This window comes from Blastococcus sp. SYSU D00669 (genome assembly GCF_054050715.1).
Window position 1 is genome coordinate 1 of the sequence record NZ_JBJGZV010000029.1, and the last position, 55,713, is coordinate 55,713.

The 55,713-nt window shown below is 74.8% G+C and carries 55 protein-coding genes and 1 pseudogene (1 of these 56 only partly in view); 19 read left to right on the plus strand and 37 right to left on the minus strand.

Going from position 1 to position 55,713, the window contains the following annotated elements:
- Positions 1–93: 93 nt before the first annotated feature.
- The 8 genes from ACI8AF_RS18990 to ACI8AF_RS19025 all read right to left on the minus strand — a co-directional run bounded on the left by ACI8AF_RS18990 (position 94) and on the right by ACI8AF_RS19025 (position 9,783).
- On the minus strand, positions 94–1,137 hold the full coding sequence (locus tag ACI8AF_RS18990) for an ABC transporter substrate-binding protein (protein ID WP_456541304.1): 1,044 nt from the start codon (positions 1,135–1,137) through the stop codon (positions 94–96).
- A 62-nt stretch (positions 1,138–1,199) separates the two neighbouring features.
- The gene (locus tag ACI8AF_RS18995) at positions 1,200–2,474 is read right to left on the minus strand and encodes a 2-hydroxyacyl-CoA dehydratase (RefSeq protein ID WP_456541305.1); all 1,275 of its coding nucleotides are present in this window, start codon (positions 2,472–2,474) and stop codon (positions 1,200–1,202) included.
- Entirely contained in the window at positions 2,471–3,547 is a 1,077-nt protein-coding gene (locus ACI8AF_RS19000; protein ID WP_456541306.1) for a 2-hydroxyacyl-CoA dehydratase, read from the minus strand. The genes ACI8AF_RS18995 and ACI8AF_RS19000 overlap by 4 nt, the downstream gene beginning before the upstream one ends.
- Entirely contained in the window at positions 3,548–4,771 is a 1,224-nt protein-coding gene (locus ACI8AF_RS19005; RefSeq protein WP_456541307.1) for a CaiB/BaiF CoA transferase family protein, read from the minus strand.
- Complete coding sequence (locus ACI8AF_RS19010; RefSeq protein ID WP_456541308.1) at positions 4,768–5,946, minus strand: cytochrome P450; 1,179 nt, start codon at positions 5,944–5,946, stop codon at positions 4,768–4,770. Before ACI8AF_RS19010 ends, ACI8AF_RS19005 begins: the two co-directional genes overlap by 4 nt.
- On the minus strand, positions 5,943–6,791 hold the full coding sequence (locus ACI8AF_RS19015) for a PaaX family transcriptional regulator (protein WP_456541309.1): 849 nt from the start codon (positions 6,789–6,791) through the stop codon (positions 5,943–5,945). The genes ACI8AF_RS19010 and ACI8AF_RS19015 overlap by 4 nt, the downstream gene beginning before the upstream one ends.
- Positions 6,791–8,575: an ABC transporter permease gene (locus tag ACI8AF_RS19020; protein WP_456541310.1), complete on the minus strand. Its 1,785-nt coding sequence runs from the start codon at positions 8,573–8,575 to the stop codon at positions 6,791–6,793. Before ACI8AF_RS19020 ends, ACI8AF_RS19015 begins: the two co-directional genes overlap by 1 nt.
- Positions 8,572–9,783, minus strand: a complete 1,212-nt coding sequence (locus ACI8AF_RS19025; protein WP_456541311.1) for an ABC transporter ATP-binding protein — start codon at positions 9,781–9,783, stop codon at positions 8,572–8,574. The genes ACI8AF_RS19020 and ACI8AF_RS19025 overlap by 4 nt, the downstream gene beginning before the upstream one ends.
- A gap of 180 nt (positions 9,784–9,963) precedes the next feature.
- Between ACI8AF_RS19025 and ACI8AF_RS19030 the strand changes: the two genes are divergently transcribed.
- Positions 9,964–11,166 carry a cytochrome P450 gene (locus ACI8AF_RS19030; protein WP_456541312.1) on the plus strand — a complete coding sequence of 401 codons (1,203 nt, stop codon included), beginning with the start codon at positions 9,964–9,966 and terminating at the stop codon, positions 11,164–11,166.
- On the plus strand, positions 11,159–11,617 hold the full coding sequence (locus ACI8AF_RS19035; protein WP_456541313.1) for a DUF3237 domain-containing protein: 459 nt from the start codon (positions 11,159–11,161) through the stop codon (positions 11,615–11,617). The genes ACI8AF_RS19030 and ACI8AF_RS19035 overlap by 8 nt, the downstream gene beginning before the upstream one ends.
- Before the next feature lie 21 nt (positions 11,618–11,638).
- Here the strand turns inward: ACI8AF_RS19035 and ACI8AF_RS19040 are convergent, their stop codons facing one another.
- Both ACI8AF_RS19040 and ACI8AF_RS19045 read right to left on the minus strand, forming a co-directional pair.
- On the minus strand, positions 11,639–12,367 hold the full coding sequence (locus tag ACI8AF_RS19040; protein WP_456541314.1) for a glutamine amidotransferase: 729 nt from the start codon (positions 12,365–12,367) through the stop codon (positions 11,639–11,641).
- A gap of 37 nt (positions 12,368–12,404) precedes the next feature.
- Positions 12,405–13,397, minus strand: coding sequence for an NAD(P)-dependent alcohol dehydrogenase (locus ACI8AF_RS19045; RefSeq protein WP_456541315.1), 993 nt, complete (start codon positions 13,395–13,397; stop codon positions 12,405–12,407).
- Positions 13,398–13,463: 66 nt separating this feature from the next.
- On the opposite strand from ACI8AF_RS19045, the gene ACI8AF_RS19050 reads away from it, so the two are divergent.
- Together ACI8AF_RS19050 and ACI8AF_RS19055 are read left to right on the plus strand one after the other, a co-directional pair.
- Entirely contained in the window at positions 13,464–14,096 is a 633-nt protein-coding gene (locus ACI8AF_RS19050; RefSeq protein ID WP_456541316.1) for a TetR/AcrR family transcriptional regulator, read from the plus strand.
- Positions 14,097–14,286: 190 nt separating this feature from the next.
- On the plus strand, positions 14,287–14,475 hold the full coding sequence (locus ACI8AF_RS19055) for a hypothetical protein (RefSeq protein WP_456541317.1): 189 nt from the start codon (positions 14,287–14,289) through the stop codon (positions 14,473–14,475).
- A gap of 79 nt (positions 14,476–14,554) precedes the next feature.
- Here the strand turns inward: ACI8AF_RS19055 and ACI8AF_RS19060 are convergent, their stop codons facing one another.
- On the minus strand, positions 14,555–15,052 hold the full coding sequence (locus ACI8AF_RS19060; protein WP_456541318.1) for an ester cyclase: 498 nt from the start codon (positions 15,050–15,052) through the stop codon (positions 14,555–14,557).
- A gap of 114 nt (positions 15,053–15,166) precedes the next feature.
- Between ACI8AF_RS19060 and ACI8AF_RS19065 the strand changes: the two genes are divergently transcribed.
- On the plus strand, positions 15,167–16,912 hold the full coding sequence (locus ACI8AF_RS19065) for a PHA/PHB synthase family protein (RefSeq protein WP_456541319.1): 1,746 nt from the start codon (positions 15,167–15,169) through the stop codon (positions 16,910–16,912).
- Here the strand turns inward: ACI8AF_RS19065 and ACI8AF_RS19070 are convergent.
- Positions 16,873–17,664, minus strand: coding sequence for a maleylpyruvate isomerase family mycothiol-dependent enzyme (locus ACI8AF_RS19070; protein ID WP_456541320.1), 792 nt, complete (start codon positions 17,662–17,664; stop codon positions 16,873–16,875). The genes ACI8AF_RS19065 and ACI8AF_RS19070 overlap by 40 nt on opposite strands.
- A 191-nt stretch (positions 17,665–17,855) precedes the next feature.
- Between ACI8AF_RS19070 and ACI8AF_RS19075 the strand changes: the two genes are divergently transcribed.
- Genes ACI8AF_RS19075 through ACI8AF_RS19085 form a run of 3 tightly spaced genes read left to right on the plus strand, consistent with a single transcriptional unit; the run spans position 17,856 to position 22,083 of the window.
- On the plus strand, positions 17,856–18,482 hold the full coding sequence (locus ACI8AF_RS19075) for a hypothetical protein (protein WP_456541321.1): 627 nt from the start codon (positions 17,856–17,858) through the stop codon (positions 18,480–18,482).
- Positions 18,482–20,998 (plus strand): putative PEP-binding protein, encoded by a 2,517-nt coding sequence (locus ACI8AF_RS19080; protein WP_456541322.1) that lies wholly within the window; start codon positions 18,482–18,484, stop codon positions 20,996–20,998. The genes ACI8AF_RS19075 and ACI8AF_RS19080 overlap by 1 nt, the downstream gene beginning before the upstream one ends.
- On the plus strand, positions 20,995–22,083 hold the full coding sequence (locus ACI8AF_RS19085; RefSeq protein WP_456541323.1) for an acyl-CoA dehydrogenase family protein: 1,089 nt from the start codon (positions 20,995–20,997) through the stop codon (positions 22,081–22,083). The genes ACI8AF_RS19080 and ACI8AF_RS19085 overlap by 4 nt, the downstream gene beginning before the upstream one ends.
- Before the next feature lie 115 nt (positions 22,084–22,198).
- Here the strand turns inward: ACI8AF_RS19085 and ACI8AF_RS19090 are convergent, their stop codons facing one another.
- From ACI8AF_RS19090 to ACI8AF_RS19115, 6 genes are read right to left on the minus strand one after another with little or no spacing between them, the layout of a single operon-like run.
- Complete coding sequence (locus tag ACI8AF_RS19090) at positions 22,199–23,437, minus strand: acyl-CoA dehydrogenase family protein (protein WP_456541324.1); 1,239 nt, start codon at positions 23,435–23,437, stop codon at positions 22,199–22,201.
- Positions 23,434–24,594 (minus strand): thiolase family protein, encoded by a 1,161-nt coding sequence (locus ACI8AF_RS19095; protein WP_456541325.1) that lies wholly within the window; start codon positions 24,592–24,594, stop codon positions 23,434–23,436. Before ACI8AF_RS19095 ends, ACI8AF_RS19090 begins: the two co-directional genes overlap by 4 nt.
- Positions 24,591–25,004: a Zn-ribbon domain-containing OB-fold protein gene (locus ACI8AF_RS19100; RefSeq protein WP_456541326.1), complete on the minus strand. Its 414-nt coding sequence runs from the start codon at positions 25,002–25,004 to the stop codon at positions 24,591–24,593. The genes ACI8AF_RS19095 and ACI8AF_RS19100 overlap by 4 nt, the downstream gene beginning before the upstream one ends.
- 17 nt (positions 25,005–25,021) lie before the next feature.
- A complete protein-coding gene (locus ACI8AF_RS19105; RefSeq protein ID WP_456541327.1) occupies positions 25,022–26,413 on the minus strand; it encodes a dihydrolipoamide acetyltransferase family protein in 1,392 nt (463 codons plus the stop codon).
- A gap of 3 nt (positions 26,414–26,416) precedes the next feature.
- On the minus strand, positions 26,417–27,403 hold the full coding sequence (locus tag ACI8AF_RS19110; RefSeq protein WP_456541328.1) for an alpha-ketoacid dehydrogenase subunit beta: 987 nt from the start codon (positions 27,401–27,403) through the stop codon (positions 26,417–26,419).
- A gap of 16 nt (positions 27,404–27,419) precedes the next feature.
- Positions 27,420–28,439 (minus strand): thiamine pyrophosphate-dependent dehydrogenase E1 component subunit alpha, encoded by a 1,020-nt coding sequence (locus ACI8AF_RS19115; protein WP_456541329.1) that lies wholly within the window; start codon positions 28,437–28,439, stop codon positions 27,420–27,422.
- 103 nt (positions 28,440–28,542) lie between these two features.
- Here ACI8AF_RS19115 and ACI8AF_RS19120 point away from each other — a divergent pair, with 103 nt between their 5' ends.
- Positions 28,543–29,388: a ThuA domain-containing protein gene (locus ACI8AF_RS19120; RefSeq protein WP_456541330.1), complete on the plus strand. Its 846-nt coding sequence runs from the start codon at positions 28,543–28,545 to the stop codon at positions 29,386–29,388.
- A 41-nt stretch (positions 29,389–29,429) separates the two neighbouring features.
- Positions 29,430–29,987, plus strand: coding sequence for a GNAT family N-acetyltransferase (locus ACI8AF_RS19125; RefSeq protein ID WP_456541331.1), 558 nt, complete (start codon positions 29,430–29,432; stop codon positions 29,985–29,987).
- A gap of 15 nt (positions 29,988–30,002) precedes the next feature.
- On the opposite strand, the gene ACI8AF_RS19130 is transcribed toward ACI8AF_RS19125, so the two are convergent.
- Positions 30,003–30,974 carry a TIGR03621 family F420-dependent LLM class oxidoreductase gene (locus ACI8AF_RS19130; protein ID WP_456541332.1) on the minus strand — a complete coding sequence of 324 codons (972 nt, stop codon included), beginning with the start codon at positions 30,972–30,974 and terminating at the stop codon, positions 30,003–30,005.
- A 75-nt stretch (positions 30,975–31,049) separates the two neighbouring features.
- Here ACI8AF_RS19130 and ACI8AF_RS19135 point away from each other — a divergent pair, with 75 nt between their 5' ends.
- The 3 genes from ACI8AF_RS19135 (at position 31,050) to ACI8AF_RS19145 (ending at position 34,506) form a co-directional block, all read left to right on the plus strand.
- Positions 31,050–32,594, plus strand: a complete 1,545-nt coding sequence (locus ACI8AF_RS19135) for an AMP-binding protein (RefSeq protein WP_456541333.1) — start codon at positions 31,050–31,052, stop codon at positions 32,592–32,594.
- 27 nt (positions 32,595–32,621) lie between these two features.
- Positions 32,622–33,218, plus strand: a complete 597-nt coding sequence (locus tag ACI8AF_RS19140) for a histidine phosphatase family protein (RefSeq protein WP_456541334.1) — start codon at positions 32,622–32,624, stop codon at positions 33,216–33,218.
- Positions 33,219–33,279: 61 nt separating this feature from the next.
- Positions 33,280–34,506 (plus strand): aromatic ring-hydroxylating oxygenase subunit alpha, encoded by a 1,227-nt coding sequence (locus ACI8AF_RS19145; RefSeq protein ID WP_456541335.1) that lies wholly within the window; start codon positions 33,280–33,282, stop codon positions 34,504–34,506.
- 42 nt (positions 34,507–34,548) lie between these two features.
- Here ACI8AF_RS19145 and ACI8AF_RS19150 read toward each other — a convergent pair whose 3' ends face one another.
- The 3 genes from ACI8AF_RS19150 to ACI8AF_RS19160 form a co-directional block, all read right to left on the minus strand.
- A complete protein-coding gene (locus tag ACI8AF_RS19150; protein WP_456541336.1) occupies positions 34,549–35,349 on the minus strand; it encodes a ThuA domain-containing protein in 801 nt (266 codons plus the stop codon).
- A gap of 82 nt (positions 35,350–35,431) precedes the next feature.
- Positions 35,432–36,193, minus strand: coding sequence for an SDR family NAD(P)-dependent oxidoreductase (locus ACI8AF_RS19155; RefSeq protein ID WP_456541337.1), 762 nt, complete (start codon positions 36,191–36,193; stop codon positions 35,432–35,434).
- Positions 36,194–36,214: 21 nt separating this feature from the next.
- The gene (locus tag ACI8AF_RS19160) at positions 36,215–37,252 is read right to left on the minus strand and encodes an NADP-dependent oxidoreductase (protein ID WP_456541338.1); all 1,038 of its coding nucleotides are present in this window, start codon (positions 37,250–37,252) and stop codon (positions 36,215–36,217) included.
- 234 nt (positions 37,253–37,486) lie between these two features.
- Here ACI8AF_RS19160 and ACI8AF_RS19165 point away from each other — a divergent pair, with 234 nt between their 5' ends.
- Positions 37,487–38,266 carry an SDR family NAD(P)-dependent oxidoreductase gene (locus ACI8AF_RS19165; protein WP_456541339.1) on the plus strand — a complete coding sequence of 260 codons (780 nt, stop codon included), beginning with the start codon at positions 37,487–37,489 and terminating at the stop codon, positions 38,264–38,266.
- Here the strand turns inward: ACI8AF_RS19165 and ACI8AF_RS19170 are convergent, their stop codons facing one another.
- On the minus strand, positions 38,267–38,923 hold the full coding sequence (locus ACI8AF_RS19170; protein WP_456541340.1) for a TetR/AcrR family transcriptional regulator: 657 nt from the start codon (positions 38,921–38,923) through the stop codon (positions 38,267–38,269).
- Positions 38,924–38,987: 64 nt separating this feature from the next.
- Here ACI8AF_RS19170 and ACI8AF_RS19175 point away from each other — a divergent pair, with 64 nt between their 5' ends.
- Both ACI8AF_RS19175 and ACI8AF_RS19180 read left to right on the plus strand, forming a co-directional pair.
- Positions 38,988–39,590, plus strand: a complete 603-nt coding sequence (locus ACI8AF_RS19175; protein WP_456541341.1) for a TetR/AcrR family transcriptional regulator — start codon at positions 38,988–38,990, stop codon at positions 39,588–39,590.
- 33 nt (positions 39,591–39,623) lie between these two features.
- On the plus strand, positions 39,624–40,373 hold the full coding sequence (locus tag ACI8AF_RS19180) for an SDR family NAD(P)-dependent oxidoreductase (protein ID WP_456541342.1): 750 nt from the start codon (positions 39,624–39,626) through the stop codon (positions 40,371–40,373).
- 5 nt (positions 40,374–40,378) lie between these two features.
- On the opposite strand, the gene ACI8AF_RS19185 is transcribed toward ACI8AF_RS19180, so the two are convergent.
- From ACI8AF_RS19185 to ACI8AF_RS19230, 10 genes and pseudogenes are all read right to left on the minus strand, one after another.
- Complete coding sequence (locus ACI8AF_RS19185) at positions 40,379–40,840, minus strand: nuclear transport factor 2 family protein (RefSeq protein WP_456541343.1); 462 nt, start codon at positions 40,838–40,840, stop codon at positions 40,379–40,381.
- On the minus strand, positions 40,837–41,748 hold the full coding sequence (locus tag ACI8AF_RS19190; protein WP_456541344.1) for a TIGR03619 family F420-dependent LLM class oxidoreductase: 912 nt from the start codon (positions 41,746–41,748) through the stop codon (positions 40,837–40,839). Before ACI8AF_RS19190 ends, ACI8AF_RS19185 begins: the two co-directional genes overlap by 4 nt.
- A complete protein-coding gene (locus tag ACI8AF_RS19195) occupies positions 41,745–43,229 on the minus strand; it encodes an aldehyde dehydrogenase family protein (protein WP_456541345.1) in 1,485 nt (494 codons plus the stop codon). The genes ACI8AF_RS19190 and ACI8AF_RS19195 overlap by 4 nt, the downstream gene beginning before the upstream one ends.
- Entirely contained in the window at positions 43,226–44,983 is a 1,758-nt protein-coding gene (locus ACI8AF_RS19200) for a PEP-utilizing enzyme (RefSeq protein WP_456541346.1), read from the minus strand. The genes ACI8AF_RS19195 and ACI8AF_RS19200 overlap by 4 nt, the downstream gene beginning before the upstream one ends.
- Entirely contained in the window at positions 44,980–45,834 is an 855-nt protein-coding gene (locus tag ACI8AF_RS19205) for an SDR family NAD(P)-dependent oxidoreductase (protein ID WP_456541347.1), read from the minus strand. Before ACI8AF_RS19205 ends, ACI8AF_RS19200 begins: the two co-directional genes overlap by 4 nt.
- A gap of 12 nt (positions 45,835–45,846) precedes the next feature.
- On the minus strand, positions 45,847–47,046 hold the full coding sequence (locus tag ACI8AF_RS19210; protein ID WP_456541348.1) for an aromatic ring-hydroxylating oxygenase subunit alpha: 1,200 nt from the start codon (positions 47,044–47,046) through the stop codon (positions 45,847–45,849).
- 13 nt (positions 47,047–47,059) lie between these two features.
- Positions 47,060–47,410, minus strand: a complete 351-nt coding sequence (locus tag ACI8AF_RS19215) for a putative quinol monooxygenase (protein WP_456541349.1) — start codon at positions 47,408–47,410, stop codon at positions 47,060–47,062.
- A gap of 12 nt (positions 47,411–47,422) precedes the next feature.
- Positions 47,423–48,553 (minus strand): aromatic ring-hydroxylating oxygenase subunit alpha, encoded by a 1,131-nt coding sequence (locus ACI8AF_RS19220; RefSeq protein ID WP_456541350.1) that lies wholly within the window; start codon positions 48,551–48,553, stop codon positions 47,423–47,425.
- Between the two features lie 95 nt (positions 48,554–48,648).
- A complete protein-coding gene (locus tag ACI8AF_RS19225; protein ID WP_456541351.1) occupies positions 48,649–49,674 on the minus strand; it encodes a Rieske 2Fe-2S domain-containing protein in 1,026 nt (341 codons plus the stop codon).
- Positions 49,671–50,636 (minus strand): annotated as a pseudogene (locus tag ACI8AF_RS19230) (PDR/VanB family oxidoreductase); the annotation flags it as partial. The pseudogene ACI8AF_RS19230 and the gene ACI8AF_RS19225, both read right to left, overlap by 4 nt.
- Before the next feature lie 99 nt (positions 50,637–50,735).
- Between ACI8AF_RS19230 and ACI8AF_RS19235 the strand changes: the two are divergent.
- Positions 50,736–51,146, plus strand: coding sequence for a nuclear transport factor 2 family protein (locus ACI8AF_RS19235; protein ID WP_456541352.1), 411 nt, complete (start codon positions 50,736–50,738; stop codon positions 51,144–51,146).
- Positions 51,147–51,160: 14 nt separating this feature from the next.
- The gene (locus ACI8AF_RS19240) at positions 51,161–51,472 is read left to right on the plus strand and encodes a hypothetical protein (protein WP_456541353.1); all 312 of its coding nucleotides are present in this window, start codon (positions 51,161–51,163) and stop codon (positions 51,470–51,472) included.
- On the opposite strand, the gene ACI8AF_RS19245 is transcribed toward ACI8AF_RS19240, so the two are convergent.
- From ACI8AF_RS19245 to ACI8AF_RS19260, 4 genes are read right to left on the minus strand one after another with little or no spacing between them, the layout of a single operon-like run.
- The gene (locus ACI8AF_RS19245; protein WP_456541354.1) at positions 51,454–52,038 is read right to left on the minus strand and encodes a TetR/AcrR family transcriptional regulator; all 585 of its coding nucleotides are present in this window, start codon (positions 52,036–52,038) and stop codon (positions 51,454–51,456) included. The two genes, ACI8AF_RS19240 and ACI8AF_RS19245, sit on opposite strands and share 19 nt — an antisense overlap.
- Positions 52,039–52,479 carry a nuclear transport factor 2 family protein gene (locus tag ACI8AF_RS19250; RefSeq protein ID WP_456541355.1) on the minus strand — a complete coding sequence of 147 codons (441 nt, stop codon included), beginning with the start codon at positions 52,477–52,479 and terminating at the stop codon, positions 52,039–52,041.
- Between the two features lie 15 nt (positions 52,480–52,494).
- Positions 52,495–53,820 carry a phosphotransferase family protein gene (locus ACI8AF_RS19255; RefSeq protein ID WP_456541356.1) on the minus strand — a complete coding sequence of 442 codons (1,326 nt, stop codon included), beginning with the start codon at positions 53,818–53,820 and terminating at the stop codon, positions 52,495–52,497.
- On the minus strand, positions 53,817–54,821 hold the full coding sequence (locus tag ACI8AF_RS19260) for an NAD-dependent epimerase/dehydratase family protein (RefSeq protein ID WP_456541357.1): 1,005 nt from the start codon (positions 54,819–54,821) through the stop codon (positions 53,817–53,819). Before ACI8AF_RS19260 ends, ACI8AF_RS19255 begins: the two co-directional genes overlap by 4 nt.
- A gap of 71 nt (positions 54,822–54,892) precedes the next feature.
- Between ACI8AF_RS19260 and ACI8AF_RS19265 the strand changes: the two genes are divergently transcribed.
- Positions 54,893–55,713: the 5' portion of a hypothetical protein gene (locus tag ACI8AF_RS19265; RefSeq protein WP_456541358.1), read on the plus strand. 331 nt of this gene lie beyond the right edge of the window; the window shows 821 of its 1,152 coding nt (coding positions 1–821); it begins with the start codon at positions 54,893–54,895; its stop codon lies off the right edge, out of view.

Consider the following 55,713-nt stretch of genomic DNA (forward strand, 5'->3'; position numbering starts at 1 on the left):
CGGGGGGCGGCGGGGGCGCGGCGCGGGGCGCGGGGGCGCGGGGGGCGGGGGGCCGCCCCGCCCCCCCCCCGCCCCCCCCCCCCCCCCCGCCGATCAGGGGGCGCCGAGCAGGGCGCTGATCTCGGCCGCCTCGGCCTCGGGCACCGGGGTCGGGCGGACGAAGTCGGCCGCGTCCTCGCCGAACGGCGAGATGGCGTCGGAGACCTCGTTGAAGTAGGTGTTGCCCTCCTCCGACAGCAGGTAGTTGGCGAAGAGCTTCCCGGCGTTCGGGCACGGGCTCTCGGCGGCGAGGCCGAGGCCGATCTCCGGGCCGGTGGTGGGGCTCAGCACCGCCGCGTCCACGGGGGCGTTCGTCTCCTGCAGGCCCGCCACGATGGCGGCGACGCCCGGGAAGCCGACGGCGCCCTCGCCCGCCGCGACGCCCTGGGTGGCCGGGACGGCGGAGTTGTACCAGCGCGGCTCGTTCGCGGCGACGGCCTCGAGGAAGTCGTCGCCGTACTCCTCGCGCATCAGCTGCCAGAAGGAGAGGTTCGCCGGCGAGGAGGCGGGCTCGGCGAACAGCAGCTCGCCCTTGTTGGCCGGGTCGGCGTAGAACTCCCACGAGTCCGGCGCCTCGCTGACCAGGTCGGTGTTGTACACCAGCGTCGTCGGCACCAGCTGCACGATCGGCGTCGCGCCGTCGTCGGCCGTGTACTCCTCGGGGAACTCGCCGGGGAACGCCGGCAGCCCCGCCTCGTTCACCGGCTGCAGCCAGCCGTTGCCCAGCGCCTCGCCGTAGAACGGCGACGAGGTGAGCAGGATGGCGTCGGCGACCGTGGCCCCGGCCTGCGCCTCGGTGGAGAAGCGCTGGCTCAGGTCCGCCGACACCAGCCGGACGAACGAGACGGGGATGTCGTACTGCTCGGTGAACGCGTCGGTGACCGACTGCAGGATCGTCTCGTCCACGGTCCCGTAGACGGTCAGGCAGCCCTCCTCCTGGGCGGCCGAGACGAGGGCGTCGAGCTCCTCGGAGTTCTCCAGCGTGGGCGCGGCCACCTCCTCGCCACCGCCGTCGTCCCCGCCGCCCCCGCAGGCGGTGAGGGCCATGGTGAGGGCGAGCCCTGCACCGAGAGCTCCGATGCTCTTCTTGCTGCGCATCAACGTGTCCTTTCTCGTCCCGCGTCGGCGCGGGGTCTGGCGAGTGGTGGTGGTGCGGGTCGTCATCGGGTGCGGACGTCGGCCTGCAGGGGCGGCCTCCCTCCCGGGACGGCGAGCCGGCGCTCGATGAAGTCGCTGACGGCCGCGTCGATGCGCTCGGGGCCGCCGGTGCGGGGGTCGGCGTTGCTGGCGTGGATCTCGAGGACGGGGATGCCGGCGTCCTCGAGCGCCCGGGTGGTGAACCAGCTGCCCGGGACGTCGTCGGCGACCAGGTGGACGACGCCGTCGACGCCGTGCGCCCGCGCCTCCTTCACGTACCAGTCGGTGCTCCACGGCGGGGTGTAGAGCTGGTCGGTGAGCCCGGCGAACCGGCCGGCCAGCGCGCGCACCGGGTCGGGGCCGTAGCGCAGGTAGCCGTCGGCGGCGATCGCCAGGTACATCGACCAGACGAAGACCGCGCCGTAGCGCTCCTCGAACCGGCGGTAGAGGCCGAGGTCGTACCAGAGACCGCGGCCGAGCCACATCAGCCGCAGCCGCTCGTCGGGCACGACGGCGGTGCCCGACTCGACGAGCCCGGCCACCTCCTCGTAGAGGCGGCGGGCGGCGTCGCGGCCCCACTCGGTGCCGCGGTGCCACTGCGGCACCATGACCGCCGGGATCGTGTCGCCCACCCGCACCGGAGTGGGCCGGGCAGCGGCGATCAGGTCGCGGGTGCGGCGGTTCCACTCGGCCTGCTCGTTGACCAGGTCCATGACCGCGCGCAGCCGGTCGAGGTCGAGGACCCGTCCGGTGCGCTCGGTCAGCCAGCCGGCCAGGTCGGTGATCTCGCCGGCGAGCAGGTCGATCCGCTCCGGCCCGAACGCCTCCTCCCAGCGGTGCGGCACCAGCTCCCACCACCGCGGCGGCGCCTCGACGGCCGAGGACCGCTCCAGGGGGTAGAAGTCGGTGCCGGGCAGCTCGGCCCACAGGTCGAAGACCTTGCGCGCCGCGTCACCGCTGTTCTCGGCGATGACCACCGTCGGCTGCGGCAGGCCGCCCCAGGGCGCGTCCTCGAGGGAGTGCGACCCGAGCGAGATCGCGTCGTACTGGCGGCTGTAGTCGGGGTAGCCGCGGTCGCGGAGGACCTGCAGGGCGTCGTCCGCCCGCTGCTTGGCCGCGACCACCGAGGCCCACCACTGGTTGACCACGTACGGGATGTCCATCGCCCGCAGCAGCTCCTGCGGGGCGTCGGCGTTGACCAGGGCGAGCGGCTCGCCGGCGGCGACCCGCGCCCGGATCCCGGCGAACCACTCCTTCTGGTACGCCGTGGCGGCCGCCGCCGCGCCGAGCCGGGTCACGACCGGCTCCCCGCGGGGACGGCGACGGCGGCCCGCAGCGCGTCGGCGTCCACCCGGTAGGGCTGCCGGGCGAGCAGCACGGCCGGGACGTCGACCGCGGCGGCCTGGGCCGGGAAGTCCCACGCGGGCGCCTCGTCGTGCTCGCGGACGACGGCGAGCAGCAGGTCGGCGCCGGCGTCCCGGACGCGCTCGGCCGTCGCCGCGGCCCGGCGGCCGATCGACGCCGTCGGGGCGGCCGGTCCGCGGTCGCGGTAGGCGAGCGCGAGGGCGCCGAGGTCCGCAGCCGGCGGGTCGGCGGGCAGGGCGAGCGCGCCCCAGTCGTGGTCCTCCCCCATTACCAGGCAGCCGAGCTCCTCCTCCAGCGCCCGGTACAGCTCGTCGGTGTCCTGGCCGCTGCCGGTGAGGAAGACCCGCCGTCCGCCGGGCACCTGGTCCGCCTCGGCGAGCACCTGCTCGAGCAGCGGGACGACGTCGGCGGCCGGCAGCGCGCTCGCGACACCGACGGCGTGCAGCGCCGTCGTGCCGGGGACGCGCGGGCGCAGGTCGCGCAGCAGGCCGCGGACGCGCGCTGCGGCGGCGACGGCGGCGGCCAGCCGTGCCGGCGTCGGCGCGGTCCCGGTCCAGCCGGCGAGCGTCCCCGCCAGCTGCCGCAGCCGCACCTCGTCGTAGCGGGCGGTGTGCGCCGTCGGCAGGTGCAGCAGGTCGAGCAGCACGACCGGCGGGAGCGGCCGGTGCGGCTCCAGCCGGCGCAGCTCGCGCAGCGCGTAGAACAGCTGCAGCGAGGACTGGGAGTCGCGGGAGACGACCAGCCCGGTGAGGAAGGCCAGCGAGCCGTCGAGCAACCGGGTGAGCACCGCGTGCGCGACCGGGTCCAGGGCGTTACCGAGGACCTCGCGGGCCTCGTCGGAGACCAGGTTCGGCGAGCCGTGCAGGCGGTAGGCGACCGCCCCGGCGGCCTCCACCAGCTCGGCCGGCACGTCGGCCCCGACGACGCCGACCACCGGCCGGCCGAGGGCGCGCACGTGCTCGGGCCGGGCGGCGTAGAGCTCGGCGAGGCGCTCGACCGCGGCCACTCAGACCACCCCCGCCGCGACCAGGGCGTCGATGCGCTCCTCGTCGTAGCCGCACAGCTCGCGCAGCACCGACCGGGAGTGCTCGCCCAGCCGCGGCGCCGGCCCGTCGAGCGTGGTGGGCTCGCCGGAGAAGACGATCGGGACGCCGGTGCCGTACAGGTCGGCGCCGCCGTCCAGCCGGACCACCTCGCCGCGGGACAGGACCAGCGGGTCGCGGACCGCGGCGCTGGGGTCGCGCACCTCCGCGGCCGGGGCCCCGTGCGCGTCGAGGACGGCGACCGCCTCGGCCACCGGCCGGCCGGCCGCCCAGTCGGAGATCAGCGCGTGCAGCTCGTCGGCGTGCGCCACCCGGCCGTCGCGGCCGGCGAACCGCTCGTCGTCCACCAGATCGGGGCGGCCGATCGCCCGCAGCACGCCGTGCGCGAACGGGTCGACCGGCGCGCAGAGCGCGAACCAGCCGTCCGCGGCCTGGAACGTGCCGAACGGCGCGAGCCGCGGCACGGTGGCGCCGGTGCGCAGCGGCAGGCCGATCTGCTCGAAGGCGTCGAACGGCTCGCAGGCGACCAGCGAGGTGAGCGCGCCGAGCATCGAGACGTCGACGTGCTGCCCGGCGCCGGTGCGCTGCGCCTGCAGCACGGCGGAGACCGTGCCGATCACCGCGTACAGCGGCGCCAGCAGGTCGGCGATCGGCAGGCCGAGGCGGACCGGCGGCTCCCCCGGCGCGCCCGACGTCATCATCACGCCCGACATCGCCTGGACGATCGTGTCCATCGCCTTGCCGGTCCCGGGGCCGCCGTCGGCGCCGAAGCCGCTGATCGAGGTGTAGACCAGCCGCGGGTTGAGCGCGTGCGCCCAGGCCGCGTCGATGCCGAGCCGCGCGGTCACGCCGGCGCTGTAGTTCTCCACGAGGATGTCGGCCCGGCGCACGAGGTCGGCGAGCACCTCGCGGCCCCGCTCGTCGCGCAGGTCGAGGGTGATGCTCTCCTTGCCGCGGCCGCGGACCAGCATCGAGACCGACATGTCCTCCGGCGCGCTGCGGCGCACCGCGAGACCCTCACCGGTGACGTACGGCGAGTTGTCGCGCGCCGGGTCGCCGCCGCGGTGCGGGTTCTCCACCTTGACCACCCGGGCGCCGAGGCCGGCGAGCAGCAGCGTGGCGTACGGGCCGGCGAGGGCGTTGGTCAGGTCGACCACGACCATCCCCGACAGCGGGCGCTCGGTCACGAGCGCACCCCCGTGATCCGCAGCGGCACCGACACGTAGCCGATCTCGGGCATCCGGGCGCCCTCCAGGGGTCCGTCGACCTCGAACCCGGCGGTGGCCGCGAGCAGCTCCTGCAGCGCGATCAGCACCATCAGGCGGGCCAGCGGCATGCCGGCGCAGCGGTGCCGGCCACGGCCGAAGGCGAGGTGGGTGGCGATGTTCGGCCGGTCGAGCACGAACGCGTCGGGGTCGGGGAACTGCTCGGCGTCGCGGTTGGCCGACGCGTAGACCAGGGTCACCGGCTCGGCGGGCCGGATCCGGCGGCCGTGCAGCTCGACGTCGTGCGCCACCGTCCGGGCGAACCCGCGGTACGGGGTGTGGAGGCGCAGGAACTCCTCGACCGCGGCGGGCACCAGCTCGGGGTGCGCGCGCAGCCGGGCCTGCAGCTCCTGGTCGCGGGAGAGGTGCACGCAGATCGAGCCGAGCAGGATCGGCGGGGCGACCATGCCGACGACCAGGCTCTGCCGCAGCGCGCCGACCAGGTGCTCCTCGTCCAGCGGTTGCCCGTCGACGCGCTCGGCGAGCAGCGAGCTGGCCGGGTCCTCCTCGACCGGCAGCGGCGCCTCGCGCCGGGCGCGCACCAGGTCGCGGGCGATGCCGTACATGCGCTCGCTCATCTCGTTCACGACCGGGCCGTCCATCCGCCGCCAGGCGCGGACCCAGGCGGTCGCGGTGTCGGCCAGCTGCGGGGCGACGTCGTCGGGCAGGTTCAGCCACTCGGTGGTGACCCACGCCGGGAACCGGGCGCCGAACTCCTGGGCGACGTCGCCGGAGCCGCGCGCCACCAGCGGCGCCAGCGCGCGGGCGGCGTGCTCCCGCAGCCGCGGCTCGAGCCTGGCGATCCGCGTCCGCTGCAGGGTGCGGTCGAGCGCCTTGCGGTAGGGGGTGTGCGCCGGGGCGTCGAAGTTCAGCGGCGGACGGCGCAGCCCCCGCGGGTCGCTCGGGACGACGGCGCGCACGCTCGAGATGAAGGTGCGGGAGTCGGACGCGGCGGCCGCGACGTCGGCGTACCGGGTGAGCGCCCAGAAGCCGCCGTAGGCGTCGGTGTGCGCCACCGGGCAGGTCGCCCGCAGCTGCGCGTAGGTGGCCAGCGCGTCGTCCGGCGCGTCCGACGCCAGCGGGTCGAAGTCGCTCACCGGGCCGGCACCGGGATCGTCTGCAGCAGCTCGGCAGCGGTGGCCCGGGCGCGCACCTCCACCTCGGCGTGCAGCCGGTGGAACAGCTCCTGGGCGCGCTCGGCCGGCCACGGCGCGGGCAGCAGCTCGACCGGCAGCCGCGGATCGGTGCGGATCGCGCGCAGCCACTCGGCCTGCAGGGCCAGCTGGCGGCCCAGCGGGTCGGTGTGGGCCCGGTGGGCGGCGCCGCCGTCCCACCGCTCGATGAAGGTCTCGTAGCGCTCGGCCAGCTGCGGCAGGTCCCACGCGTCGGACACCATGGCGGCGACGTCGGTGCCGGTCGCCGGGGAGGCGAGGAAGGCGCGCACGTGGCGGGCCGCCTCGAGCCCGTCGAGCAGGCGCTCGACGTCGACCGTCGCGGGCGCGACCCACAGCCCGCCCTGCAACGGCCCGAAGCCGGCCCACAGCAGCCGCGACCGCAGCTCGTGCCGCTGCCGCTGCCACGACTCGGGCAGCGAGAAGCTCAGCAGCGTCCACCGGCCGTCCCAGTGCCGGTTGACCGCGCCGCTGCGCCAGATGCGCACGGCCCCGTCGTTGAGCACCTCCGCCGACCGCGGGGTCAGGCCGAAGTAGACCGGCCGCCCCTGCCGCTCGCTGACCAGCAGGTCCTTCTTCACCATGCGGGCCAGCGCCGAGCGGGTGGCGTGCGGCGAGACGCCGACCCGGTCCATCACGTCCAGGACGCTCGACGAGGCGACCATCAGCGGGCGGCCGAGCACGTGCGCGCCGAAGAAGGTGAGCAGCAGGCTCTCCGGCCGCAGGCCGGGGTCGGGGGCGAAGAGGTCGTCCGGCGCCGGGCTGGCCATCACACCCCGCCGACCCGGGCGCTGACGCCCAGCTTCGACTTGCGCCGGGTGTAGGCGAGGACGACGACGAGCACGGTGCCCGTGATGAGCACCAGCACCGTCGACAGCGAGGCCAGCAGGGCGAACGACCCGCTGGTGAACACCTCGAGGATGCGGAACCCGACCACCGGGTTCGCGGTGCCGGCCAGGATCGCCGAGGCGGTGAGGTCGCCGACGATGCGGATGAACAGCAGCGCCCACCCCGCCACCAGCCCCGGGATCATCAGCGGCACGTACACCTTGCGGAAGGTGCGGAACGGCCGCGCCCCCGAGATGGCCGAGGCCTCCGGCAGCTCCTTGCCGACCCCGCTGACCGCCGCGTCGGCGGCGATCGAGGCCTGCGGCAGGTACAGCGCGAGGTATCCGATCAGCAGGATCAGCAGCGTGCCGGTGAGGTGGAACGGGGCGCCGGCGAGCAGCAGCAGGATGCCCACGGCGATGACCATGTTCGAGATCGCGGCCGGCAGCTTGACCGCCACGTCGATGCCCTTGGCCAGCGCGGTGCGCTTGCGCGAGACGTAGAGCGCGATCATCGCCGCGCCGGCCATGCCGATCAGGCCGCCGACCAGCCCCAGCCCCAGGCTGTTGCCGAGCGCCTCGAGCGTGGTCGCGTCCTGGAACACCGCCTCGGAGACGGCGGCGAAGCTGAGGTTGTCCCAGGCGATGTTCGGCGTCCAGAACCCGTTCAGCGAGACCAGGACGAGGGCGACGATCGGCAGGATCGTCGACACGACGACGTAGCCGAGGACGAGCAGCCGGGCCGGCCACTTCCACGCGCCCAGGTCGATCGTCTTCGCGCGAGCGCCCTTGCCGGCCACCGTGGCGTACCGGCCGCGGCGCAGGATGCGCAGCTGCAGCCAGTAGGCCAGGCCGACGAAGAGGACGACGAAGCCCGACAGGCCGATCGCGACGTCGGTCTGCGGCGGGAAGGTGAAGGTCAGCAGCTCGACGATGCGCACGGAGATCACGTCGATGTCGGCGGGCGTGCCGATGATCGCCGGGATCGAGAACATGCCGACGCCGAACCAGACGGCCAGCAGGAAGCCGGCGCCGAGGCTCGGCGCGACCGCCGGCAGGGTCACCTTGCGCAGCGTGCGGAACGTGCCGGAGCCCGACAGCCGCGAGGCCTCCTCCAGCGCCGGGTCGAGGTTGCGCAGCCCGGCCGAGGCGTTCATGAAGACGAACGGGACGGCGTAGAACGCCATCACCATGATCAGCCCGTACCAGGAGTTGATGTCCAGCGGGCCCTCGCGCATGTCCACGCCGAAGAGGGCGAGGAAGTCGCGGATCCAGCTGTTGAGCAGCCCGGCCCGCGGGGAGAGCAGCATCGTCCAGCCGACGGCGCCGGCCACCGGCGGCAGCAGGAACGGCAGCAGCGGCAGGGCGTCGGTGAGCAGCCCCATGCGGGCGTTGGTGCGCTCGTTGAGCCAGGCCAGCGCGACGCCGATGACGAACGCGAGCAGCGCGCTGGCCAGCACCAGGACCAGCGTGTCGAGCAGCAGCTTGCCCAGGTCGGGGACGGCGAGGGTGCGTCGGACGGGGTCGAGGGTGAGCGACCCGTCGACCCAGAACAGCCGGACCAGCACCCGGCCCAGCGGGACGACGACGATGCCGATGAGCACCGCGGCGATCAGCAGGGTGACGGCGTCGAACGGGCCGGGCAGCCGCAGGCGGCGGCGGGCCCGGGCGGGCGCCGGGCTCTGCGTGCTGTCCGGGCGGGGACGGTCGAGGAGGGCGGTGCTCACGACGCCGGCACCATCGCGGGGGCGGACGGCGCGGCCGCGGGATCGGCGGCGGGCGGCTCGGCCGGCTCGTCGACGGGCAGCACCAGGACGTCGTCGGCGTCCACCGAGACCCAGGCCGCCGACCCGGCGGCGACCAGGTCCGAGCGCGGGCTCCACAGGCGGACGTCGGTCTCCGACTGCCCGACGCTGACCACGTACTCGGTGTGCGAGCCGACGAACAGCGGTGCCTTGACCCGGCCGGGCCACCGGTTCACCGTCTGCGGCTCCTCGCGGGTGAGCAGCCCACGCTCGGGCCGCCACATGGCGGCCACCCGGTCCCCGACGGAGAAGCGCCGGCCGGGCGTCCTCCCCACGAACCTGCCGTAGGCCGAGTCGACGACCACGCCGTCGCCGTCGACGGCGGCGACGGTGCCGACGACCTCGTTGATCGCGCCGATGAACTTGGCGACGTAGCGGGTGGCCGGGCGGTGGTAGATCTCCTGCGGCGTGCCGAACTGGGCGATCCGGCCGCTGTCGAGCACGGCGATCCGGTGCGCGAGCTCCATGGCCTCGGTCTGGTCGTGGGTGACGAACAGGGCCGAGAAGCCGAGCTCCCGCTGCATCGAGACCAGCTCGAAGCGCAGCTGCTCGCGGACCTTGGCGTCGACGTTGGACAGCGGCTCGTCGAAGAGCACCAGCTCGTCGTTGCTGACCAGCGCCCGGGCCAGGGCGATGCGCTGCTGCTGGCCGCCGCTCATCTGGCCGGGGTACTGCCGCTCGAGGTCGCCGACCCCGACCAGCTCCAGCGCCTGCCGGACCCGGCGGGCGATCTCGTCCTTGGCCGGCTTGCGGCCGCGCCGGCTCTGCAGCGGGTAGGCGACGTTCTTGAACGCCGTCATGTGCGGCCACAGCGCGTAGGACTGGAAGATCATGCTGATGTCGCGGCGCTCCGGCGGCACGTCCACCCGGTCGGCCGAGGAGTAGACCGCGCGCCCGCCGATCGTGATGGCGCCGGAGTCGGGCGTCTCGAGGCCGGCGATGGCGCGCAGCAGCGTCGTCTTGCCGCAGCCGCTGGGGCCCAGCAGGACGACGAAGTCGCCCGCCGCCACGTCGAAGGTCACGTCGTCGATGGCGTTGACCACCGCGCCGCTCTCCCGGCGGAAGCGCTTGACGAGGTTGGTCACCTCCACGACCGGCGTCGAGGAAGCGGTGGGCGTGTCGGGCGTCATCGCGTCGGCCTGTCTCTCTGTGCGCGTCGTGCGAGCTGCTTCGCCGTGCGGGAGGCGATCCACCGGCGTTCCGGAGCGGTGACCGGGGTCACGCCGTCGAACTCTGGCACATGTTTGCCGAATCATCGACGCCCGTCAACAGACTGGCGAAATTGTCGGCGGTCGGGTTCACTGCTGCCCATGACCGCGGACGACGCCCGCCGGGCGGACCACGACTTCGACCCGGTGCGGCCGGGCGAGACGTTCACCAGCGCCCACGAGGAGTTCGCCGACCTCCGGCCCCGCTGCCCGATCGCCCGCAGCCAGGAGTACGGCGGGTTCTGGGCGGCGCTCGGCTACGACGAGGTGCTGGAGGTCATCACCGACATCGAGCACTTCACGACGTCGAAGCAGAACGCGATCCCCAAGTTCGCCTTCACCGGCGTCCGGCCCCCGCTGCACCTCGACCCGCCGGAGCACATGGCCTACCGGCGGGTCATCAACTCGTTCTTCACCCCGCCCAAGATGCGGGCGATGGAGCCGCAGGTCCGCGCGGTCGCGGTCGACCTGCTCGAGCCCCTCCTCGACGCCCGCTGGGTCGACGTCTGCAAGCAGTACGCGCACAAGTTCCCCGCGCACGTCTTCGCGCACTTCTTCAACCTCTCGGTCGAGACGTCCGAGGAGATCAAGAAGGTCAGCGGCACCTACGTCGACGCGATCCAGGTGCTCGACCACGAGGTCGTGAAGAAGCTCAGCCGGCGGCTGTACGAGATCGCGCAGGACATCATCGACGAGCGCAGGGCGGGCGGCTACGACCCCGCCGACGACCTCACCGCAGCCCTCCTGGCGGCCGAGTACGAGGGCGCGCCGCTGCCCGCCGACATGGTGCTCGGCTGCGTCCGCCAGCTGATCGTCACCGGCATGGTGGCGCCCAGCGTGTTCACCGGGAACATGTTCGTCCACCTGTCCCGCGACCCCGCGCTGCAGGACCGGCTGCGCAGGGACCCGGCCCTCGTCCCCGCCGCCGTCGAGGAGTTCCTGCGGCTCTACTCGCCGTACCGGGGCATGGCCCGCACGGCACGGGAGGACGTCGTCCTCTCCGGCCAGCTGATCCGCAAGGACGACCCGATCGCCCTGGTCTACACCTCGGCCAACCGCGACGAGCGGGTCTTCCCCCGCGGCGAGGAGTTCGTGCTCAACCGGCCCAACATCGGCCAGCACATCTCCTTCGGCCGCGGCACGCACAGCTGTCCCGGCGCCCCGCTGGCCCGCATGATGATGACGATCACGCTGGAGGAGGCGCTGGCGCGCAGCGCCGGCTTCCGGCTGGCCGGTGAGCCGGAGATGGCGATCTGGGCCGAGTGGGGCACCCGGTCGGTGCCCCTGGATTTCGTGCGTGCCTGAGGCCCCGCGACTCACCCACATCCTGCACCTCGAGGTCGAGGTCGCCGCACCGCTCGAGGTCGGCCCGACCCCGGCCGGGCTGCGCCGGGTCGTCCCGATCACCGGCGGCACCGTGTCCGGCCTGTTCGACGGCCGGGTGCTGCCCGGCGGCGCCGACTTCCAGCTGATCCGCACCGAGACCGAGACCGAGGTCGAGGCGCGGTACGTGCTGGAGAGCGACGCGGGCGAGCTGGTCACCGTGCACAACGTCGGCCTGCGCACCGGGTCGGCCGAGGACATCGCCCGGCTGCGCCGCGACGAGCCGGTCGACCCGGCACGGATCTACTTCCGCAGCACGCCGCGGTTCGAGACGGCCGCGCCCCGGCTGGTCCGCCTCACCACCCGGGTGTTCGTCGGCGTCGGAACGCGGCAGCCGCGGTCGGTCACCTTCGACTTCTTCGAGGTCGGCTGACGGCGCGGCGCCTCCCCGGCCTCAGGCGTAGCGGGCGACGAAGTTCTTCAGCAGGCGGCCGGGCTCGGTGACCACGCCGAGCGAGAGGCGGGCGACGAGCTGCTCGAGCTCGTCGGGCGGGAAGTAGCCGTAGTGCTGGTAGACCCGCGCCCGCCTGCAGATGCCGGGGGCGTCGAGCTCGGGGTGGAACTGGGTGGCGTACACGTTCGCGCCGACCCGGAACATCTGCACCGGGCAGGCGGCCGACGTCGCCAGCAGCACCGCCGACGGCGGCAGCACCGAGCACGCCTCCTTGTGCCCGACGAAGGCCTCGAACCGCTCCGGCACCCCGGCGAGCAGCGGATCGGCCTGGCCCTCGGCGGTCAGCTCGATCGAGACGCAGGACAGCGGCTCGGAGTACGTGCGGTCGACCACGCCGCCCTGGTGCGCGCCGATCGTCCCGACGCCGTAGCAGGCGCCGAAGAACGGGAAGTCCCGGGCGACCACCTCGTCGAGCAGCCGGCGCAGCTCGCCCTCGACCCGCCGCTGCACCGCCGACTTCCGGTCGGCCGGGTCCGTCGTGTTGAACGGGCTGCCGCCGAGCATGATCCCGGCGTAGTCGCCGAGGTCGAGGTGGGGCAGGGGCGCGGCCTCCAGGCGGACCCGGTGCAGCTGCTCGGGCGGCAGGCCGGAGAACCGCAGGAAGGCGGCGTACTCGTCGTCCGCGGCCTCGTCCTCGGCGCGCGTCGCGAGCAGCAGGAACGGACGCACGCCGGGCATGGTAGGCCGGTCGCGGACGGCGGCGGGCTCACCCGATCGTGACGACGACCTTGCCCGCGACCTCCCCGTCCAGCAGCCGGCGGACCGCGGCCGCCGTCTCCGCCAGCGGGTAGCTGCGGTCGACCGCGGGCCGGACGGCGCCCGACTCGACCAGCTCGCGCAGGGCGTCGAGGTCGGCGGCGTTCTCCGAGGCGACGAACGTGCTCATCCGCTGGCCCACGAACGGGCTCAGCGCCGTCGCCCGCAGCTGCCGGCGGACGCCGAGCCACCGGCCGGCGTCCTCCCCGCCCACGACGACCAGCCGGCCCCGCGGCGTGAGCAGCCGGCGCAGCTCGGCCAGCGGGCGGTTGCCGCCGGTGTCCAGGACGACGTCGTAGCCCTCGCCCAGCCCCTCGCGGGTGTGGTCGACGACGTGCGCCGCGCCGAGCGAGCGCACCAGGTCGAGCTTCGCCGTCCGCGCCGTCCCGGTCACCTCCGCACCGGCGGCTGCGGCGATCTGGACGGCGAAGCTGCCCACCCCGCCCGACGCGCCGACCACGAGGACCCGCTCCCCCGCCTGCACCCGGCCGTGGTCGCGCACCGCCTGCAGCGCGGTCACGCCCGACACCGGGACGGCGGCGGCCTCGGCGGACGAGAGGCCCGCCGGCCTGCGGGCCAGCCTCCCCGGCCGGGCCAGCGCGTACTCGGCGAAGGTCGCCGTCCCGGTGCCCCAGACCTCGTCACCCGGCGCGAGCCCCGAGACCCCCGCCCCGACGGCGACGACCGTGCCGGCCAGGTTCCGGCCGGGGTTGGCGTGCTTCGGCCGGCGCACGCCGAACCCGGCCAGCCGGATCGCGTAGGGCTCGCCGGCCATCACGTGCCAGGTGCCGCGGTCGACGCTCGAGGCGTGCACCCGCACCAGCACCTCGCCGTCCTCGGGCGACGGGACGGCGACCTCGCCGAGACCCAGCACCGCGTCCGGGTCCGCTCCGTACCGGCTCTGCACCACCGCGGTCATCGTCGTGCCCAGCGTGGCGGTCATGGCGCTCCTCCCGTCGTCGGGTGACTTACGGCGTAAGTCTGATGCTTACATCGTAAGGTTGTCAACGTGCCGCTGACCCGAGACGCCGTGCTGCGCACCGCCGTCGCCCTCGCCGACGAGAGCGGGCTGGAGTCGCTGTCGATGCGCAGGCTCGGGCAGGCGCTCGGGGTGGAGGCGATGTCGCTGTACCACCACGTGCGCAACAAGGAGGACCTGCTCGACGGCATGGTCGACGTGGTGTTCGGCGAGGTGGAGCTGCCCACCGGCGTCGACTGGCGGACGGCGATGCGGCAGCGGGCGTTCTCCGTCCGCGCGGCGCTGACCCGGCACCGGTGGGCCAACGGGCTCTTGGAGTCGCGGGTCCACCCGGGCGCGGCCACGCTGCGGGCGCACGACGCCGTCCTGGGCGTGCTGCGCGGCGCCGGCTTCTCCGTCGCCCTGGCCGGGCACGCCTTCTCGGCGATCGACAGCTACGTCTACGGCTTCTGCCTGCAGGAGCGGCAGCTGCCCTTCGACACCCCGGAGCAGACCGCCGAGCTGGCGCAGGTGATGCTCGCACAGTTCCCGGTCGACGAGTTCCCGCACCTCCACGAGTTCACCGTCGAGCGCGTCATGCAGCCCGGCTACGACTACGCCGAGGAGTTCGCCTTCGGCCTCGACCTGGTCCTCGACGGCCTGGAGCGGCTCGCCGGCGTCTAGGCTTCTCACCCTCCGGACGGGCCGCAGATCCGGTGCGGGGGCGAGCCGGAACAAGCCGTTCTCCGACGCAGCGTTTCCGACGGGCCCTCCGGGCTAAGGACGCCCGGTCCGAGGGGTCCTGGTTGGAAACGCACGGCCGGGTCCCCTCCCGTCTCCGCGCGCTCGGCGCGCGGGATCGGGAGCCGTAGCGATGGAACCGAGCGAGCGGGTCACCTGGGAGGACTGCCCGAACTGCCGGCGGCCGGCGGCCGTCGGCTGGCTCGGGAGGCGGCCCGTCGGGTGCGACTGCCCGGGCGGCTGCCACCTGAGCGCGGTGGAGCTGGCCGTCTTCGCCGCCCGGCACTCCGGGCCACCGGTCGACCGGCTGACGCGCTCGTAGCGCACTCGAACGCACGCGGGCGGCGTCCCGCACCCCGGACACCGCACCGGTGCGCACGAGGGCGTCGACGCCGACCGGCTCAGTGGTGGTGCAGGCCCTCGCTCTCGGCGTGCTCCCACGGCTTGTAGTCGGCCGGCACCCCGTTCGACTGGTGCCCGCCGGGGAGCCAGACGGCGTCGACGGCCGCGAGCGCGCCCAGCTCGTTGGCGACCGTCCAGACCTCCCGGACCCGGTCGCGGTCGACGGTGAGGACGTCGATGGTGCGCAGCTCCACGACGCCGCCGGTGGGCGGCACCGGCCCGACCGAGGTCTGCAGCGTGCCCACCTGCCGGCCCCGCAACCGGAACACCACGGTCACCTGCCGGCCCCCGTCGACGACCGACAGCACCCGGATCGTCGGCCACTCCAGCGCCGCCTGCAGCCCTCGCGCCCGCGCCAGCAGCTCGAGCGTCCCCACGGGCTCGCCGTTGACGGAGACCGGGTCGAAGTAGAGCTCGCGGAACGCGGCCTCGGCGGCGTCGTCGTCGGGGATCGGCACGGTCCACAGGCGCAGCAGCCGGTCGACGTCGAAGGGCATCGCCCCATGGTGGTCGGGCCCCGCGCCGCACACCAGGCCTCTCCCCGTGCCACCCGGCCGCGCACCCCCTAGGGTCGGGGCAGAAGTGATGCAGCTCACACCGAGGGAGCCGGCATGACGACCACCGAGCAGCGGCAATCGGACCAGGTCCCGCAGAGCGAGGCGGAGGCGCTGGCCTCGGTGGAAGGGGCCGAACCCGTCGGTCTCCCCTCCCCGCGCGGCCTCGCCCGCGGCCTGCTCGCCGCCCTCGCCCAGCCCCGGCCGCTCGCCCGGGAGACCGTCCGCCTCGGCCGGGACACGGTGCGCATCCTCCGCGGCACCGACGACTTCGCGCCCGCGCCCAAGGACCGGCGGTTCGCCGACCCGGCCTGGACGGCGAACCCGGCGTACCGGCGGCTGCTCCAGGAGTACCTCGCCGTCACCGGGTCGCTCGGGCGCCTGGTCGACGAGTTCGAGACCGCGGGTGCCGACTGGCGCGAGGTGGAGCAGGTCCGGTTCGTGGTCAACGCGCTGACCAGCGCGATGGCCCCCACCAACACGCTCCTGGGCAACCCCGCCGCCCTCAAGCGCGCGTTCGACACCGGGGGCGCCAGCCTGCGCCGCGGCTTGGGCAACCTGCTCACCGACCTGCGCCGCAACGGCGGCCTGCCGTCCCAGGTGGACCGGTCCGCGTTCACCGTCGGCACCGACCTGGCGCTCACCCCGGGCGCCGTGGTGTACCGCAGCCCGGTCGCCGAGGTGATCCAGTACGACCCGTCGACGCCCGACGTCCGGCAGCGCCCGCTGCTCGTCGTGCCGCCGCCGATCGGCCGCTTCTACTTCCTCGACCTGCGCCCGGGCCGCAGCTTCGTCGAGTACGCGGTCAGCCGGGGGCTGCAGGTGTTCCTGGTCAGCTGGCGCAACCCCACGAAGGAGCAGGCCGACTGGGACCTCGACACCTACGCCGGCGAGGTCCTCGAGGCGATCGACGTCGCCCGCGAGGTGACCGGCTCCCCCGACGTCAACACGCTCGGCTTCTGCGCCGGCGGCATCCTCGCGACGACGGCGCTCAACCACCTCGCCGCGGCCGGGGACGAGCGGGTGCACAGCGCCGGCTACGCCGTCACCCTGCACGACTTCCACAGCCGCGCACCGATCGGCGCCTTCTCGGCCCCCCGGCTGCTCGACGTCGCCCGGCGCAACTCGCGGCGGGCCGGGGTGATCAGCGCCCGCCAGATGGGCGCGGTCTTCACGTGGATGCGCCCCGACGACCTGGTCTTCAACTACCTGGTCAACCAGTGGCTCCTGGGCGAGGACCCGCCGGCGTTCGACATCCTCGCCTGGAACGCCGACGGCACGAACCTGCCCGCCCGGCTGCACGAGCAGTTCCTCGAGATCTTCAAGGACAACGGGCTGGTCCGCTCCGGCGCGCTCAAGGTGCTCGGGACGCCGGTGCACCTCAGCCGGATCACCGTGCCGACGTTCGTCACCGGCGCGGTGACCGACCACCTCACCCCGTGGGACGGCTGCTACCGGACGACGCAGCTGCTCTCCGGGCCGAGCACCTTCGTGCTCAGCAACGCCGGCCACATCCAGAGCCTGGTCAACCCGCCGGGCAACCCCAAGGCCAGCTACTGGACCGGCGGGCCGCCCGGATCGAGCCCGCAGGCCTGGCTCGACACGGCCGAGCGGCGCACCGGCAGCTGGTGGGAGGCGTGGGCGGAGTGGGTCCTGGCGCGCTCCGGCGAGGAGGTCCCGGCGCCGGCCGCGCCCGGCTCGGCCGCCCACCCGGCCCTCGAGGACGCCCCGGGCTCCTACGTCCGCGACCGGGTGCCGGACGGTCAGACGACGTCGACCCGGTCCAGCACCCGCTCGGCGTAGGCCCGGTCGCCCTCGACCTGCACCGACTCCCGCCACGGGGTCCGCGTCGTCCCCCACAGCACGAAGTCGGTGGCGGACGACGTCGCCGTCGCGACCGGGTCGCGCAGCCCCGCCTCGACCGTCAGCGGGTCGCCCGGGACGAGGGTCCACTCCCCTCCTCCGGGTCCGGTCAGCCGCAGCCCCAGCGGCCGGTCGAGCACCTGCGAGACCGGCCGGCACATCTGCGGCAGCCCGGTGAGCATCCACCAGATGCCCGGGCCGAGGACGTCGTCGGTGGGCTCGGGGCGCGGCCGCTCGACCGGACCGCCCGGCGCCAGCAGGTCGACGGTGAAGTGGCACCACAGGTCGAAGGCGAACGCGTCGGCCAGCGCGTGCATCGGGTAGGTGCCCAGGTCGGTCAGCGTGAGCGGCGCCGAGGCCACGGGCTCGTCCTGCACCGCCTTCAGGGCGCCGAGCGCCGGCCCCAGGAAGTCGCGGAACTCGGCGGCCACCTGCTCGGCGGACCAGCCGCGCCGCTGCTCCACCAGCAGGTCCTGGAGCTGCTCCGCGGTCTCCACCTGCGGCGCCGGGGCCGACGGGTCGGGCGGCTCGGCCAGCACCTTGAAGTTCGACCCGGTGTGCGCCACCAGGTCCTGCACCGACCACCCCGCGCACCGGCTGGGCCGGGACCACTCCTCCGGCGTCAGGCTCGCCACGACCTCGGCGTAACGACCCGAGAGCGCCTCCACGGCACGCAGTCCAGCGACGGTCACGGCAACCTCCGGTCCGACCTGTTTCTTGGTGGCGTGACCATAAAGTCGGCCACGTCGCCGGGCAAGGGCAGGCCGGTGGTTTCTTGACCTCGTCTCCTCTAACTGTGACTATGTCGTGTGTCACACGCCGCCGGACGACCGCTGTCCACCGACGCGCGGCGGCTCCCCCGAGAACGACAGGAACCGCAGGCATGACCGACGCCCCCGCCCCCCGTTCCCTCGACGAGACCACGCGCGAGGCGCTGGTCGCGCTGGTGGTGCAGGGGATGCACCGCGGGGCGCTCTCCCCCGCCCAGCAGCAGCTCGTGGACCTGGGGCTGGCCATGGCCAAGGGGCCGCTCATCATGCCGACCGCCGACGGCATCACCGCCGCGCAGCAGGCCACCCGGCTCCCCGCCGGCGGTGACGAGGAGCGCGCGCTGCGGCCGCTGTTCGAGAAGTTCCTGCCGGTCAACCACGAGCTGCGCGAGGTCTGCTCGGCCTGGCAGCTCAAGCCCGACGGCTCCGCCAACGACCACGCCGACGCGGCGTACGACGCCAGCGTCCGCGACCGCCTCGACGACGTCGACGACGCGATCGGGCGGATCCTGCGGCGGATGTCCGACGTCCAGCCGCGGCTCGGCCACTACCGCGCGGACCTGACCGCGGCGCTGGAGAAGCTCGACGACGGCGACCCCGGCGCGCTGACCTCGCCGCTGTCGCACTCGTACCACACCGTGTGGATGCACCTGCACCAGGAGCTGCTGCTGCTCCTCGGCATCAGCCGCGCCGAGGACGAGCGGCTGGAGGCGGAGCTCGTCCGCGGTCAGAAGGTCTGATGCCGACCCCGCCCGTGCGCGTCGCGAACCTCGTCCCCTACGGGCAGGGCCGGGTCCGGGGCCTCGGCCCCGAGGAGCTCGGCGTCCACGGCGACCAGATGGACCGGCTGGTCGCGCTCGGCCTGCCCACCGTCACCGGGGTGACCGTGCCGGTCAGCCGGTCGCGGGAGCTCACCGACGTCGCCGTCGCCCGCGAGGCGGTCGACCTCGTCGAGGAGCTCACCGGCCGCGTCGTCGGGTCCACCGACCGCCCGCTGCTGCTCCGCCTGGTGCCGAGCACCCCGGTGCCGGCGACCGGCCTCCCCCCGGACGTGCCGGCGCTGGGCGTGAACCGGGGCAACGCCGACGCGATCGCCGACCTCATCGGCCGCGAGCAGCAGCTGCACGAGGTCTGGACCGGCGTGCTCACGCTGATCGCCGTCGACGCCCTCGACGTCGACCCGGACGACGTCGACGACGCGCTCGCCTCCGCCGAGGGCACCGCCGGCGTCCTCGCCCTGCTCGAGCTGATCGAGAAGGAGGGCACCGCGCCGTTCCCCGACGACCCGGCCGAGCAGCTCGCCCTGGCCGCCCGGGCGCTGCTCAAGCGGTGGGACTCACCCCGGGGCCGGCGGGCCCGGCGGGCGCAGAAGCTGCCCGACGAGCTCGGGCTGGCGCTGCACGTGCAGGCGCTGCACGTCGGGCCGTGGGAGCGGTCGGGGCACGGCACCGCGAGCAGCCGCGACCCCGAGACCGGCGCGCTGCAGCCGCACGGCACCTTCCACCGCGGGGTGAGCCGCAAGGTGGCCGCCGGTGCCGGGGAGCCGCTGTCGGCGCTGCCCGAGGGCACCGACCTGCTCCGGCACACGCTGGCCACGCTCGAGCACCACTTCCGCGCGGTCGCCTCGGTCACCTTCGAGCTGCGCGACGGCAAGCTGGCGCTGCTGTCCGCCGCCGCGCTCGACCACCCCAGCCCGCGCGCCGGCCTGCGGCTCGCCGTCGACCTCGCCAACGCCGGCACGATCGAGCGGTCGGCCGCGGTGCGCTCGGTGCGCCCGCCCGTGGTGCAGGAGCTGCTGCACGCCCAGCTGCGGCTCACCGGGACGGAGCAGCAGCTGGCCGAGGGCCTCGCCGCCTCCCCCGGGGCCGCCTCGGGCCTGGTGGCGCTCAGCGCGCAGCGGGCCCTGGAGCTGGCCGCCGGCGGGGTGCCCGCCGTCCTGGTGTCGACCGAGACGACCCCCGGCGACGTGCCCGCCCTCGTCGCGTCGGCGGCGGTGGTGACCACCGCGGGCGGGCTGGCCTCGCACGCGGCCGTGGTTGCCCGCGGCGCCGGCAAGCCGGCCGTCTGCGGCGTGACCGAGCTGTCCATCGACCGGGTGCAGGGCACGGTGAGCGCCCGCGGGCACACGGTCCGGGAGGGCGACCGGGTCACCGTCGACGGGCGCAGCGGCACGGTCTACCTCGGCGCCATCGACATCCGCCCCGCCGAGCCGCCGGCCGAGCTCGACTGCCTGCTCGGCTGGGCCGACTCCGAGCGGCAGCTGGGGGTGCGCACCAACGCCGACACCGCCCGCGAGACCGAGGTGGCGATGCGGCTGGGCGCCGAGGGCATCGGGCTGTGCCGCACCGAGCACCAGTTCCTCGGCGAGCGGTTGCCCGTCGTCCGCAGTTTCCTGCTCGCCGAGGACGACGACGCGCACCGCCAGGCGCTGCGGGCGCTGACCGACGCCCAGCGCGAGGACTTCACGGCCCTGCTGCGGGCGGTCGGCGACCGGCCGGTCACGGTGCGGCTGCTCGACGCGCCGCTGCACGAGTTCCTACCGCACGACGAGGAGTACGACGACCCCGCGCACGCCCGCCGGGCGGTGGAGCTGCGCGAGGTCAACCCGATGCTCGGGCTGCGCGGGGTGCGGCTGGCGCTGCTCAACGAGGAGCTCTACACCGCGCAGGCGGAGGCGCTGTTCTCCGCGTGGGTCGCCGTCACCGGCGAGGGGATCACGCCGTCGCTCGAGGTGATGGTGCCGCTGGTGTCGATCCCGCAGGAGCTGGAGCTGGCCATCGGCCAGGTGCACCGGGCCGCCGACCGGGTGGAGCGGCAGACCGGCGTCCGGGTGCCCTACCTGGTCGGCAGCATGGTGGAGACGCCGCGGGCGGCGCTGATGGCCGACCAGCTCGCCGCCCACGCCGACTTCCTCTCCTTCGGCACCAACGACCTCACCCAGATGACCTTCGGGTTCTCCCGGGACGACGTCGAGAGCCGGCTGCTGGCGCACTACATCGGCGAGGGCCTGCTCTCGGCCAGCCCGTTCGCCGAGTTCGACCCGGACGGCGTGGGGGCGCTGGTGGCCATCGCCGTCGAGAAGGCCCGATCGGTGAAGCCCGGCATCAAGCTCGGGGTCTGCGGCGAGCACGGCGGGGACGCCGTCTCGATCCTGCGGCTGGCCCCGCTCGGCCTGGACTACGTCTCCTGCTCGCCGCAGCGCGTGCCGATCGCCCGGCTCGCCGCGGCGCACGCGGCCGGGAAGGACGACGCATGACGGTGCTGGACGCCGAGCGCGAGTCGGACCTGCAGGACCTGCGGGCCGCCGTCCGGGAGGTGTGCCGCGACGCGGGCGGGCCGGAGGCGGTGCGCCGGCTCGACCCCGGCGGACCGGGCTTCGACGCCGGGCTGTGGGGCGTCGTCGGTCGCGACATCGGCCTGGCCGGGCTCGGGCTGCCCGAGCGCGTGGACGGCGCCGGCGGCCTGGCCGAGGTCGCCGCGGTCTGCGAGGAGCTCGGCCGCGCGCTGCTGCCCGTGCCGTTCCTGACCTCCACGGTGCTGGCCGGGCAGGTGCTGGCCGCGGCGGGGGCGGACGACGTCCTCGCGCGGGTGGCCGCCGGTGCGGTGGCCGCCCTGGGCGTGACCGGCCCGGACGGCGTCTGGGACCCGGCCGCGGTGGAGCTGACCGCCGACGCCGGCACCGTCGACGGCGTCCTGCCCGCTGTGCCCGGGGCCGCGGGCGCCGAGCTGCACGTCGTCGCCGCGCGCACCGTCGACGGCGTCGACCTGTTCGCCGTCGACGCCGGGCCGGGGGTGGCCGCGGTGGCGCTCGACAGCCTCGACCTGTCGCGGCCTTCCGCCGTCGTCACGTTCACCGACGCCCCGGCGACCCGGCTGACCACCGGCGGCTCGGCCGGCGCCGTCGTCCCGGCGGCCCTGGACGTCGCCGCGGTCGCGCTCGCCGCCGAGCAGCTCGGCGGCGCCGAGGCCTGCCTGGAGGCGACCGTCGGCTACGTCAGGGAGCGCCGCCAGTTCGGCCGGCCGATCGGCAGCTTCCAGGCGGTCAAGCACGCCTGCGCCGATCTCCTGGTGCTGGTCGAGACCTGCCGCTCGGCCGTGACCCGCGCGCTCGACGCCGAGGGTTCGCCCGAGGCGCTGGCCGAGGCCGCGGCGGTGGCGCAGGCGTGGTGCTCGGACGCCTTCCGCGCGGTCACCGCCGAGACCGTGCAGCTGCACGGGGGCATCGGCTTCACCTGGGAGCACGACGCCCACCTGTACTTCCGGCGGGCCCGCGCCGACGCGGTCCTGCTCGGCGGCGCCGCCCACCACCGCGAGCGCCTCGCCCGGCTGCTGGCCTGGTAGCACCCGCAGCCGCGGGGCACGTGGCCGCGCCCACCCCGGGCGATGTGCGCCGGTGGCGCATTCCGGCCACGGGAATGCGCCACTCCCGCACACCACCCGATGCCGGGCGAGCCCGTCAGCTGCGGCCGAGGCCGGACCAGGGGACGTCCTTGTCCACCCGCGGCTCGGGCGGCAGGCCGAGCACCCGCTCGGCGATGATGTTCCGCTGGATCTGGTCGGTGCCGCCGGCGAGCCGGTAGCCGGGCGCGCCCAGCACGTGCTCGGTCCAGGCGTAGGTCCCGGGGACGCCGGTGTCGGCGGTGATCCGCGGGCCGAGCAGGTCGGCGGCGGTCTCCCCGGTGCGCACCAGCAGGTCCGAGGCCAGCAGCTTGCCGATCGACGCGCCCGGCCCGGGCGAGACGCCGGCGGCCGCGGCGCGGGCCACCCGCTCGGCGGTCGCCGCCCGCAGCGCCGTCCGCACGTAGAGGTCGGCCAGCGCCTGCCGGACGACCGGGTCGCCCGTGCGGCCGCGCGAGCGGGCGACGGCCAGGACGTCGGCGAACGTGCCGCCCTTGCGCCGGGTGCCCGAGCCCGACGCCGTCCGCTCGAAGGACAGCGTCGCCGTGGCCACCCGCCAGCCCTCCCCCACCCCGCCGATGCGCAGGTCGTCGGGGACGCGGACGGCGGAGAGGAACACCTCGTTGAACGACGCGCCGCCGCTCATCTGCCGGATCGGCCGGATCTCCACGCCGGGGGTGTCCATCGGCAGCAGGAAGGCGGTGATCCCCTTGTGCTTGGGCACGTCGGGGTCGGTGCGGGCCAGCAGCAGCCCGTAGTCGGCGTGCCGGGCCCCCGACGTCCACACCTTCTGCCCGTCGACCACCCACTCCTCCCCGTCGAGGACGGCGCGGCAGCCGAGCGCGGCGAGGTCCGAGCCGGCGCCCGGCTCGCTGAACAGCTGGCAGGCCAGCAGGTCGGTGCGCAGGAACGGCTCGGCGTAGCTGCGCCGCTGCTCCGGGGTGCCGAACATCGCCACCGCCGGGCCCACCAGGCCGGTGGTGACGCTGATCAGCTCGGTGGACGGCGGCACGGCGAACGCCGCCTCCTCCTGCGCCATCACCATCGCGAACGACGCCGGCAGCCCCGCGCCGCCCTGCTCCTCCGGCAGGGTCAGCGCGCCGTAGCCGGCGTCGTAGCGGGCGCGGCGGTAGGCGCGGACCGCGTCGAGCAGCCGCCGTTCCTCCTCGTCGGGGATGTTGCGGAACACCGCGAGGTCGGGCGGGCCCTCGTCGGCGCCGGGGTCGCGCGGCGGCAGCGTCGACGACAGCCAGCTGCGCACGCCGGCCCGCCAGGTGTCGAGGTCGGGCGCGCTCATGCGGCGTCCACGGTGAGGACGGCGCAGGCCGACAGGCCGGGGGCCCCGTAGACGTGGGTGAAGCCGACCCGTGGACCGCCGGGCACCTGGGCGCCGGCGGCGCGGCCCTGCAGCTGCCGCACCACCTCGTGCACCTGGCGCAGCCCGGAGGCGCCGACCGGCTCGCCGTTGGCCAGGCAGCCCCCGTCGGTGTTGACCGGCAGCGAGCCGTCGACGTCGGTGGCGCCGTCGGCGAGCAGCTGCTCCTGCTCGCCGTGCTTGCACAGCCCGGTCTCGGCCAGGTGGATCAGCTCCGAGCCGCTGTCGGTGTCCTGCACCTGCGCCACCTGCACCTCCGCCGGGGAGATGCCGGCCTCGGCGAAGGCGGCCGCGGCGGCGTCGACGCTCGGGCTGTGCCACGGGTCGGGCGACAGCCACGGCGAGAACACCTCGAACGAGCCGAACCGGCGGGTGCGCTGGGTGACCGCGGCCAGCCGCACCGGGCGGTCGCTAAGGTCGCCGGCCCGGTCGCCGCGGGCCAGCACCAGCGCCACGGCGCCCTGGCTGGGCTGGCAGAACATGTACTGGGTCAGGGGGTCGTTGACCGGCGCCGCGGCCAGCACCTCCTCCTCGGTCCACGGGTGCCGCCGCCAGGCCAGCGGGTGCGCCGCGCCGTTGCGGAAGGCCCGCGCGGAGATCCGCGCGAGAGCGAGGTCGGAGAGCCCGTGCTCGTGCTGGTAGCGCCGGGTCTTCATCGCGAAGTACTGGGTCGTGACCATCATCCCGGTCTGCGCGTACCAGCTGCCGAGCCCGTAGGCCGCCGGGTCGGCGGCGAACGCGCCGCGCTCGTGCTTGTCGAAGCCGACCACGGCCACCAGGTCGGCCCGCCGCGACTGCAGCGCGCTCACCGCGGTGGCCAGCGCGACGCCGCCGGTGGCGCAGCCGTTCTTCACGGTGGTGAACGGCACCCCGGTCAGCCCGAGACGGGCGACCAGCGAGTCGGGTTTGCCCGAGACGTTGCTGCCGCCGACGGCGAGGTCGACGTCGGCCCAGCCCACGCCGGCGTCGTCCAGGGCGGCCCGCAGCGCGGTCTCGGCCATGTCCAGGCCGCTGACCCCGTCGTGCCGGCCGAAGGGGTGCAGGCCGCCGCCGACCACGAAGACGTCGTCGGACCTCATGCGTCCTCCTCCACGGGTGCGAAGGCGTAGGTGACGACGGGGCCGCCGTCGGCCTCGAACGCCGGCTGCAGCACCAGCCGCACGGGCGTGCCGATCGACAGCCGGGCGGGGTCGGCGGTCAGGTGGGCCTCCACCAGCACCTCGCCCAGGTCGACGTAGCCGACCGGGAACGGGCGGAAACCGCCGGCCGGCGGGACGTAGGGCGGCTTGGGCGCGAAGCCCTGCACCGTCCAGGTCCACACCGTGCCGCGGTCGGGCAGCGCGTGCGGCGCCATGGTCCGGCTCATGCAGCGCGGGCAGGACGTCGACGCCGGGAAGGTGACCGTGCCGCAGTCGGGGCACCGGCTGCCGGCCAGCCGCGGCGGGTCGAGGGAGGCGAACAGCGTCGCGTCGACCGGGGTGGGGGCCACGGGTCCTCCGGTGGGGGTCAGCCGGCGAGCAGCAGGTGGGGCCGGGCCAGCAGGCCGCTGACCGTGCGCAGGAACTCGGCGGCGGGCGCGCCGTCGACGGCCCGGTGGTCGAAGGAGAGGCTCAGCGTCAGCACCGACGTCCGGTGCGGGACCTCCCCCTCCCACCGGACGCCGTCGCGCACCCGGCCGACGCCGAGGATCCCGGTGTTGCCGGGGTTGACCACCGGCGTGAAGAAGTCGACGCCGTAGGACCCCAGCGAGGTGACCACGAAGGTCGCCCCCTCCAGCTGCGGCAGGGTGAGCCGGCCCTCGCGGGCGGCGGTGGCCAGCGCCTGGGTCTGCTCGGCGATGTCGACCAGCCCGCGCCTGTCGGCGTCGCGCACGACCGGGACGAGCAGCCCGTCGGGGACCGCGACGGCGACGCCGACGTGCACCTCCTCGAGCAGGTGGATCCCGTCGTCCCTGACCGTCGCGTTGAGCACCGGGTGCTCGAGCAGCGCGTGCGCGGCGGCCCGGACGACGAAGTCGTTGATCGTCGGCACCCGGAGGCCGGTGCCGGCCCACTCCCGCTTGAGGTGCTCGCGCAGCGTCAGCAGGTCGCCGACCTCGGCCTCGTAGCCGTGGGTCAGCTGGGCCATCTCCTGCAGGCTGGCGTGCATGTTGCGGGCGATCGCCCCGCGCATGCCGGTCAGCGGGACGACCGTGCCGGCCCGCGGGCCGGCGGCGGCCGCCGGTGTGGGCTGCGGCGGAGCGACGGCAGCCGCGGCGGTGACGTCGGCGCGGCGGATCCGGCCGCCCAGCCCGGAGCCGCGCACCTGGCTGAGGTCGACGCCCGAGGCCTGGGCGTGCCGCCGCACCAGCGGGGAGACGACCCCGCCGGCCGGGGCGGCCGGGGGTGGCACCGGCGGTGGCGCGGCGGCGCGGGCCGCGGCGAGCGCGTCCTCGACGTCCTCGGACACGATCCGGCCGCCCGGGCCGGTGCCGCGCAGCGTGGTCAGGTCGACGCCGTGCTCGGCGGCGACCCGCTTGGCGTTGGGCGAGGCCAGCAGCCGCCCGGCGGGGACGGCGGCGGCGGATGCGGGACCGGTGAGCTGGAGCTCGCCGACGTCACCCGCGGCCGGGGACTCCTGGGCGGCGACCTTGGCGGGCGACGGCGCGGCCGGGGGCTGCTCGTCGCCCTCCAGCAGCCAGGCGATCAGCGCGCCGGGCGGCAGCGTCGTCCCCTCGTCGACGACGGGCTGGAACCGGCCCTCGCCCTCGGCCTCCACCTCGGCGTCGACCTTGTCGGTGGCCAGCCGCAGCAGGACGTCGCCGTTCTTGACGACGTCGCCGGCCTTGGCCACCCACTCGACGATGGTGCCCTCCTCCATCGTCAGCCCGAGCTTGGGCAGCAGCACCTCCTGGGCCACGGCTCAGCTCCGCTTCAGGATGCGCCGGCAGGCGTCGGCGATGCTGCCGCGGTCGGGCACGTAGACGTTCTCGAGCACCGGGCTGAAGGGCACGGGGGCGAACGGGGCGCCGACCCGCATCACCGGGGCGTCGAGGTGGTCGAAGGCGACGTCCTGGACCTGCGCGGCGATCTCGGCGCCGAGCCCGCCGAAGGTGACCGCCTCGTGGACGACGACGACGCGGTTGGTGCGGCGCACCGAGTCGGTGATGGTTGCGGTGTCCAGCGGCTGCACCGTGCGCGGGTCGATCACCTCGGCGGAGATGCCCTCGGCGGCCAGCGCCTCGGCGGCGGCCGCTGCCTCGACCGCCATCCGGCCGAGGGCGACCACGGTGACGTCGGTGCCCTCGCGCAGCACGTGCGCCTGCCCGAACGGCAGCCCGTAGAGCTCCTCGGGCACGTCGCCCTTGGCGCCGAGCAGCTTCTTGTTGAGCATCATGATCACCGGGTTGTCGTCGCGGACCGCGGTGACCATCAGGCCCTTGGCGTCGTAGGCCGACGACGGCATCGCCACCTTCAGCCCCGGCGTGTGCGCCAGCCACGCCTCGAGGCTCTGGCTGTGCTGCGCACCGGCGGAGAGCCCGGCCCCGGCGGCGACGGTGAGCACCATCGGCACGCGGACCTCGCCGCCGAACATGAACTTCATCTTCGCCGCCTGGTTGACCACCTGGTCGAGGCAGACGGCGAGGAAGTCCATGAACATGATGTCGACGACCGGGCGCAGGCCGCGCGAGGCGGCGCCCACCCCCAGGCCGACGATCGCCATCTCCGAGATGGGGGTGTCGATCATGCGCCGCTCGCCGAACTCGGCGAGCAGGCCGTCGTACATGTGGAAGACCCCGCCGTAGCCGGCGACGTCCTCGCCGACGACGAAGACGTCGTCGTCCTCGCGCATGACCTGGTGCAGGGCCTCGTTGTAGGCCTTGACGTAGGTCAGCTCGCGCACGGCCATGCAGGGTCCTCTCGGGTCAGGCGGTGTAGACGTTCTTGGTGAGCGTCGCCGGATCGGGCTGCGGGCTGGCCTGGGCGAACTCGATGGCGTCGGCGGCGTCCGCGCGGGTCTCCTCCCACACGCGGGCGAACGACGCGGCGTCGACGACGCCGTCGGCGGCGGCGCGCGCCTCGAGCAGCTCGATGGCGTCGCGCTTCTTCCAGGCGTCGATCTCCTCCTGCGTGCGGTACGGCTTGCGCAGGCCCTTGACGCCCTGGTGGTCGTAGTAGCGGTAGGTCTTGGCCTCGACCAGCGACGGCCCCTCCCCGGCGCGGGCCCGGTCGACCGCGCGCTGGCAGGCCTGCCGGACGGCGACGGCGTCCATGCCGTCGCAGACCTCGCTGGGCATGCCGTAGGCGGCCGCGCGGTCGGCGACGTCGGTGAGCAGCATGTGCCGCGCCTGGGCGGTGAACTCGGCGTAGCCGTTGTTCTCGCAGACGAAGACCACCGGCAGCTTGAGGACGGCGGCCATGTTCGCCGCCTCGTGGAACGCCCCGATGTTGCTCGCGCCGTCGCCGAAGAACGTCATCGCGATCGTGCCGTCGTCGCGGTAGCGGCCGGCGAAGGCCGCGCCCACGGCGATCGGCAGGCCGGCGCCGACGATGCCGTTGGCGCCGAGCATGCCGATCGACAGGTCGTTGATGTGCATGCTGCCGCCGCGGCCGTGGCAGTAGCCGTCCACCCGCCCGAACAGCTCGGCGAACATGGGGCGGAACTGCGCACCCTTGGCCACGGCGTGCCCGTGACCGCGGTGGGTGGAGGTGATCTGGTCGGCGTCGGTGAGCGTGGCCATGGCGCCGGCGGCGACCGCCTCCTGGCCGACGTAGAGGTGCAGGAACCCGGGCAGCAGCCCGTTCTCCATCAGCCGCCCGGCCTCGGTCTCGAAGACGCGGATGCGCACCATCCGCCGGTGCAGGTCGAGCAGCTCCTCGGAGCCGTAACCCTCGACGGACGGCGCGTCGCCGGTCACGGTCGCCGTACCCCCGGCCTGGTCCATGTGCCCGCCTCCCGGTCGGCCCGTGTGGGCCAGATCACCCGTGTTACTGGTGAGAGGCTACAGTAACCATGCCGAAGTGGAAGCCCCCCGACGAGGAGCGCCGATGGCGGTGCGGGTGCTGGTGGTGACCGGTGGCCACCGGGTGGACCTCGACGCGCTGCTGGGCATGGTCGCCGCCCTCGCGGGCGAGCGAGGCTGGGTGTGGGCGCACGCCCTGCAGCCGTCGGCGCAGGACTGGCTGGCGCCCGAGCACGCCGGCGCGTGGGACGCCCTCCTGCTGCACGACCTGCCCGGCCTGCACCTGCGCCGCGGCGAACCCCCGGAGCCGCGCGGGCCGGCGCCCGAGGTCGCCCGCGCGGTCACCGGCCTGCTGGAGCGGGGCGTCGGCGTCGTCGCCACCCACCACGCGCTGGCCGGCTGGCCGGCGTGGGACGGGTGGGCGGACGCGCTGGGCGGGCGGTTCTTCTACGCGCCAGGGGTCCTGCACGGGGAGGAGTGGCCGTCGTCCGGGACCCGGATCACCGCGTACACCGCCCGGGTGGTCGCACCCGAGCACCCGGTCTGCGCCGGCCTCGCGGACTTCGCGCTGACCGACGAGCCGTACTGCTGCCCCGTGTTCACCGACCGCGTCGTCCCCCTCCTGCGGCACGACGCCGACGTCGACCCGGCCCGGTACGTCCGCACGTACGAGCACGTGCTGGTCGGCGAGGACGCCGCACCGGACTGCACCGGTCACCCGCCGGCCAGCGACCTGGTCGCCTGGGCGACGACGGCGGCGGTCAGCCCGGTGGTCTACGTCCAGCCCGGCGACGGCGCGGCGACGTTCGGCCTGCCCGGCTACCGCCGGCTGATCGGCAACGCGGTCGACTGGGTCGCCTCGCCGCCGGCGCACGAGTGGGCCCGCAGCCGTCCCACCCCGATCGACGCGCGGGTCCCCGCGGAGGCCTGAGCGCGCACGTCTCCGCGGCGGTCGTCCGCCAGGATGGCGCGATGGCGCACCTCACCGTCGCGCACACCGCGCAGCTCGAGCCCGCGGTGCTGGAGTCCGCCCGGCTGATGGTCCGGGCCGCCTTCGTGCAGGACCGCGCGGGCTCGGTGCAGGGGAGCTTCACCGACGAGGACTGGGACCACGCCCTGGGCGGCATGCACGCCCTGGTGCACGACCGGGGGGAGCTCGTCGGGCACGGCTCGGTGGTCCAGCGCAGGTTCCTGCACGCCGGCCGGTCGTGGCGGGTCGGCTACGTGGAGGCCGTCGGGGTGGCTGCCCACGCCCGGCGCCGCGGCCACGGCGCGGCGGTGATGGCCGCGTTGGAGCAGGTCATCCGCGGCGCCTACGACTTCGGCGCGCTCAGCGCCACCGACGACGGCGCGCCGCTCTACCGCTCACGCGGATGGAGGGTGTGGTCGGGTCCCGCCTCCGTGCTCGCGCCGTCGGGTCTCCGGCGGACGCCGGACGAGGACGGCGCGGTGCACGTGCTGCCGCTCCGGGCCCACCTCGACCTCGCCGCCGAGCTGACCTGCGACTGGCGCGACGGCGACCCCTGGTGAACGGCTCTCCCGAGCTCACTTCCCGGTGAGGCGCTCCACGACGGGCGCGAAGGCGTCGATCGAGCGGTCGCCGACGGTGACGTAGGAGAACCCGTAGACCTCGCGCCGTCGCTCGAGCTCCTCGCAGATCTCCTCGACCGAGCCGACCAGGGCGTGCGGGAACCGGCGCAGCTCCTCCCCCGAGAGGCCGGTCTGGGCGGCCAGCTGCTCCTCGGTGGTGGCGCCGCCCTCGACGGCCAGGAAGTACGCGGCGGTCTCCAGCTCCAGCCGCGCGAAGCGCTCACCGGCGCCCTCGCGGACCCAGCCGAGCTTCTGCACGGTCTCCTCGTGCCCGGAGGTGGCCACGCTGTCGGCGCCGATGACGCCGGAGCGGTTGTTGAAGTTGATGCTGACCACGTCGGCCTGCGCCCCGGCCAGCCGCAGCACCCGCGGCGCCCCGCCGCCGATGGTGATCGGCGGCGGCGTGGGCAGCAGGGGCAGCGGCCCCATGCCGGTCACGTGCACGTGCTCGCCGCGGGTGTCGGCGGGCCGGCCGGCGGTGAAGTCCTTGAGCAGCGCCACGAACTCGGCCAGGTGGCGGATGCGCTCACCGGCCGGCGGGAAGGGGATGCCCATCGCCTCGTACTCGGCCTCCAGCCACCCGGCACCGAGCCCGACCTCGGTGCGGCCCTCGGACAGCTCGGCGAGCGTGGCGATCTCCTTGGCCAGCACGTACGCGTGGTGGTACCCGACGCAGAACATCCGGCAGCCGATCCGCAGCGTGCTGGTCACCTCGGCGGCGACGGCCATCGCGGGGATCGGCGCCAGGGTCACCGGCCGGTGCCCGGTCTCGTCGGAGACGCGGCCCGGCCCGAGGTAGTGGTCGGAGGTGTGCAGCGCCGAGTAGCCCAGCCCCTCCACCCGGCGGGCCAGCTCGCGCCACGCGGCGCCGGACTCGGGGCGGTAGGCCTGGACGGCGAAGCGGAAGGAGTGCTGCGTCGAGACCACGGCGACCGCCCAGGTTTCTTGACGTTGACTACAGTTGCGGCGAACCTTAACGCACTCGCGGAAGGGGGTGGCCCGTTGCAGCGGCTCGCAGGCATCGGGGAGCGCGCCGGGGACGACCCCGGCGGCCTCGCCCTCGCCGACGACGCGGTCGAGCTGACCTGGGCGGAGGTCGCCCGGCAGGTCGACGCGGTCGGCGGGGAGCTGCTCGCCGTCGCGCCCGGGCCCGACGACCGGGTGGCCGTGATCGGCGAGAACGCCGCCCCGACCCTCGTCGCCCACGCGGCCGGCATCCTGGCCGGCGTCGGCACCGTCGCGGTCTCCCGGCAGCTCACCGCGGCCGAGATGGCCGCCCAGTTCCGCGACGCCGGCGTGGTCGCCGCCGTCACCGGCCCGGCCGCCCTGGCCGCCACCCTCGGGGCCGCCCGGGAGGCCGGGGTGCGCGCCGTCGTCGCCCACGGCACCGACGCGGCGCCGGCGGGCACGACCCCGTGGACGGCGTGGGCGACCGGCCCGCGCACCCTGCCGGACTCGACCGACCGCCCGGCGCGGCCGCCGCTGGTCTACACCTCGGGCACCACCGGCAAGGCCCGCGGCACACCGGTGCGCTGGGCACCGTCGACGGTCACCGCCGCGGCCGAGTACGCCGCACTGCTCGCCGGCCGGTCCGGCTTCCCGGCCGGCCCGCACCTCGTCGTCGGCCCGCTGCAGCACAACGGCCCGCTGACGTCGGTGCGCCACCTGCTCTCGGGGCAGCCGGTCGTGGTGCTCGGGAGGTTCGACGCCGAGCGGGTGCTGCAGCTGGTCGAGCGGTACCGCGTGACGTCGTCGGTGATGGTGCCGACCCACTTCTCCCGGCTGCTGGCGCTGCCCGACGACGCGCGCCGCCGCTACGACGTCAGCAGCCTGCGCAACGTCGCGCACACCGGTTCCGCCTGCCCCGCCGACATCAAGCGGGCGATGATCGACTGGTTCGGCCCGGTGCTGGTGGAGAGCTACGGCGGCAGCGAGATCGGCACCGTCTGCCGGATCACCAGCGAGGAGTGGCTGACCCACCCCGGCTCGGTGGGCCGGGTCGTCGAGCCGTTCGAGGTGGTCGTGCTCGACGAGGAGGGCCGCGAGCTGCCGCCCGGCGAGACCGGCGTGCTCGGCTTCCGCACCCCGCCCGGCCGCGAGGTGAGCTACCACGCCGACGCGGAGAAGACCCGCTCGGCCTACCTCGCCCCCGGCGTGGCCACCCTCGGCGACGTCGGCCACGTGACCGACGACGGGTTCGTCTACATCACCGACCGGGTGGCCGACATGGTCGTCTCCGGCGGGGTGAACCTCTACCCGGCCGAGAGCGAGCAGGTGCTGCAGCAGCACCCGGCGGTGGCCGACGTCGCGGTGATCGGCGTCCCCGATCCCGACCTCGGCGAGGCGCTGCGCGCGCTCGTCGTCCCGGCCGGCACCGCCCCGGACCCGGCCGAGCTGGCCGGCTGGTGCCGCAAGCACCTGGCCGCCTACAAGTGCCCGAAGAGCTACGAGCTCGTCGACGCCCTGCCGCGCAACGTCATGGGCAAGCTCGACAAGCGCGCCCTGCGCCGCCCGTACTGGGACGGCGACCGCACCATCGCCGGCTGACGGCGACCCCGCGACCCGAGAGGGACCATGACCGAACTCCTGCTCGTCCGCCACGGCCTGCCCGCCTCCGGGGTGGTGCAGCCCCCGCTCGCGCCCGAGGGGGTCGAGCAGGCCCGCCGGCTCGGCAGCTGGCTCAAGGGCGAGGACGTCGACGTGCTGGTCACCAGCCCGATGCGGCGGGCGCGCGAGACCGCGGACGTCATGGCCGCGCAGATGGGCCGCGCGGTCGACGCCGTCGTCGACGACCTGCGCGAGTGGGACACCGACCTGCCGCCGCGCGCCTACACCGCCGTGGAGGAGATGGGCCCGACCGATCCGCGAGCGGTCGCCATCGCCGAGGGCCGGTACGACGAGTTCGTCCCGTCGCTGGACCGCGAGGCCTTCCGCCGCCGCGTCGCGGGCTGCCTGATCGAGCTGTTCGAGCGCTGGCCGGTCGGCCGCCTCGTCGCGGTCGGGCACGGCGGCGCGATCAACGCCATGGTCGGCGGGGTGCTCGGCATCCCGGCGCTGTTCTGGCACAACCCCGGCTACACGTCGGTCGCGCGGCTGCGGCGGATGCCCGGTGGCCGGGTCGTGGTCGTGTCGGTCAACGAGACCGCGCACCTCTGCGCTACCCGCGATTGACGCGGCCGGCCGCTCCCGACAGACTGCAAGTCATCTATATGACTTCGACCCGGGAGCTGCCGTGACCGCCGTCGTCCCCGAGTACGTCCCCGGCCTCGAGCTGGACCGGGCCGGCCGGGAGGAGGCGCTGCGGCTGGTCGAGCGGGTGCGCGCGCTCGTCGCCGGTCGGACCACCGACCAGGCCGGGGGCACGTGGGAGGAGCCGGTCGCCAACTACCTGGACCCGGCGCTGTTCGAGGCCGAGAAGGAGCTGCTCTTCCGCCGCGTGCCGCTGCCCCTGGCGCTCTCCTGCGAGCTGCCCGGGCCGAACACGTACAAGGCGGTCGACGCCGCCGGCACGCCGGTGGTCATCACCCGGGACGGCGACGGCGCGGTGCACGCGATGCTCAACGTGTGCCGGCACCGCGGCGCGGAGGTCTGCCCGGCGGGCACCGGCCGCGGGCGCACGCTGACCTGCCCGTACCACGCGTGGTCCTACCGCATGGACGGATCGCTGGCCGGCGTCTACGGGGCGAGCACCTTCGGCGACTTCGACAAGTCCGCGCGCGGGCTGGTGCCGCTGCCGGTGGAGGAGCGGCACGGGCTGGTGTTCGTCGTCCTCACCCCCGGCGCGCCGCTGGACCTCGACGCGTGGCTCGGCGACGTCGGGACGGTGCTCGCCTCGCTGCGGCTGGCCGAGACCCACCACTTCTCCACGCGGATGATGCCCGGGCCGAACTGGAAGGTCGCCGTCGAGGGCTACCTGGAGGGCTACCACTTCGCCTCGCTGCACACGAACACCGTGTTCAGGACGAACCTGGGCAACACCGCGGCGTGGGACTCCTTCGGCTGGCACCAGCGGCTGGCCTTCGCGCTGCGGCCGATCGCCGACCTCGGGGACACCCCGCAGGAGCGGTGGGACCCGGCCACGCTGGTCGGCCCGATCGTCTGGCTGTTCCCCGGCTTCGCCATCGCCGGCGGTTGGCGCGACCGCATCGCGGTCGCCTTCCCGCTGCCCGGCGCGACGCCGACCGAGTCGATGACCGAGCAGCGGATCCTCACCCGCACGCCGCCGTCGGACGACCGCGCGCGCGAGGAGGCCGAGCTCGCCCGCGACTGGTTCTACGACGTCACCTACGGCGAGGACTACCTGACCGGGTACGGCGTCCAGCGCGGCATCCCCGCGATGGCGGAGCGGACGATGCTCGTCGGCCGCAACGAGCCGGGCGTGCAGCACCTGCACCGGGCGATCAACGCGGTGATGGCCGAGCACCACCGCCCCCCGCACCCCCTCCCCCGCACCGCCTGAGGACGTGCTCGATCGCGATCGAGCACGCGTGCTCGATCGCGATCAAGCACCCTCGACGGCGGGGAACTCGCCGTAGAGGCCCCAGGAGAGGCAGCGGTCGAGGACGGCGGTGAACTCGGGGACCACCCAGCTGCCGCGGTCCTCCCGGCCGAGGTCCTCGACGCCGAGGTCCTGGACGTCGAAGCGGCCGCGGGCGTGGCCGAGGGTGAAGTAGCAGACGGTGCCGGCACCGGTCGGCTTGAGGTAGAGGACCGGCCGGGGTTCGTCGTCGGTGGTCTCCCCCTCCTCGAAACCGCGGCAGGGGCCCGAGTACCGGGTGTGCAGCAGCACCTCCAGCGGGGGGTGCAGCTCGCTGACGTACAGCTCGTCGGTGACCTCGAACGGCGCGATGCCCTGGACCAGCGGGTGGTCGGGCCGCGTCACCTCCACCCGGTACGGCTCGATCGGCGGGTGGCCGAGGAACTGGCTGCCCAGCACCTCGGCCACCGGCCCCAGCTCCCGCGGCGTGCGGAACAGCCGCGGCCCGTCGAGCGGCGGGGCGTCGATGGCCGCGTTGGTGCCGTGCAGGGCCACCCACCGGCCACCGGCCGCGACCCAGTCCGCCAGCCGGCGCTGCTGGTCGGGGTCGGGCCGGCGGTCGCAGGTGTAGGTGACCAGCAGGTCGGCGCGTGCCAGCGCGTCCCCGCCGGCCGCGCTGCCCATCGCGTAGTCCTCGAACACCCGCGTGCGGGCGCGCGGGTGCCGGGCCAGCGCCTCGAGCAGCCGCAGCCGGGCGTGGTCGAAGTCGTGCCAGCGCCCGCCGCAGACCAGGACGACGTCGAGCCGCCCCGCGGGCCCTGCCATCGGATCGCCTTCTTCCGTCTCGGCGGCCCCGCTGCAGGATCCCGCCGCGAGCTCGCGAGTGGTGGGGGGCAGCGGGGTCCTCCTAGAACTGGACGCGGGTGACGATGCCGCCGTCCACCACGAAGTTCACGCCGTTGGTGAAGCCCGACCGCGGGCTGGCGAGGAACGCGACGGCGGCCGCGACGTCCTCGGGGCGGCCGTAGCGGCCGACCGGGATCTTGCCCAGCACCTCGTCGTAGACCTCGCGGCGGCCCTCGCGGATCTTCTCCCAGTCGCCGCCGGGGAACTCGATCGGGCCGGGCGAGACGGTGTTCACCCGGATGCCCTTGGGCGCCAGCGCCCGCGCCTGCGCGGCGGCGTGGTGCAGCACGGCCGCCTTGATCGCCGAGTAGGCGTTGGGCGAGGCCGGGCGGACGGTGTCGAACGCGTTCGTCGTCCCGATCGACACGATCGCCCCGCCCTCCTTCTCCAGGTGCGGCACGGCGGCCTCGATGAGCCGCACCAGCGGCAGCAGATCGCCGTCGAGGCTCTTCTGCCACTGGTCGGGCGCCTTGGAGGCGCCGGCGGAGACGTTGGAGACGACGACGTCGAGCCCGCCGAGCTCCTGCGCCGAGCGGTCGACGAAGGCGGCCAGCGCCTCGCCGTCGGTGACGTCCACCGCCTCGGCGTGCACCGTCGCGCCCCGCTCGCGCAGCCCGGCGGCCACCTTGTCCAGCGTCTCCTGGCCGCGCGCGCACAGGGCGAGCGCGCAGCCCTCCTCGGCGAGGGTCTCGGCGATCGCCCGGCCGATGCCCCGGCTGCCGCCGGTCACCAGTGCGCGCTTGCCGGTCAGCTGCAGGTCCATGGGGTCCTCTCTTCGGTGGGGTCAGGCGTCCACGGACGGGTCGAGGCGGACGAGCATCTTGCCGACGTTCTCCCCGCGCAGCATGCCCAGGAACGCCTCCACCGCGTGCGCGAGGTCGTCGACGACGGTCTGCTTGGCGACCAGCTCACCCGAGCGCAGCCACCCGGCCACCCGGTGCTCGAACTCCGGCCGCAGGTCCTCGTGGTCGCGGACGATGAAGCCGCGCAGCGTGATGCGCTTGAGCACGGCCTGGATGAGGTGGTCGATGCTCGGGCGCGGGGCGTCGGCGTCGAACTGCGAGATCATCCCGCACAGCGCCACGCGGCCGGACAGCCGCAGCGCGTCGAGCGCGGCGACCAGGTGGTCGCCGCCGACGTTGTCGAAGTACAGGTCGATGCCCTCGGGGGCGACCCGGGCCAGACCGTCGCGCACCCGCTCGGCCCGGTAGTCGACGGCGCCGTCGAGACCGAGCTCCTCGACCAGCAGGGCCGCCTTGCGGGCGCCACCGGCACTGCCGACGACGGCCGACGCCCTGAGCAGCCGGGCGAGCTGCGCCGCCGCCGAGCCCACGGCGCCGGCCGCCGCGGAGACGAAGACGACATCGCCCTCCCGCAGCTCACCGGCCCGCACCAGCCCGGCGTAGGCGGTGAACCCCGTCTGGCCGAGCACCCCGAGCCAGTCGGCCGGGGCGGCCAGCGAGACGTCGACCACGGTGGCGGTGGCCGAGTCGACGACGGCCAGGTCGCGCCAGCCCAGGCGGTGCCGCACCCACGCCCCGACCGGGACGCCCTCGGCCCGGCTGTCCACCACCCGGCCGAGGGCCGACCCGTCGAGCGGCTCCCCGACCCGGAAGTTGGTCGTGTAGTGCTTCTCGGTCTCCTCGAGCCGGCCGCGCATCGAGGGATCGACGCTCATGTAGGCGTTGCGCACCAGCAGCTGCCCGGCCGCGAGCTCCGGGACGGGGCGCTCCTCGAGGGCGAAGTCCTCCGGCCGCGGCGACCCGGTCGGCCGCCGGGCCAGCGAGACGACCCGGGTGGTGGTCGTGTGCGCCGTCGTCACGCGCGTGCCTCCGCGTCCTCGACAGGGGCGTTGGAACGGCCTGCCGGAGCACCCGGGACGGCCGTGGGTTTGTTTACTCAGGGCAGAGTAACTGTTCCGACCGGCGACACAACCCCCGATTCCGGAACGACCCGGTTGCCTGCCCAGAGGGGCTGTTTCACCGCGATGTGGCGTGCTTCACTGTAGTCCGCCCCAAGAAACTAAACCGCGCCGCACGGCGCCGGAGGAGGACACATGGCTCTGCTGCAGGACAAGGTCGCCGTCATCACCGGCGGAACGGCCGGGCTGGGTCTCGGCATCGCCGAGGCGTTCCTGCGCGAGGGCGGCAAGGTGGTGCTCAACGGCCGCCGCGCGGACAAGGGCGAGAAGGTCGTCGCCGAACTCGGGGTCGGTGACCGCGCGGTCTTCCGGCAGGGCGACGTGATGAAGAAGGAGGACATCGAGTCGCTGGTCGACTTCGCCGCCGAGCACTTCGGCCGGGTCGACATCATGGTCAACAACGCCGGCGGCACCGCGGCCACGTTCCCCGTCGCGGAGATGCCCGACGACGAGTGGGACCTGAACATGAAGTGGAACCTGTACTCCACGTTCTACGGGACCCGCAGCGCGCTGAAGTACATGATCCCGCAGCAGTGGGGCCGGATCATCAACATGTCGTCGGTCGAGGGCAAGCACGGCAAGCCGATGCTCTGCGGCTACGTGACGGCCAAGCACGCCATCAACGGCCTCACCAAGGTGACCGCCAAGGAGGTCGGCACGCAGGGCATCACGGTGAACTCCCTCTGCCCCGGCCTGGTGATCACCGAGATCGTGCGCGAGAACGGGCCGCGAACGGCGGAGAGCATGGGCCTGACCTTCGAGGGCATGGTCGACCTGTTCGCCCAGGAGTCGGCGATCAAGCGGCCGAACACGGTCGAGGAGGTCGCCGCCATGGCCGTGCTGCTCGCCTCCGACGCGGGCGCCGGCATCACCGGCGCGATGCTGTCGGTCGACGGCGGCACGGCGGCCTACTGATCAGTCCAGGTCCATCATCCGCAGCGAGGCCTCCTCGAGGGCGGCCCGCAGGGCCCGCGGCGAACGCCGGCTCAGCGGGCCGCCGTCGAGGCGCATCGGGTGGATGGCGATCAACGTGTGGATCAGGGTGCGCACGGCCAGCCGGGTGGCGGCGTGCTGGGCGGCGGCCGAGCGGTGCCGCCGCTGGCCCACCGGCGCCTGCCGGGCGTAGACGTACGCCCGCTCGATGTGCTGCTCCTCGAACTGCACGCGCAGCACCTGGGCCTGCTTGGTCGCGCCGGGCAGGTGGCTGTAGAGGATCCGCGCGTGGTCGGGGCGCGTCTCGATCCAGTCCCACACCGCGTCGATGATCTGCGGCAGCGCTGCCTGCTGGTCACCCTCGGGACGGGCCTTCTCGACCACCTCGTCGAGCTCGGTGATCACCGACTGCAGCGCGACGTCGAACAGCTCGTCCTTGCCGGCGAAGTGGTAGTAGACGGCGGTCGGCACGACGCCCGCCTCGTCGGCGACGTCCTGCACGCTGGTCTCCGCGAAGCCGCTGCGGGCGAAGACCTTGATGGCGGCGTCGATGATCTCCTGCCGGCGCGACGGCCGGTGGGCCGGCAGCTTCGCGGGAAGCACGTCACCGCCGTCGACACCCTCGGAACTCTGCAGCACCGATCCCCTCCTACGGGGTAGCACGTTGCGGCCCCGTCGCTCCGAGACCCTCTACTCTCGTGCCGTGACCGCAGCGAACAAGCGCCCGGCGCACCGGCCGTCCCGCCGGACGACGGTCGTGCGCTCCGCCATGGAGCTGTTCGCGTCGCCGCGGTCGGACGCCATCACGGTAGCCGAGATCGCCGACGCGGCCGGGATGACGAGCGCTGCGGTGTACTACCACTTCGCCTCGAAGGACGACATCCTCCTCGAGGGGCTGCGCGCGTTCGGCGACGCGATGGTGACCGAGGCCCGGCGCGACCAGCAGGAGGTGGCGGCGGACGAGGCCTCGATCGGCGAGCTGCACGTCCGCCTGCTCGGCTGGATGGACGAGCGCCGCGACGAGGCCACCGTCTGGTTCGTCAAGTCCTCCGGCGTGAGCCTCGCGGTCGAGCAGCTGCGCCGGGAGCTGCGGCACGAGCTGATGACGGTGTTCAGCCGCGCGGCCAAGGCCGCCCGCCCGAAGACCGGCGCGGCCGAGGTCGCGGTCATCGCCACCGCGCTGCTCTCCCTGCTCGAGACCGCCGCCACCTCGTGGCTGACCGACGACGAGTCGGTGACCGGTCTGGGCCGGCAGAAGTTCCTCGACGAGACCTGCCGGCTGGCCGAGCGCATCACCGGCGTGTAGCTCGACTTTCTGGTCTTCCACTACGGTTTCGGCGTGCCTTCGGAGCGCCGGCTGGCCGTCGTGTCCGGCGGCGGCACCGGGATCGGCCGGGCCTGCGCCGCCGCCCTGGCCGCCGACGGGTGCGACGTCGTCCTGCTCGGCCGGCGCGCCGAGGTGCTCGAGGAGGCCGCCGCCGCGCTCGGCGAGCGGGTGACCGCGGCGCGGTGCGACGTCGCGGACCCCGCCGACGTGGAGCGGTGGGTCGGTGGGCTGCGGACCTCCGCCGACGTCGTCGACGTGGTGGTCGCCAACGCCGGCGCACCCGCCCGCCGGCTGCCCGCGGACGCGCCGCTGTCCGACGTCGCCGAGTCGTGGCTGGCCGCGTGGCGGGCCAACGTGCTCTCGGCCGCGCTGCTCACCACCGCCCTGACGCCCCTGCTCGCCCGGCCGGGCGGCCGGGTGGTGCTCGTCGGCTCGCGCGCCGCGCTGACCGGCGGCTCCACGCCGGCGTACGTCGCGGCCAAGGCCGCGCTGTCGGGCTGGGTGCTCAGCCTGGCGGCCACCCTCGGCCCCGACGGGGTCACGGCCAACGTCGTCGCTCCCGGCTACACCGAGGGCACGGAGCTGGTCGCCGGCCGGATCCCGCCCGAGCGGCACGCCGCGCTGCTGGCCGGCATCGCGGCCGGGCGGCCGGCGCGGCCGGAGGAGGTCGCCGAGGTCGTGCGGTTCCTCGCCGGGCCGGCGGCGGCCTACGTCAACGGGCAGGTCCTCGGGGTGGACGGCGGCGTCCTGCCCCGGGGCTGAGCCGCTCATCCCCCGGCCGCCCGCTCGGCGGCCCGGGCGAGCAGGCCGTCGTCCCCCTCCCGCCAGGTGACCACCAAGGTCACCGCGCGGATCCGCCAGCCGTCCTCGTCGGGCACCAGCCGGTGCACGTAGTGCCCGCCGAGGGTGTACCGGGCGCCGTCGAGGAGGTGGTCGGCGCGCATGGTGGTCTGCACCCGCACGCCGTCGACGTCCGGCCGGAACCACGGGTTGACCAGCACGTGCGAGGTCGCGTCCAGGCCGGGGAACAGCCGCCGGGCCCGCGCGACCCAGTCGTCGGCGGCCGTCCGGCCGGCCGAGCCGGGTCGGTAGGAGGTGTAGTCGACGTCGACCTCGTCGCAGAACACCGACCGGTACAGCGCCCAGTCGCGGCCGTCGATGCCGTGGGCGAACCGGGCGAGGACGTCGAGCACGGCGGCCCGCACCTCGGGCGACGGCGGGCGGCTCACCGGGCCGCCGAGACCAGGGGGGCCAGCCGCGCCGGGAGCTCGGCCCAGGCCTCCGGCGAGTCGAGCGTGGGATCGAAGTTGGCGTCCACGATCACCTGCGCGATCCCGTTCTCCCGGGCCCGGCCGACGTCGGCGGCCAGCTCGTCCACCGACAGCGGGCGCAGCCCGCGCACCGGAACGGGCGGCTCGGTGTAGACCCGCCAGTAGACCTCGAGCGGCGGGCGGTCGGCGGGCCGGCGCTCGCGCAGCCGTGCGGCGGTGGCCACGATGTCCTCCAGCGCGCCGGAGGCCGGGTTCCAGATGTCGAACCGCTCGGCGGTGCGCCGCAGCCCCGCCTCGGCGCGCATGCCCGAGAGCAGCCGCGGCCGCGGGGACTGCAGCGGCTTGGGGCGCACGTCGGCAGTCGGGATGTCGAAGAACTCGCCGGCGAAACGCACCGGGTCGGGGCCCCAGCACGCCTCCAGGGCGTCGAGCATCTCGTCGAGCCGCCGGCCGCGGGTGCGCGGGTCGACGTCGGCCTGCCGGTGCTCGTCGTCGGACCAGCCGACGCTGAACCCGACCACCAGCCGGCCGCCCGAGAGCAGGTCGAGGGTGGCCAGCCGCTGGGCGAGCTGCACCGGCCGGTGGTACCCGGCGACCAGGACGCTGGTGCCGATCTCGGCCCGCGTCGACCAGGCGGCCGCCATGGACAGCGTCTCCAGCGGCGAGAGCGTGGTCCGGTACGCCTCCGGGACGGCGAGGCCCGGCCGGGCGGCGTACCCGGACACCGGCTCGTGCGGGTAGAACATGTGCTCCTGCACCCACAGCCCGCCGAAGCCGATCTCCTCGGCGCTCTCGACGAACGCCCGCAGCGCGTCCCGCGTGACGTGCCCGCCGAGCTGCGGCAGGCACAGGCCGACCGCGGTCACGGTTTCCCGGGCACGGTCGTCGCGCCGGGCGCGTCGGCGGGCAGCTGCAGCGAGACCAGCTCCTGGTACTCGGCGAGGCCGTGCGGCCCGAGCTCGCGGCCGATCCCCGACCGCTTGAACCCCCCGAACGGCGCCAGCACGTTGAACCGCCCGCCGTTGACCGACACCTGCCCGGTGCGCAGCCGGCGGGCGACGGCGACCGCCCCGGCGACGTCGCCGGCCCAGACCGCGCCGGAGAGGCCGTAGTCGGAGTCGTTGGCCACCCGCACCGCGTCGTCGACGTCGTCGACGGGGATGACGGCGAGCACCGGGCCGAAGACCTCCTCGCGCGCGAGCGGGGCGGCGGGGTCGAGCCGGCTGACCACGGTGGGGCGCACGAACCAGCCGCGGTCGCGGCCCGGCACGGGCCCCGGGCCACCGGCGACGACGGTGCCCTGATCCGGCGCCGCGTCGACGTACCCCCGCACCGAGCGGTGCTGGGCGGCCGACGCCAGCGGGCCGACCTCGGTCGCCGGGTCCAGCGGGTCGCCGACGACCATCCCGCCGACGGCGGCGGCCAGCCGGTCCTCCACCTCGGCCAGCAGCTGCCGCGGCACCAGCAGCCGGGTGGTCGCGGCGCAGGTCTGGCCGTTGTTCACGAACGCGGTGCGCACCGCCGCGTCCAGCGCCGGGCCCAGGTCGGCGTCGGGGCAGAGCACGAACGCCGACTTGCCGCCCAGCTCCAGGGTCAGCCGCTTGATCTGCGGAGCGGCCAGCGCGGCGACGCGGGCGCCGGCGGCGGTGGAGCCGGTGAGGCTGACCAGGTCGACGTCCGGGTGCTGCACGAGCACCTCGCCCGCCTCGGCACCGCGGCCGGTGACCACGTTGAGCACCCCGGGCGGCAGGCCGACGGCGTCGGCGACGTCGGCCAGCGCGTAGGCGGCCAGCGGCGCCACGCTGCTCGGCTTCACCACGCAGGTGCAGCCGGCGGCCAGCGCCGGCGCCACCTTGGCGGCCAGCTGGTAGAGGGGGTAGTTCCACGGCGTGATGGCGCCGACCACCCCGGCGGCGACCCTCAGCACCAGCGAGCTGCCGAGCCGCTCCTCGGCGGGCTGCTGCTCGACCAGGTCGGCCATCGACCGGAACACCGCCACGCCCAGGCCCACCTGGACCCGGTGCGAGACGGCGATCGGCGTGCCTACCTCGCGCGCCATGACGGCGGCCAGCTCGTCGCCGCGGTCGTCGAGGCCGTCGGCCAGGCGGCGCAGCAGCGCGGCCCGCTCGGCGACCGGGGTGCCCGACCACCCGTCGAACGCCTGGCGCGCGGCGTCGACCGCCGCACCGACGTCCTCGGCGCCGGCGGCCGGCACGGTGGCGAGCACCTCCTCGGTGGCCGCCTCGTGCACCTCGATGGCGCCGGCACCCGACGCGGGGCGCCAGCGCCCGCCGACGTAGAGCGCGTCGCGGGAGAGCCCCGCCGTCGGCGCGGCCGCCGCGGTCACGGCACGGGCGCCGGGACGGCCGCGTCGACGGCGTCCACGGTGACCGTGCCCGCGGTGCCGTCGACGGTCAGCAGCATGCCGTCGGCGAGCACCGACGTGGCGTCGGGGACCGACAGCACGCAGGGCAGGCCGACCTCCCGCGAGACGACGACGGCGTGGCTGTTGAGCGCGCCCATGTCGACGACGACGGCGCCGGCGACGAGGAACAGCGGTGTCCACGCGGCGTCGGTGAGCGGCGCGACCATGACCTCCCCGGGCTCCAGCGCCGCGGCCTCGGCCAGGTCGCGCACCACCCGCGCCCGGCCGGTGTAGGTGCCCGCGCTGCCGCCGACGCCGGTGAACACCGTGCCCTGCTCCGCGGTGGCCCCGGCCGGCCGGGAGCGACGGCGCCACTGCGACAGCGGCGGGATCTCGTCGGCGATGATGAACGGCGGCTCGAGCTCGAACAGCGCGCGGTACCCGGTCAGCCGCTCGCGGATCACGTCGGTGAAGGCGTCGGGGTCGGCGACGTAGGCGTCGAGCTCGTCGGCGAGCAGCATCATCACGTCCTCCGGCTCGGCGAGCCGGCCCGCGGCCACGCCGCGGCGGCCGAGCTCCCGGACGGCCAGCCGGACCTCGTTGATGACGACGGCGGAGTTGGCCTTGGTCTGCTCGCGCAGCGGGATGGTGTCGCGGGCCGAGCGCAGCGCCACCTCCAGCGTGCCCAGCGCCTCGTCGTCGCCGGCGAGCAGCCCGCGCAGCTCGTCGGCGGCCGCCTCGCGCCGGGCGGCCAGCCGGGCCGCGCGCGCCTGCGGCGAGCCGTCGTCGGGCGAGTCCCGCAGCGCCTCGACGTGCGCCAGCGCCTGCACCGGGTCGGCGTCCCACGACCGGGCGCGGATGTCCCACTCGTTGGGGCCGCGCATGCCGTACTCGGCGAGGAAGGCGTCGAACGCGGCCGCGAACTCCGGTGCCTCGCCGGCGGCGAGCGCCTCGGCCACCGCGGCCGGTCCGCGGTCGAACAGCGCGGTCAGCTCCGCCGAGCCCCGGACCCGCCGGGACAGCTCCCACAGCCCGGTGCTCGGGGACGCCGACTCGACGTCGCCCAGCCCGGAGATGAGGTCGAGCAGCAGGTCCGGCCGGTCCGCCTTCGCGCACAGCTGGCCGAGCATCGCCTGCCCGACCGTGGAGGCCAGCGACGAGTAGTCGTGCCGGGCGAAGGCGTTGTCGAGCTCGCCGAGGAAGGAGCGGGCGTGCGCGACCAGCTCGGCGTCGGTCAGCGCGGCGAGGTCGGGCCGGTCGCGCCGCAGTGCCCGCACCCGCCGGCTGTCCTCGTCGATCTCCGGGAACTCGGTGCGCCCGAGGATCTCCCCGATGGTCTGCGCGGTCTTCGCGCTGCAGCCCTCGTCCACGTCGTCGGGGTGCGGCCGGTAGGGCGGCGCGTCGGGGTGCGCGCCGAGCAGCGCCCGGTCGAACTCCGCCACCGTCTGGCCCATGCGCAGGCCCATCAGCCGCATGTGCGAGAGGTTGAGGTAGAAGTAGCCGCCGAACAGGCCGGCCACCGGCGGCGGGTCCTCCGGCAGCTCGCCCTCGGCGTACACCCCGAAGTCGACGAACCCCTTCAGCCAACCCTTGAGCAGGCCCTGCTCGAACACCAGCGTCCAGCCCAGCGGGCTGCACGGGTCGGGCAGCACCTCGCCGGCGTTGGCCCGGGTGTAGTAGGGCAGCCGGTCCCAGCGCTCGGAGTCGGTGATCCAGCGCTCGGTCGTGGGCGTCACCACGGCGAGGTGCCGCCGTCGACGTTGATCGTCGTCCCGGTGACGCCGCCGCCGGCCTCGCTGCAGAGCCAGACGGCGCAGGCGGCGACCTCCTCCACGGTGTTGAGCCGCTTGATCATCGACTCCTCGGCGTAGCCCTGGAGGAACTGCTCGTAGGTGATCCCCGACTGCTCGGCCACCAGCGGGCCGACCTCCTTCATGAGGTCGGTCTCCACCGCGCCGGGGCAGATGGCGTTGCAGGTGATGCCCTGCGTGGCGTACTCGAACGCCGTCGCCTTGGTCAGCCCGTTGATCGCGTGCTTGTTGACGATGTAGTGGCTGACCATCGGCTTGTTGGCCATCTTGCTCTCGACCGAGCTCATGTTGATGATCCGGCCCCAGCCGCCCTCGACCATGTACCGCAGCGCCCGCCGGGTGCCCCAGAAGTGCGCGTTGAGGTTCCAGTCCAGCGCCTGGTTCCAGGCCTCGTCGGTGAGGTCGCCGACCAGCGCCCAGCCCTGCGTGCCCCCGGAGTTGTTCACGATGATGTCCAGCCGGCCGTAGCGCTCGGCGGTGAAGTCGACCAGCGCCTCGACCTGGTCCTGCAGGGTCGCGTCGCACGGGAAGAAGTCGGCGCGGTCGCCGGCGCCCATCTCGGCCAGGGCCTGCTTGCCCTTGTCCTCCGAGCGGCCGCTGACCACCACCGACGCGCCCTCGGCCAGGAACGCCTCGGCGATCCCCCGCCCGATGCTGCGCGTGCTCTGGGTGAGCACCGCGACCCGCCCCTCCAGCTTGCCCCTCGGACGCTCGCCGGCCGGAGCCGTCGCGACGTCCTCGATCTCCTCGATGTCGGTGGTGCCGCCAGCGCTCATGACACCCGCTCCTCAGATCGTTCCGTCGATGGCTTGGTTGATCGCGCGGTGGAAGTGCTGCACGCCGGGCTCGTTGCGCCCGAACACGAAGTCCTGGTCGGCCATGGCCGCCAATCCCCGCTGGACGCCGAACCCGGCGCCGTAGTCCTCGTCGAGGACGACGTCGTGGAACCAGTCGCGGGTGTGGTCGGCGTTCTTGCGCTCCTCGTCGTCGAGCGGCTCGCGCCGGAGCAGGATGTGCTGCTCGGTCTTCGAGGCGTCCCAGGTGCGCCCGGGGAAGACGAAGGAGACGGCGACCTGCTCGCGCCAGCCGCCGGCGATGGCCAGGCCGGGGAAGAGCCAGTAGATGGCGCCCACGCAGCGCCGCGGGTCCCAGCTCTCCGGCGGGGTGTCGACCGCCTCGGCGATCGGCCGCAGCGCGAAGGAGTTGCGCTGGTGCGGGCCCCACGAGTCGAAGGCCGCCATGTTCGAGAGGTTGGTGCGGAAGACCGTCGTCCGGTGCAGCGAGGCGAAGTGGTAGCCCTCGAGGTAGCCGTCGACGACGACCTTCCAGTTCGGCCCCTCGAGGACGCGGGTCGAGTGGTGGTAGCAGTCGGCCAGACCGAGGGCCTCGAGCAGCTCGAGCAGCTCCGGCTCGATCCAGGCGTCGAGGTCCAGCGCGCCGCCCGGGGTGAGGCAGACGAAGACGATCCCCGCCCGCTCCGCCACCGGCAGCTGGCGCAGGCCCATGTCGGCGCGCTCGACCGGGCCGAAGGTGTTCTCGCCGTAGACGCCGGTGAGGCAGCCGGCGAGGTCGTAGGACCAGGCGTGGTACGGGCAGGTGAACCGGCGGGTGTGGCCGGTGCCCTCCGGCACCAGCTCGCCCCCGCGGTGCCGGCAGGAGTTGACCAGGGCGCGCAGCTCGCCGCCGCGGTCGCGGGTCACGATCACCGGGGTGCCGACGACGTCGACCGCCTTGTACGAGCCGGGCGTGGGCAGCTCGCAGGAGAGCGCGACCGGCAGCGGCCGGGTGCGGTGGACGGCCTGCACCTCGCGCTCCCACAGCTCGGGGTCGGTGTAGTTGCGCACCGGCTCCCGCCACTGCGCCTCGACCATGTCCGTCGTGGTGTGGCGGTAGTGCTCGACCAGCCGGGCCATGACGTCGAAGGCGTCCTTGCGGACCGCCGGGCTGGTGAAGTCGACGCCGGAGGCGTAGTGGGGGACGGCGGTCATGCCGGGGCTCCGTTCAGGCTGTCGCGGCGGGGGCGGACGAGGACCCCATCGGGCGGGAGACCACGACCGTGTGGTGGGTCATCTGGCGGCCGGTGCGGGTGAGCCCGGCGATCGCGGACCGCAGCTGCTGCACGTGCGGCAGCGTCAGGTGCTCGGTGAGCGCCGCGTCGCTGGTCCAGTGCTCGAAGACGCGCACGCGGCCGGGCAGGCGCAGGTCGGGCGAGAACGCGTAGTCGATGCAGCCGGGCTCCCGGCGGCTCTCGGCCACCACGACGGCGAAGGCGCGCAGCGCGGCCTCCCGGTCGGCCGGGTCGAAGTCGATCCAGCCGGAGACGATGACGGCGGGCTCCTCCTCGGGGTTCACGGCACCGGCCCGTCAGGAGTCGAGCATCTGCTGCACGACCTGGTGGAAGTGCGTGATCTTGCACTCGTGGTCGTTGAACACGTTGCGCGCGTAGGCCGAGGAGGTGCGGGTCGCGGCCACCTCGCCGTAGATCTCGACGTCCTCGGCGACGACGTCCTTCAGCCGGTTCCAGTGCGCGTCCACCCCGGCGACGTAGTCCTCGTCGCCCTGCGGGTCGTACTGCAGCTCCCAGGTCTCGAACCGCGTGCGGTCGACCGCCAGGGGCACCGCGCGGAAGAGCTGGATGTGGTTCGGGTTGTTGTTGAACACCGCGGTCGGGAACACCGTGTAGTGGCAGATCGCCAGGCTCTGGTGGTCGCGGGTCTCCTTGAGCTTGGGCAGCACGCCCTTGTAGGGCACGACCATCATCCCGTGCGGGCCCCAGTGGAAGAACGTGCTCTCGCGGCCGTCCTTGGCGTCCTGCGGCGGGACGCGGTGCAGCGCCGGCGCGTGGTAGTTCTCGTTGAAGCCGTCGATGACGACCTTCCAGTTGACCGGCAGCTCCCAGACCAGCTTGTCGATGAGGAGCATGTCCTCCATGCGGTAGGCGCCGAGATCGCCGACCAGGTCCTCGCCCAGCCACTCGAGCAGCGGGGGGGCCACGCCGGGGCCGGCCAGGACCACCCACACCCAGCCGCCCCACTCGTCGCACTCGACCGGCGGGGCGGCGAGACCGTCGAGCTGCTCGGGGGCGAAGTCCTCGCGGTCGGGGACGCCGAGCACGTTGCCCTCGAAGTCGTAGGTCCAGTTGTGCCAGCGGCAGGTGAACCGGCGGGCGCCGCAGCCCGACTCCTTCACGATCCGCGCGCCGCGGTGCTGGCAGACGTTGTGGAACCCGGCGACACCGCCGTCGCGCCGGCGGGTGACGACGATCGTCTCGCCCTGCCCCTCCCAGACGACGTGGTCGCCCGGGTTCGCGATCTCCGAGGAGCGGCAGACGATCTGCCAGGTACGGGCGAGCACCTTGGTCCGCTCCTGCTCGTACCGCTCCGGGTCGAGGTAGACCGAAGCCGGCAGGGACGACGGCTCGGCGTCGGCGGGCAGCAGGGGGACGCCCGGACCGTGCCGGTAGGGCAGCTCGCCTCGGCTGGGGACGAAGACCACGGGACCCTCCGCGAAAGAGACGGGGACGATGCGGGGATTCGCTGTGACGTGGGGCACGATCCGCAGCCCGACAGTGCCCCAAAGAGGAGACACTGTCAAGTAAGTCGAGAGGGTCGTTCCTCGTCGAGGAGCCGCTTGACGATCTGCTGCGCGCGCACCGCCGCGGCGTCGGCCGCGGCGTTGACCTGCCGCGTTGCGCCGTCCCGGTCGAGGGTCGCCTGGATCGCCTCGAGCAGCGGCTCGTCCTCCTCCATCGTCCGCTCGTGCACCCGGCGCAGCGTCTCGTCGACCACCGGGTCCCCCGCCGCCCAGTCCCGCGCCACCCACCAGTGCACCCGGGTGGCCCCCGGCTCGACCGGGGTGAACGCGCGCACGAACACGGTGCGGAAGACCGCTCCGTCGGCCTCGATGCGCATGTGGTCGACGTGCAGCGCCGGTGAGACGAACACCCCCGACTCGTGCTGCACGCCGCGGGTGTCCGGCGGCAGCCCGGTGGCCGAGCTCTGCCACGCGGCCAGCGGCGCGGCCGGGAAGGTCCGGGCGTAGGAGACCGACGTCTCGGTCACCTCGATCTCCAGCGGCGGCGGTTCCTCGAGGTAGCCGCGGTGGGAGGTGTCGGGGTGCACGAAGGCGAAGTGGGTGCGGTCGAGGGCGTTCTCGTGCAGCAGCAGGTAGCCGGCGGCCACGCTGCGCTCGCCGCCGAGCACCGACCAGCCGGGGTCGGCCAGCCACGGCACCCGTGGCGGATCGGCGGTGCGGGCGCGGCGGGGGTCACCCGGCCAGATCCACACCAGCCCGCCCTCCTCGCGGACCGGGTGGCTCGGTACGTCCGCCCCGTACGGCACGTGCTCCTGGGAGGGCACCCGCACGCACGCGCCGGTGCCGTCGTAGGTGAAGCCGTGGTACCGGCAGACGACCGTGTCGTCGACGAGCCGCCCCATCGACAGCGGCAGCGCGCGGTGGGCGCACCGGTCGTCGAGGGCGACCACGCCGCCGTCGCCGCGCCGGTAGAGCACCACCGGGCGGCCCAGCAGCCGCACGGACGAGAGCCGGGCGGCCACCGCCGTCGACGGCGCGGCGAGGTACCAGCAGTCGAGGGGGTAGTCGCGCACGGCGGTCACAGGTCCAGCACCAGCCGCGGGGACTGCGACCGCGAGACGCAGATCATCATGTAGTCACCCGCCGCCTTCTCCTCGTCGGTGAGCAACGAGTCCCGGTGATCGGGCGAGCCTTCCACGACGGCGGTCTCGCAGGTGCCGCAGACGCCTTCCTGGCACGAGGAGAGCGCGTTGACCCCGGCGTCGAGGACGACGTCGAGGATCGACCGGTCCTCCGGCACGGTCACGGTGATCCCCGACCGCTGGCAGACCACCTCGAAGCTGGTCGCGGCGGCCCCCTCGGCCACCGGCTTGGCGGAGAACCGCTCGACGTGCAGGCTGCCCGGCGGCCAGCCGGCGCACCCCTGCTCGACCGCCTGCAGCATCGCCTCCGGGCCGCAGGCGTAGACCAGCGCACCGGGCCGTGGCTCGAGGATCGCGGCCAGGTCGAGCAGCCCGTGCTCGTCCTGCGGCCGGAGCACCACCCGGTCGCCGTAGCGGGCCAGCTCGTCGACGAAGGCCATGGACGAGCGCTGCCGGCCGCCGTAGAACAGCGTCCAGTCGGCGCCCGAGGCCTCGGCTTCGGCGATCATCGGCAGGATCGGCGTGATGCCGATGCCGCCGGCGAGGAAGACGTAGCGGTCGGCGGCGACCAGCGGGAAGTGGTTGCGCGGCCCGCGCACCGACACCCGCTCCCCCGCCGCGAGCCGCTCGTGCACGTGCCGCGACCCGCCGCGGCCGCCCTCGTCGAGCAGCACGCCCAGCCGCCAGCGGGTGCGCTCCCCCGGCGAGCCGCACAGCGAGTACTGGCGGGTGAGGTCCGGGCCGAGCAGCAGGTCGACGTGCGCGCCCGGCGTCCAGGCCGGCAGCTCCTCGCCGTCGGGGTGCTCGAGCACCAGCGTGACCACGCCGTCGGCGGCCTCGGTGCGCTCGGCGACCACGAGCTCGCCGACGTGCTCGGAGTAGATCGTCGCCATGGCCGTCGTCGGCTCGGCCGCGGTCATGGCACCCCCCTGACGTTTCTGGACTGCGAGCACAGTAACTCGCTCTGGCCAGTTCCTGTAGGGCGTGGGCAGGATGGAGTCGTGGACGAGCGGATCGCGGTGGTCGAGGCGCTGTTCGGGGCGTGGTCGAGCGGGGACGCCGACGCGCCGCGGCCGTTCCTGACGGAGGACGCCGTCCTCGACGACGTGATCGGCGGGGTGCACCGCGGCTGGCCGGCGATCCGCGCCTACTTCGCGCGCGGGCTGGCCAGCTGGCCCGACCTGCGGCTGGTGCCCTCCGGCGAGTGGTGGAGCAGGCCCGACGGCCTGGCGTTCACCTGGGTCATGTCGGCGACCGTGACCGACGACCGCTTCGGCCCCGGCACGGCCGGCCGGCGGTGGCACGCGCCCGGCATGAGCTACGTCGTGTTCGACGGGGACCGGGTGCGCCACGAGGTCGACTACCACGACGGCGGCTCGCGCGCGCGCTCCTTGCGGGGACCCGATACCTGAGGAGAGTGGGGCAGATGCTGGATCGTGACGAGCTCCCTGCCGAACTGCGCGGCGCTCCTCCCGCGGAGGACGCGCACGTCCCCGTGGAGGCGGCGGGCGCCGTGGTGAGCCACGAGGAGCGGGCCGCCCGGTCGCGCGGCGGGGACGCCATCCCCACCGAGGCCCTCGCGGCGGCGGAGGCGGCCGCCGAGCGGGCCCACCTGCTCCCGGCCGAGATGCGCGTCCAACCGGTCGTCGAGCCCGAGGTCGACGTCGCCGACGGCGCCGCGGTCCCGCCCGAGGCCGGGGTCGTCGCCGTCACGCACCCTCACCGCGACGGGGGCTGACCGAAGCGCCGCAGCACGTCGGCGTGCAGCCGGCGGACGTCGGCCGGCGCGATCCGCTGCTGCTCGACCAGCCGGCGGTACAGGAACGGCGCCACGACCGCGTCGAGCGCCTCGCGCAGGTCGAGGTCGGCCCGCAGCCGGCCGGAGCGCACCCCGGCCTCGAGGATCGCCGCCGCGCGGGACGAGCGCTCGTCGAACACCGACCGGCGCAGGTCGGCCAGCTGCGGGTCGCGCCAGGCGGCCTCGATCAGCGCGACGAGCACCGAGCCGTACGTGCGGTCGTTGAGCCGGTCGGCGTAGTCCTGCAGGTAGTGCAGCAGCTCCCGCTCGGTGTCCCCGCGCAGCTCGGGTGAGGACCGCCGGGCCAGCTGGGCGAACGCCTCGTAGTAGAGGACGCGCAGCTCCGGCCAGCGCCGGTACACCGTGCTGCGGGAGACCCCGGCACGGTCGGCGATGCGCTCGACGGTGGCCGCCCGCACCCCCTGCTCGGCGATGATCGCCAGCGTCGCCGCGTGCACCGCGGCCCGGGTCTGGGTGATCCGCCGGTCCTCGCGCGGCTCCTCCACCTAGCCGCCCACGACGGCCGGGTTGCCGTCGGTCCACCAGGTCTCGAGCCGGCGGTGGGTGAAGCGCCACCCGTCGGGCGTGCGCGCCAGGCGGTCGGTGTACCGGCCGGCGATGACGTGCAGGTCGCCGCCGGGGGTGCCGGCCTTGACGTGCTGGGCGTGCAGGTAGCACTGCGCGGTGGCGGTGTCGCCGTCCACCTCGACGACGACGTTGCCGATGAGGTGGTGGCTGCGGTCCAGCGGGTCCAGCGCCGCCCGGCACACCGACTCGATGGCGGCGTAGCCGGCGAACTCGCCGAGCCCCTCGTACTCGGTGACGGCGTCGTCGGTGAAGCAGGTGCGCAGCGCCGCCCAGTCGCGGTCGTCGAGCGCGCTGCCGTACCGGTAGCAGAGCCGGGTGACGTCCCGCTCGTCCAGCAGCAGCTGCAGGGTGGGGTCCACGGGATCTCTCCTGTCTCAGTCGGGTGCCACGAGGTCGGCCAGCCGGCGCAGGAACCGGTAGTGCACCGCGGTGCCGATGGCCAGCAGGTTGGGGGTGGCGGCGACGCCGTCGCGGAACAGCCGCAGCGCGGTGAGGTTGGCGCAGGCGCCCTTGAACTGGTTGAACGCCTCCCAGGCGTGCCACTGCTCGGGCGCGAGGCGGATCCCGGTGATCCGGGCGATGCGCTCGTACCAGGCGTCGGGCGGGCCGAGCTTGCGGCCGCGGATGACCGCCAGGTACGCCCAGTCCTCGGCCGCGTCGCCGTGGTGCACGAACTCCCAGTCGGTGAGCGCCACGACCCGGCCGGCGACGGAGAGGAAGTTGCCGGGTCCCGGGTCGCCGTGCACCACGACGGTCGGGCCGGTGGGGCGCAGGTGCGCGCGCAGCCAGGCCGCGGCCTCGTCGAGCAGCGGCACCGGCTCGGGCACCGAGCCGCGGTAGACCGCCTCCCAGCGGTCGACCTGCGCGGCGACCGCCGCCCCCGGGTCGGGCACCGGGCCGAGCGCGTCGGCCGCGACCGCGGGGTCGGTGCGGTGGACGGCGTGCAGCGCGGCCACGAAGGCGTCGAGGACGGCGTCGTCGACCGCCGAGCTGCCGGGGACCAGGTCCATGACGAAGAACGGACGGCCCAGGACGTCGGGGCCCTCGATCCAGCGCACCGGGGCGACCGGGACACCGGCGGCCCCCAGGTCGCGCATGGCCCGCGCCTCGAGGGTGCCGTCGGTGCCGAACGTGCCGCCCTGCTCGATGCGGACGACGTAGGCCGCCTGGCCCTGCGGCGTGGCCAGCTCGACGCGCAGCATGCGCCGGCTGTGCCCGCCGGAGAGCACCGTGGCCAGCCGCACCTCCACCGGGCCGCCGTGGACCCCGGCGAACCAGCGGGTCAACCGGTCCAGCTCGTCGGCCGGCACACCGCGCGGCACCGGCTCGACATCGGTGGCCGGGTGGCCGCTGAAGGTCTCCAGCAGCGGAGCGGCGACCCGGATGTCCTCCTCCAGCCGGTCGAGCAGCACCGCACGCACGCGGGCGGCCGGCCCGCCGCCGGCCACCAGGGCCGCCGAGGCGCGGCGCAGCGCCGCCGGCAGGTCCCCGCCGGGCGGGCGGCCCAGCGCCTCGTCGAGGGCGCGGGCCTGCCCGGCCGGGTCGGGCGCCGGCCGGCCGGCGGCGTAGCGGGCCAGGCCGGTGAGCTGCACGGCGGTGTCGCGCGCGGCCCCGGGCGGCAGCGCGGGGACGACGGCGTCGGCGATCGTGGCCGCGACGGCCCGCCACAGGACGGCGTCGTCGACCGGTGGCGCGGTCACCCCCGCAGCCCCGCCACGACGCGGGCCTCGTGCTCGAGGTCGAAGCCGGCGCCCCACAGCGGGTCGGTCAGGGCGCTGCCGGCGTCGGCCAGCGGCGAGGAGACGAACCACTCGTAGGTCTCGGCCATGCCGGTGGCGAAGTCCCGCTCGGCCGGGAGGCCGAGCAGCGACCGGGCCTTCTCGGTGCTCACCACCCCGTGGTGGCGGGCGGCGAACAGGTGGCTGAAGGGCAGCGGCTTGCCGAGCCCCGGCAGCGCCTCGTCGGGGACGGGGACGACGTCGGGCTCCACCCCCACGACCTCCGCCGCCGTCGCCACGTACTGGGCCGCCGTGACGCCCTGCCCGCTGACGTTGAACACCTCCCCCACCGCGGCCGGCGACCGGCCGAGCACCAGCAGGGCGGCGCACAGCTCGTCGACGTGCCCGTAGGAGGTGGCGACCAGGCCGCCGTGCGGCACCAGCACCGGCAGCCCGCGGCGCAGGCGGGTGAACATCGCCGTCTCCATGTCGTGGATGTTGTTGGTCGGGCCGTAGATCGCCGCGGGGCGGGCGACCGTCGCCGGGAACCCCCGCTCCCGCGCGGCGCCGAGCAGCACCTGCTCGGCGTGCACCTTGAAGCCGCCGTAGGTGGTCGGCGGCTCGTCGCGGCAGGGCTGGTCCTCGGTCCACGGGAAGAAGCCGCTGGGCCGGTAGGCCATGATCGAGGACACGAACACGTAGCGCCCGGTGCGGCCGTCGAGCAGCCCGACGAGGTCCTCGAAGGAGGACCCGCCGGCCGCCATGACGAAGCCCGACACGTCGTGGACGGCGTCCCACTCCGTGCCCGCCAGCGCGGCGCGGACCGCCGCGGGATCGGTGCGGTCGGCGACCAGCTGGCCGACGCCGGGCGGCGGCGCGGAGCGGCCGCGGTTGAGCAGGGTGACCTCGGCACCGGTGCGCAGCAGGTGCTCGACCAGCCGCCCGCCGACGAAGCTCGTGCCCCCGAGGACCAGCGTGGCCACGGCGCCCTCCCCCTCCGCCAGATGTGCGACAGAATGTTGCACAGCCTCGCGCGGGTGTACAAGACTGCGCCATGACCACACCGCGCGGCGGCCGGCTCACCCGCGCCGACGAGTGGCCGCGCCACCAGGTGGCCCGCACCTTCGACTCGGTGGCCAGCGACTCGCCGCACTGGAGCGACGGCTTCTACTTCACCGCGGCCGACGACGCGGGGACGGCGTCGCTGTTCACCGCCATCCGGCTCTACGCCAACACCGACGTGCTCGACGGCTACGCCTGCGTGGGCATCGACGGCCGCCAGCACAACCTGCGCTGGTCGCGCCGGCTGCGCCCCGCGATCGACGACCTCGCCGTCGGCCCGCTGCGGGTGGAGGTGCTCGCCCCGCTGGAGCGGCTGCGCACCACCTGCGCGCCCAACCCGCACGGCATCGCCTTCGACCTCACCTGGACCGGGCTGCACGAGCCCTACCTGGAGGAGTACGCCGAGCGCTGGGCCGCCGGACGGCTCACCGCGCAGCGCTGCAACTACGACCAGTGCTGCGACGTGTCCGGCTGGCTCGAGGTCGCCGGCCGGCGGCTGGAGGTGGACGCCGCGTGGGTCGGCGTCCGCGACCACTCGTGGGGCCTCGGCCGCACCGGCGGTCCGCCCACCCGGGCCGCCGCGCCGCTCCCCCCGGGCGTCGGCGACAGGAGCTTCGCCGTCCGGCAGTGGGTGGTCGTGCGCTTCCCCGAGCGGGTCGTCTTCTGGCAGCTGCACCAGGCCGACGACGGCTCCTTCACCATGTTCGAGAGCCGGGTGCTGCCACGCGGCGACGCCGGCGAGCCGTGGTCGTACACCGCGCCGGCCGAGCTCGAGGTGCGGCTGGTGCCCGGCTCCCGCCGGCTGCGCGACGG

Bases quoted from the DNA above. Each gene is read 5' to 3' on its own strand.
- ACI8AF_RS18990 (WP_456541304.1), bottom strand. From the start codon at position 1,137: ATGCGCAGCAAGAAGAGCATCGGAGCTCTCGGTGCAGGGCTCGCCCTC.
- ACI8AF_RS19015 (WP_456541309.1), bottom strand. From the start codon at position 6,791: ATGGCCAGCCCGGCGCCGGACGACCTCTTCGCCCCCGACCCCGGCCTG.
- ACI8AF_RS19025 (WP_456541311.1), bottom strand. From the start codon at position 9,783: ATGACGCCCGACACGCCCACCGCTTCCTCGACGCCGGTCGTGGAGGTG.
- ACI8AF_RS19030 (WP_456541312.1), top strand. From the start codon at position 9,964: ATGACCGCGGACGACGCCCGCCGGGCGGACCACGACTTCGACCCGGTG.
- ACI8AF_RS19045 (WP_456541315.1), bottom strand. From the start codon at position 13,397: ATGACCGCCACGCTGGGCACGACGATGACCGCGGTGGTGCAGAGCCGG.
- ACI8AF_RS19055 (WP_456541317.1), top strand. From the start codon at position 14,287: ATGGAACCGAGCGAGCGGGTCACCTGGGAGGACTGCCCGAACTGCCGG.
- ACI8AF_RS19060 (WP_456541318.1), bottom strand. From the start codon at position 15,052: ATGCCCTTCGACGTCGACCGGCTGCTGCGCCTGTGGACCGTGCCGATC.
- ACI8AF_RS19065 (WP_456541319.1), top strand. From the start codon at position 15,167: ATGACGACCACCGAGCAGCGGCAATCGGACCAGGTCCCGCAGAGCGAG.
- ACI8AF_RS19075 (WP_456541321.1), top strand. From the start codon at position 17,856: ATGACCGACGCCCCCGCCCCCCGTTCCCTCGACGAGACCACGCGCGAG.
- ACI8AF_RS19080 (WP_456541322.1), top strand. From the start codon at position 18,482: ATGCCGACCCCGCCCGTGCGCGTCGCGAACCTCGTCCCCTACGGGCAG.
- ACI8AF_RS19085 (WP_456541323.1), top strand. From the start codon at position 20,995: ATGACGGTGCTGGACGCCGAGCGCGAGTCGGACCTGCAGGACCTGCGG.
- ACI8AF_RS19090 (WP_456541324.1), bottom strand. From the start codon at position 23,437: ATGAGCGCGCCCGACCTCGACACCTGGCGGGCCGGCGTGCGCAGCTGG.
- ACI8AF_RS19095 (WP_456541325.1), bottom strand. From the start codon at position 24,594: ATGAGGTCCGACGACGTCTTCGTGGTCGGCGGCGGCCTGCACCCCTTC.
- ACI8AF_RS19110 (WP_456541328.1), bottom strand. From the start codon at position 27,403: ATGGCCGTGCGCGAGCTGACCTACGTCAAGGCCTACAACGAGGCCCTG.
- ACI8AF_RS19115 (WP_456541329.1), bottom strand. From the start codon at position 28,439: ATGGACCAGGCCGGGGGTACGGCGACCGTGACCGGCGACGCGCCGTCC.
- ACI8AF_RS19120 (WP_456541330.1), top strand. From the start codon at position 28,543: ATGGCGGTGCGGGTGCTGGTGGTGACCGGTGGCCACCGGGTGGACCTC.
- ACI8AF_RS19125 (WP_456541331.1), top strand. From the start codon at position 29,430: ATGGCGCACCTCACCGTCGCGCACACCGCGCAGCTCGAGCCCGCGGTG.
- ACI8AF_RS19140 (WP_456541334.1), top strand. From the start codon at position 32,622: ATGACCGAACTCCTGCTCGTCCGCCACGGCCTGCCCGCCTCCGGGGTG.
- ACI8AF_RS19150 (WP_456541336.1), bottom strand. From the start codon at position 35,349: ATGGCAGGGCCCGCGGGGCGGCTCGACGTCGTCCTGGTCTGCGGCGGG.
- ACI8AF_RS19155 (WP_456541337.1), bottom strand. From the start codon at position 36,193: ATGGACCTGCAGCTGACCGGCAAGCGCGCACTGGTGACCGGCGGCAGC.
- ACI8AF_RS19165 (WP_456541339.1), top strand. From the start codon at position 37,487: ATGGCTCTGCTGCAGGACAAGGTCGCCGTCATCACCGGCGGAACGGCC.
- ACI8AF_RS19205 (WP_456541347.1), bottom strand. From the start codon at position 45,834: ATGAGCGCTGGCGGCACCACCGACATCGAGGAGATCGAGGACGTCGCG.
- ACI8AF_RS19210 (WP_456541348.1), bottom strand. From the start codon at position 47,046: ATGACCGCCGTCCCCCACTACGCCTCCGGCGTCGACTTCACCAGCCCG.
- ACI8AF_RS19240 (WP_456541353.1), top strand. From the start codon at position 51,161: ATGCTGGATCGTGACGAGCTCCCTGCCGAACTGCGCGGCGCTCCTCCC.